The sequence below is a fragment of the Paenarthrobacter sp. TYUT067 genome (genome assembly GCF_023656375.1).
Taxonomy (GTDB): domain Bacteria; phylum Actinomycetota; class Actinomycetes; order Actinomycetales; family Micrococcaceae; genus Arthrobacter.
The window spans coordinates 1-57,093 of the sequence record NZ_JAMOIT010000010.1 but is presented as its reverse complement, the minus strand read 5'-3'; the positions used below and the strand labels follow the sequence as shown (position 1 = coordinate 57,093).

Genomic DNA, 57,093 nt, shown 5'->3' with positions numbered 1-57,093 from the left:
CCCGTCACCGGAGGAAGTAGCTTTCTACCCAGCACCCTCTGAGGAAGGTACGAGTACTGATACTCCTGAGGTAGACACCAAGCGAGCCTCTCTTGTTGGGCAACCATTGGAAGTCCACAAAAAGCCCCGGCAGCAACTAGTTGTATTGACCTGAGAGGTTGGTGACGCGGCTGGCTGGCGTCTGACCTTTGAGCGCAGTGGCGGCTCGATGGTGATTGTAGGCATGGAGCCAGTCGGGGAAAGCAGCAACCCGCTCGGCTTCTGAGCGGTAGGGGCGGATATAGGCCCATTCCTCGAGCATGGTGCGGTTCGGGTCCCTCCTCGAGGTAGCGCTTCGCCCAACGTTCAGCGGTCGGGACCGAGACCGGAAACCGCTCCGCGGCACGGCGCAGGCTCCAGCACTGATCAACAACGCACTGCGCGAGCTGCAACCGGCCACGAGGAGTGAGGAAAGCGTTAGGGTGGGACACGAAGACCTCCGTGTGTGGAAAAGGACTCTAGACAAGCCCCACTCCACCCGGAGGTCTTCTTCATGTCACCAAACCACGCCGAGCGTCACTAACGTCCGTGGTCAATACAACTCCAAAGATCACAGGCTGCCTCTTCATCAGGGCTAGGGTCCAAGTAGCTATCGACGATCCTTAACTACGGCGTCGTGCGTAAAGCAGGCCTTCAGTGGAGTTCACTCAGACAGTTACTCTCGGTAACAGCGAGGTGTCGGCCGGATGCACGAGGACAGAACCGGCTTATCCCCCAGCGAAGGGGGGCAGTACGTCAACCACGTCGTCCGGCCCCAGCACCGTCGCCTGGTTGCGGACGGCAACCTCATTGAGAAGGAAGCTGCACCGCGCCAGGATCCGGGGGAGCGGAGGAGTGCCAGCCGGAGGTTCCGGCCGCTGCACAGACTGGATGGCCTCCAAAAGCCCGGCCACGGTTGTTCCCTCCGGCAGGTCGAACTTCTCTTCCTCAAGTCCCGCAGCAGCGCGAGCGGCAGCGAAGTAACGTACGTTCATAACAGGTCAGCCTCCGATGGCGCTCATGCTGCGGTCCGGTTGGACGAAGTCCGGAGCGTCAAGTCCCACGTGGTCCATGCCGTGGGCCTTTGGCTTGAGCCACATCGCATCCTGCCACCGGCGAGCCAGATCATCATCGGAGGCGCCCGAACGCAGGAGCCCCAGCAGGTCGAACTCCTCCCGGGAGAACAGGCAGCTCATGATCTTGCCCTCGGCAGTAATCCTGGTACGGCGGCAATCGGAGCAGAACGGCTCCGTAACAGACGCGATGATGCCAACCGTCCCAAGCACGGGACCGAGCCCGGCACCGGACCCCGCCACCCGGCGTCGTACCTCAAACCGCTCGGCCGGGGCACCGTCCCGTGCCCGCGGGTCCGGGGTGAGGACAAAATCAGTGGACAACAGATCGCGGATCTCCGCCGCGGTAATCATGTTGCGCCGGGTCCAGCCATGGTCGGCGTCCAGCGGCATCTGCTCAATGAACCGCAACTCGTAGCCGCGCTCCACTGCCCACGTCAGCAGCGAAGGAGCTTCAGCGTCGTTGATCCCCCGCATCAGCACCGCATTCAGCTTGACCGGGCCCAGCCCGGCTGCCCACGCCGCATCCACCCCTGCCAGGACCTGGTCCAGGAACGGCCGACGGGTCAGCTTGGTGAAGGTCTCCTCATGAAGCGAATCCAGCGACACGTTGATTCGGGTCAGCCCGGCAGCCTTGAGCGGCGCAGCCTTCTTGGCGAGCCCCACGCCATTGGTGGTCATGGAAATCGGCAGCTCAGGATGGTTGCGGCGCAACTCCGCGATGATGTCCACCAGGTCGTGCCGCACCAGCGGCTCGCCGCCGGTAAGCCGCAATTCCCGGACCCCCAGGCGCCCCACGCCAATCCCGACAATCCGGACGATCTCCGAAGCCGACATCACCGCCTGCTTGGACAACCACTCAAGCCCCTCGGCCGGCATGCAGTACGTGCAGCGGAGGTTGCATTTATCCGTCAAGGACAGCCGCATGTCCGTGGCACGGCGGCCGTAACGGTCCACCAGCCCGACACCCGCGTCTGCAGACCGAGCGGCGGGCACGGACAAGCCTGCGCCCTCCCGGGGTTGCGGTATGCCTAGCTGGACAGTCATGAATTCAGGCTACGCGAAAGCAGGCCAGGTGCGTTTGTGCTGGAACTGACAATTGCGGCAGCCAGTTGTGGCAAGTAGCTATAGCCCGAAGCGCCGCTTTCCTGCTGGAATCATTTTGCACTCAGGAGAACACGTTTGCGCGGTGCGGCGGACGGAAGGCGCACACGAAAACAACAGAGTTTGCTTATCGTCAATAGCTTTGTCGGAAATAAATCAGGTTGGCATGGCCGAGCAGGACCGACAAAATCTCCCGAAGGCAGGACATGCAAAGGCAACCCGAAAGCAGGACATGCAAAGGCAAGAAGAGCAGCTGACCGGACTGGCTGGCAAGCGGCCCGGCGTGGGGACCATTGGAAAGTCACTGCCGGAACATGAACACCGAAGCGTTTCAGTACACAGGCAGGCAATCAGGGATGTTCTCTTTCCGCTGTTGACCCCACCGCGGGTGGAGCGAATACCTCTAATGCAAGCAATGGGACGCGGCCTGGCCGAAACCATACATGCACCGACAAACTTGCCACCCTTTACTAACTCCCAAATGGATGGCTATGCGGTTAGATCCCGCGACACAGGAGACGGCCAAGGAGGTTTGCGTGTGGCAGCGCCCATCCCGGCGGGCGCAGTACCGGCCCCATTGGCTGGAGGGACGGCTGCTCCAATCATGACGGGGGCTTTAATACCCGATGGAGCCGATGCTGTCGTCCCCGTTGAGCGCGCAGAGCCAAACCATTTCCCTCCTCCCGGTTTGGATGTGACAGTGCGGCTTCCTGAGATAGCCGCCGGAACGTACATCCGCAGCGCCGGCAGCGATATAGCTACAGGCGAATGCGCGCTGTCCGCTGGAACCGTTCTAGGCCCGCGTCAGCTTGGTCTGCTCGCCGCGTTGGGCATCACTGAAGTAGTTGTTAATCAGAAGTTGACGGTGCTGCTGGCTACCACTGGGGACGAGGTCCTTGAGCCCGGAGAGAAACTCGCCCTGGGCAAGATTTTCGATGCAAATAACACGCTCTTGCAGTCCTCTATGCTTCAGGCGGGGCTCAACGTCATCAGGGCCGGGATAGTCAAGGATGAACCGGGGGCTCTCTCGAAACTCTTGAGAAGCCATACCGCGCATGTCGACCTGATTGTGACCAGTGGCGGCGTGAGCGCTGGTGCCTACGAGCCCGTTAGACAGGCCATGATAGATCATGACGTTGAGTTTTCGCATGTAGCCATTCAACCTGGCGGTCCTCAAGGAGTCGGCACCTTCGAGGGGATTCCAGTCCTCGCATTCCCCGGGAACCCGGTGAGCTGCTTTGTCTCGTTTGAGATGTTCCTGCGTCCCCTCCTCAGCGAAATGTTTGCAGCGCCCACACCTCGACTCTCCTTCCGCGCCCCCCTTTCGCATCCCCTGACGTCACCCCCAAAAAAGCACCAGGTCAGAAGGGGCGTCCTCTCAGCGGACGGCACTATACGACTGGAGGGCGGCGAAGGTTCCCATTTGCTGGGAGCACTTGCACGCTCGAACGTTCTGGTGCACATCCCAGAGGGAATTTCGGAACTGGCCAAGGGATCGGAAGTGGAGGTATGGGCGGTATGAGGCTGGAAAGTTGGTCTCCAGGCCTCACCCACCTGCGAACGGACGGCACTGCCCACATGGTCGATGTATCAGAAAAAGTTGAGTCCACCCGGGAGGCGACAGCTACGGGAACAGTTCGTACAACTCGTGAAGTTCTGCTGCTGCTCACATCAGACGGATTGCCCAAGGGTGACGCCCTGGCCGTGGCCCGGATCTCGGGCATCCTGGCGACTAAGAAGACGTCCGAATTGATTCCGCTGTGCCACCCCCTGCCTGTTTCTCAGGCGACTGTCGACTTCGTGCTCGGGTCTGACAGGGTGCAGCTCTTTGCAACCGTGAAAACACGCGGTGTGACAGGTGTAGAGATGGAAGCACTGACTGCAGTGAGCGTCGCCGCTTTGAACCTTTACGACATGTTCAAGGCTATTGATAAGCACGCTGTTCTCACCGACATTCGAGTACTGGCTAAGAGTGGCGGCAAGAGTGGGGATTGGGACCTGGGAACCTCTGAGGAGAGAGCGTGACTGCAAACACCAGTGGACTTATCGGACGAGGGGACTGCCATCTATTGAGAGGACGGAAATGAGCGCTGTCCAGCCTAGGGGTACCGGGGAATCCGCCACCGGAGGGCAGTCAATGAGGCAAGCCTTTGACGTCGTCCATTCCGCGCTCAGCGATCAGCCAATTTCCGTCGACGTGGCCATTGCGGCTGTGGATTCACGTACGTCTGGAGCAGTGGTGAGTTTTTGTGGAGTGGTGCGCGATCACGACGGCGGCAAAGCAGTCGACCGACTTAGCTACACCGCTCACCCCACGGCACACCAGGCCCTAAGCGACGTCTTGGAAGCGGTTGCTGCCAAGTACTCGTTCAGTGACGAGGCGGAGGAAGGCGTTCCCGTGCGAATCTGGGCGGCGCATCGTGTGGGCGCACTCCAAATTGGGCAAGCGGCACTCGTTTGTGCTGTAGCCGCCGGACACCGGGGACAGGCATTCGCCGTGTGTTCGGAACTGGTTGACCGCATCAAGGAAGAGGTACCCATTTGGAAGGAACAGTTCTTTTCCGATGGAACCGTGGAATGGGTCGGTGCCGGTGTCGCAGGTTGATTTATTCCGCTTGTGCACCGGCGCGCTGCTGGCCGCAGGCGTCGTTGCAGCAGGACTGGCTGCTTGCGTTAACTCCACCCCGGACAAAGCCCCGAGCGCGAGCACGGACGGACGCAAAGCGGCCGCCAGCTCCGTGACGGTTTACGCTGCCGCGTCGTTGAAGTCGCCCTTCACCGAGATCGCTTCCAAGTTCGAGGCCGCCAACCCGGGCACGAAGGTTACGCTGAACTTCGCTGGGTCCTCAGCCCTGGTCTCGCAGATCACCCAAGGCGCTCCGGCCGACGTATTCGCCTCCGCCGACAGTAGGAACATGGACGAGCTTTCCGCCGCCGGCCTCATTGACGGAACGCCGACCAACTTCGCCACGAACGTCCTGACGATAGCAGTTTCGTCAGCGGACCCGGCATCGATTTCATCCTTCGCGGACCTGGCGAAGCCGGGCATCAAAGTTGTTGTCTGCGCACCGCAGGTCCCTTGCGGCGCCGCCACACGGAAGGTGGAAAAGGCTGCCGGAACGACATTGATGCCTGTCAGCGAGGAATCCTCCGTTGCCGATGTCCTAGGCAAGGTCACCTCCGGGGAAGCCGATGCCGGCTTGGTCTATGTCACCGATGTCAAGACCGCGGGCGATAGGGTCAAGGGCATCACGTTCCGCGAGTCGGACCAGGCCGTGAACACATATCCGATCGCCGCTATGGGCAGCAGCAAGAACAAGGAACTGGCCAATGCCTTCATCGCCATGGTCACCGGCAGCGAAGGCAAGAGGGTCCTCGGTGACGCCGGTTTCGGTGCCCTGTAGGAAACGCTGGACAGCCAGCAAGACAAACGGGCAGAACACCGGCTACACCGGTTTCCCGCCGTGGGTTTTCGCCCTCGCGGCAGCAGGAGGGCTGTTTGTCCTGCTGCCGCTGGCCGCGATGGTGGCCAGGATCAACTGGGGGCAGTTCATCCCGCTCATCACGTCGGAATCCTCGCTGACGGCGCTCGGCCTTAGCCTGCGGACGTCGGCTGCTGGCACGGTGCTGTGCATCGTCTTCGGGGTACCGCTGGCGTTCGTCCTGGCCCGTGCCAGCTTCCCCGGCCAGCGCCTGCTCCGGGCGTTCGTGTTGCTGCCCCTGGTCCTGCCCCCCGTCGTCGGCGGCATCGCGCTGCTTTATACTTTTGGCCGCCAGGGCCTGCTCGGGCGAACCCTGGAACTAGCGGGGATGCAGATCGCGTTCTCGACCACCGCCGTCGTCCTCGCGCAAACGTTCGTGGCGTTGCCGTTCCTGGTGGTCAGCCTCGAGGGTGCTCTGCGCACCGCCGGCATCAAGTACGAGGCGGTCGCGGCGACCCTCGGCGCCCATCCCACGACGGTGCTGCGTCGCGTCAGTATCCCGCTGGTCTTGCCCGGTATCGCCTCCGGATCCGTGCTGTCCTTCGCACGCTGTCTGGGCGAATTCGGCGCCACCCTCACCTTTGCCGGCAGCCTGCAGGGTGTCACCCGCACCCTGCCGTTAGAGATTTATCTTCAGCGCGAAACGGACGCCGATGCCGCTGTCGCGCTTTCCCTGCTGCTGGTGGCGGTGGCGGTAGCCGTCGTCGGGCTTTCCCGCCCCCGGCCCCGGCCGCTGGCGGAAGAGGCGGAATCAGAATGACCCTGGACTTCAACGCCTCGCTGCGCGCGCGCAACTTCAACGTTGCCTTCACAATGGAGGCCACGGAAACAGTCGCCGTGCTGGGTCCCAACGGGGCAGGCAAGTCGACGCTTCTCGGGATCCTCGCCGGGCTCATCCGCCCGGATAGCGGGAACGCCATGCTCGGCCGGAAACGGCTGTTCAAGCTCGACGGAGGCACTAACCACTTCCTGCCGCCTCATACCCGGGGAACGGCACTGCTCGCCCAGGAACCGCTGCTGTTTCCGCACATGAGCGTGCTGGAGAACGTAGCCTTCGGGCCGCGGGCGGCCGGCGCGAACCGGTCCAAAGCTCTGCAGACGGCACGGCACTGGCTTACAGAAGTGGAAGCCGCGGGGTTCGCCGATCGGCGGCCCGGCCAGCTCTCAGGGGGCCAGGCGCAGCGCGTCGCCATCGCGCGTGCCCTGGCTACGGACCCCGAGCTGCTGCTGCTCGATGAACCCATGGCGGCCCTCGATATTCACGCCGCTCCTATGCTGCGTCGCCTTCTGAAGCGTGTCCTAAGCAACCGCCGTGCCATCATCATCACGCACGATGTCCTGGACGCGCTCGTGCTCGCCGACCGGGCCATCGTCCTCGAAGGCGGGAGGATCACCGAGGAAGGCCCCACCCGCCGGGTTCTGGAAAAACCGCGCAGCAAGTTCGCTGCCGGACTCGCGGGCATGAACCTGCTCCCCGGAACCATCACCGGCTATGGGCTCACATCCGACGGCGGACTGGACATTACCGCGCATCCCGAGGACGGGGCCGTCCCCGGCCAGAACGGCGTCGCCGTCTTTTCGCCGACCGCAGTTTCGGTCTTCCCGAGCGCCAAGCACGGAAGCCCTCGGAACTCGTTCGCCGTGAACATCACAGAGCTGGAACCCCAAGGCGACCAGATCCGCGTCCACGCAGGCGGCCTGTCCGCAGACATCACCCCGGCGGCCTCGGCAGACCTAGGGCTCATGCCCGGGATGACCGTCTACTTCGTCATCAAGGCCACGGCCATAGCCGTCTATCCGGCGTAGCACACAAGACATGCAAAAGCCCCGTCTTCTCCCCGCCACAGTGCTGCTCCTATGCGATGGCGACACGCTCCCAGAGAGTACGCCTGCGGTGAGTAATGGCGCACAACACCGGCACTAAGCGCGGCAAGGTACGGCTATATCTTGGCTGCTGGTCCTTCCGTTTCAGACAACTGCCTTCAGAGAACGGAGTCGATCACTTCATGGTCTGCCTTCGCGGTCGCCGCAGGACCCGTTACTCCGCCGCATGAAAGCCCCACCTGCATGACCCTTAGCCTGTTAACGATCTCTCGGCTCCCTGACGGAGGCTTTGATGTCAGCTGACGGTGATAGTGCCCTTTTGCCGTAAAGAAATATTGATGGCCGCTATGAGAGGAAGGAGGCGCCGCGGACCTCTTCAAGTCGCACGGCTCGATTCCGACGTTCGGCGGAAAAACCTCAGGTGTCTCCGAATCCATCGAATTGAACGGCGCTCTCTCCGCTCCCCTTCAGCGGGGATGTAGAAGTCCGGATCTGTGCCCCCGGGAGGAAGATAGACCTCCTCACACGGCGCTGGAAACGACGTTGCTGGTTTCGTATCGTTAGAAGTCATCTAATCCTCCTTCGGCCCTCCCTGAAGAGCGTTCTTGATGAACCTGCGTTTCACAGGGAAATTCTGGTTGGCAATGCTCAACCTATGAACGCGCCCCCTCGACCAGTGATGGATTCACGATAGCCTCAGCGTGGCTGAGCGTCTTTAGACGCGTCCGTCATATTTGTCGTTCTGGCAGGGTCGAGGAACCCTTTACTTCCCGCCAGGTGCATGATATGCATCATTGCGGCAGGCGAAGAAAGCACCCTGTGCCGTGGCAAGAGCTCGTCACATCTGCCTTTTACGTGAGCTATTTATGGATTCTTGCGAGTCACCGGTTGGGTGAATAGGGGCTTCTCTCCCTGCCTTTGCCACTTGTTAACGCTTGGTTCCACTCCGGAGGCGAACTTCCCTGGACCCTTTTGGATACATCGGTGACCAGCTAGTTCGAACAGTGACTATCCAAGCGGACGACTTCCGCTACGAGAGAAGAATAATCATTGCAGGCACTCGACCGAACTCCTGGGTCTGACGACATTTCCAGCACCGTACCCGTGGAGTCAGCAGGCTGGAAAGATCACGCCCCACATCCCTGATGGCGCACGAGGTCAACGGGGACTGCTGGATGTGCCCTTACTACGTACTGACCCATTCCAAGATCAGTGACCAAGATCCCCATGTCGTTGCGTTGTGCGGCCTGAGCCACCAGATTGATGGCGGCATCAACTGCTCGCCCCTTTTCGGCACCCTCGGTTACCGTTACCTCAAGCATTCCTGGAGACCTTGAATCTTCGTTCCGGACAGTTGGGGCATCCTGCCTTCTCGGATCAGAAGCCCTGCTTTGAAGGTAAAGACCGTTGTTCGTGGCCCCCGGCATGGTAGATCCTTCTTGTCGTTGTGAGGTCGGCGGGTAATCAAACTTGCGTGATTCCTTTCGCGAGGGCCGTGCTGCCGTCAACGCCTAGCGGGCATTAGACGGGTTGGGAGAGGCTAACTGAGTGACGTGGGGGTTAGGCCCGCATTTAGCTTCAGTCCAAAGCCGGCGCGGAAGAGCGGAACCGCCATGTCGAACGGCACATCTTCCCGTGAGGCCTCGATATCGGCCATGGACGACGGAAGGTCAAAAGGAAGGCTTCCCCTGAACGCGGTACGTCCAGTAAGTGCATCCAGCAAAACCTCGTCGCTACAGCCAAACTCACCGATAATGGCTGACGCAACGCCGATAAATTGGGTGAGCACTGCCGGGCGTTCCAGGTATACCGCGAGGTAGACCGGGGCTTTTTTGGCATACGCGTCAATGCGCTCCACCGTCTCCTGGGAAAATTCGAGGGTCCCGCCATGGAAGAAGTCGCCGAGCGAGCCGCGACCGGGTTCGAAGGGCGCGTCAAGCCTCACCACAATGGCCTCAGCGTCCACGTCATTGTCAACGACAATTAGCTCGTTGCCTACATTTTGGGCTGACAACCCGTCAAGATACACACGGCTTCCGTGCCTAATGGGCAGTAAGGCCTCGTCTGCAGTGAGCAGCACCAGCGAATCTTTTTGAGCTACAACTCCTCTCTCGACGAAGACTGGCGAACCACACACTTCCAGGGTCCTTTCCAGATCCACACGCCGGTGTTCGAAGGCTCCCAGCCGAAATTTCTCACGCAGGAGCCGCAGCACTGATTGGTCGATGCGTTCTTCCGTTATGCGGCCGGAGTCGATGAGCTCCTCGATAAGGGCTGGGTTGCGGTCGCCACCAAACTGGTCCACGCCGACGTCTATTGCGATGGCAGCGCGTTCCTTCGGGTCGAGATGCTCAAGTCCCCAGCCATTTGGACCGAACGACAGCCCGCCGATCTGCTCTGCCTCAAGTAAATTCCAGTCTGTTAGAACGACGCCGTCGAAACCTAGTTCCTTTCGCAGGATGTTCTGTACAACAGGGGCATTGAATGCAAAGCCGACTTCTTCCCAGGATGTTCCCATCGGCTTCCCGTAGTACGTCATAACCTGCGATGCCCCTGCCGCAAATGCGCGCCGGAACGGGGCCAGATGCAGGTCCTGCATTCCCCCGGGGTACACCTGTTCCGGATATCGCGGATCGTGGGCGTCGTCCCCTTTGAGCTGAGGGCCTGCACCCGGGAAGTGTTTCACGACGGCAGCCACCGACTGCGGGCCCAGATGGGGCCCTCCCCGCAAGGCCTCAATGAACGCTGCGGTGAGCTCGGAGACGCGTTCGGGGTTCTCGCCAAAAGTCCCCGAACCGCGTGACCACCGTGGTTCACTGAAAATATCTGCCATAGGCCCGAGGAAGACGCGGATTCCCATGGCCAGCAATTCTTGGCGCATAGTGTCGGCGTAACTGCGGACGGTGGTAAGTTCTCCAGTCGCGGCGATTCCGGTGGTCTCCGGCCAGCGCGAAAGACTTCCTAGCGCCTGCCCGGTAAACGGATTACTACGGAAGCCATGCCGGGGGTCTGTCGAGAGGGTGACTGGGATAGCTAGCCGGGTTGCCCTCGGCAATCTCCTGTAGAGTATTGTGCCATTCCGCAACGGAGAGACTGTCTTCGCCGGCGAGCACATTGAAGTGGGTGATGCCGATGTTGCCAACGTAAAGTTCCGCAGCAGCGAGTAGGCCACCATCACCTGGCGTGGTTGATGGGTGAAACATCAAGGCCGCTTTTTCAGCGACTGTCATGCGGCTGAGCCGGTCGTTCGTGCTGCATTCAAAGCCGCCGCCGAAGTGGGCTACTACCTCATGGCCCATCCCGTCGCCGGCACTAAAGGTGGAGCCGCCGCGATTGTCGAGGCACTTGCCAACGTACCCACCGACGGCGTAATCGTAATCGGGGTGCCGGATCAAGATGGCGTGTGCGAAGCATGTGACCGCATCGCACTACCTGCTATCGCAATTGATGATACAAGTCGCACTGTCCGGTTTCCGACGATTTCTGCACAGAACCGGGAGGGTGCCCGACTTGCGGTCGAGCATCTGATTTCTCTTGGCAGACGGTCGATCGCGCTGCTGCGACCAAACATCGGAGTGGAGACGGACAACTGGGGTGACGGGCTGTTCATTGACCACCGCACCCTGGGTTACCGGGACGCCCTGGATTCGGCCGGAATTGCCTTCAACGAATCGCTGATTATCGACTGCACTGATCCCTTCAACGAAACACGAAAGCACTGGAGGGAACTGGAAGCCGAACTTTCGACAGGCGTCAGAATCGACGCCATGTTCTGCGCTGCAGACACTATGGCGGCTGCCGCCCTACGGACCCTTCGTGCCCACGGGTTGAAAGTGCCAGAAGACGTATCGATCGTAGGTTTTGACGATGAGCGCGCCGCCATCCTGGTCGATCCGCAATTAACCACAATCCGGCAGCCCTACGAAGAGATGGGTTGCTACGCGGTTGAGTTACTACTGCGTAAAATTCAAGGCGAACACGTCGATATCCGCCGCTACGAGTTCGTCACGGAACTCGTCCGACGATCATCAACTGACGAGCCCGAGAGATTAGCAAAACCTGACGGCACAACGTAATGACCCGAAACCCGTCGGGGTTCGGCAGGCACAGCCGGAGGGTATGACTGAGCGCCTCGCGGCGGTAGACGGCGGTCGTCGTGACACGTCGGACGAGTGCGCAGGGTGTTGCGGCAGGCTTTTAGCTTCTTTAGGACAAGCGCGAACTCAGATATATTGCAGTCTCGGTACGCGCAAAGTGGCCTATGGTTAGCCCCCTGTCGACTCTTAGAACCCAAACGATCACAGGCACGTCGAAATCCTGTTTCTGAACCGATTCCCGCCCGACAATGCTCGGCCCGATTTGAAGGGAAAAATACGGCTGGGGTCTTGGTTGGCCAAACTAGTTGCTGGCCTGGGCGCCCTCTATTACGTCGTACAGTGCGGTCTGATGGTCTATATGCTGTAGTTCGTCAAGCCTTCTCCGCGACGTGAGAAAGGCAGGATCCTCATGCCAAGCCTCCCAGTCCTGTCGGCTTTTCCAAGTCCCGATGATGACACGAGTGTTAGGTGCGTCAGAGGGGGCGAGCAACTGACCGGAGATCCACCCCACCCTATCCCGGGCTGATCTGAAGCGCTCTCGGATTAGTTGGTCCCACTCCTTCTCTGAGTTCGATTCAAGCTGCATAGTGCTAACGACGGTTATCATGCGACCTCCTCATAAGGATCCACCTCTACCACGAACGGTTAGTAGGTTCTTAAGGTTAGTTGCGGGCCTGTAAACGAAACAAGAGTGGCGCAGAAGGGAGTCGGTTTCGTAAGACCCGCTAAGGGATTCGGAATTTTCCCTTTTGCTGCGCCACAACCTTGGTCGTCCACCAGCCATAAAAATGCATCTACCGAGGGGACCCGCTCGACTTTGGAGCAGGTCCCCTCGATCATTGCCGAAAGAGCGGGTGCCTTACCGAAGTTTCTTACCGCTGTGCCAGCACTCGTTTCTTCTCTTTGGAACGGATAGATACTACTAAAGCGATGAGAAAGACCACGAACGTGCCGATCATGACGTACGGCAGTGCGTTCAGAGGTGCAGGACCGGGATTTATTATGCCGTTGAGGTATAGCCACAAAACAGTTGCTGAGGCTAATGCTGCTCCGACGTTGACGATGAAAGATCTACTGCCCTTGGTCCGGTTCAGTAGAATGGCGCCGCCAATACAAATGAGGAAGTAAGGGATCACCCAGAAATAGACCAGCAATGTCGCGATGTAGCCGTTGATTTCCAATGGGCTCGCTGGAGTAAGCCAAAGCAGCAAGGCTGGTCCGATCAATGAGGGAACCCCGATGAAAGCGATGGCAGCGCCGGGGCTTTTGTGTAGCTTGTTGACCTTGACTAGTGAAGATGGCAGGAGTCCATCGGATGCGGCGCTGACAACTACGCGGGATCCGTAGTTGAAGAATCCGATAAGGCTGGCGAAGATGGCTACTGCCAGAACGAGGTCGCTGACGTTGGACAGAAATCCAACGCCTGCCGCTTCTGCAAGTACTGCGTTGGGGGAGATGCCCAGGGCGAGTTTGTCGGCTGCACTAACAAGGGTCGGTACCTGAATCACCGTGCCGGCCAGATAGAAGAGACCTATGCCGACGGGAATGACTATGATCGCGCGGGGGATGTTGCGGTTGGGGTTTTTGGTTTCGGCGCCGAGCGCGGCGCTGCCCTCGAAGCCGATGAAGTATGCCGAACCGATCGCCAGGCCCTGGAGGAAACTGTTGAGCGTGAAGTCGTTGAGGCTGAACTGTCCCGCCAAGTCGACGTTTCCGCTGAACGCGGTGGCTATCGTGATGACCAGCATCACCGGCAAGGAGATGACAGTAAGAATAACGCTGGATCGGACTGAAAGGTCAATCCCCCGATATGCAATGGTCATAGCTACCAATGTTGCTACCACGTAGATCAACAGTTGAATTCCTGGTCCCGCCGCGTTTGCGACCCCTACCGACACTAGGAAACTTCCAAAAAAGACCCCCACTCCCACGATGAGCGACATGATCGCGACAATGTAGCCCGGGATCATCGCGGCGGCGATGACGAGGGTGCTCCATGAACCGAACGCGTGGCGAATGTAGGAGTAAAGCGACCCGGTTCCAATGAAGCGTCGGGCGAACACGGTAATGAACAGGCCAATGAGGGTGAATGCCACCACCGAGGCGGCCATCGCCAGCCACGAGGACCGCCCGGAGTAAGCGGCAAGGTATGCCGGCACTTGTGCCAGACCTACAGCTGGAACGAAAGAGGCTATAGAAAGGCCCATCACCTGACGTCCGGTTAAATGCCCTAACTGCAGGCCAGGGTTGGCAATATCACCCCCCGTCCTGCCTGTTTGGGGACCAACGGCCTCTCGCTGGCTCTCAGAAGAAGAAACTTGCAATGCAATACGCCTTTCAAATAGCTCGAGGAGCCGTTTGGCCACCATACTCGAGGTTTCGACAGCAGATGGTGATCGACTGCGAGATTTGGGAAAGTGCCTTTTCGTCCACCTTCAACACATCCTCCCGGGGAGTCCTCCATGACTCATTAGCACCCCGAAGGAAGACCGGCCTAGGCGCCGCGGCCTTGAATGCCCAGCGAGCAGATCGCCCGCCCTTTGCAGCCCTGCCTGCTTCTGTTCAACTGGATGCCTGCCCTCTATAACCGCAGCATTCGCTACACGGCGAAAAAGCGCTGACGTAAAGTTGTCGTGCTCCCCCACCAAAGACCAAGGGAAGCCGCTGACTCATGATCTTCTTTTTTTTGGGCAAGGAATCGCCATAGACGGCAGGATAAAATTTTTCCATCATTTTGACTGGACATGGCCTTGACAAGGACAAGTGTCCATGTCAGGGACAAAGTGCGATGTGTTCCGGCCCCCCTAGTCGCGCAAAAAATAAACCCCATTGACATGGACAGCTGTCCATGTATCAATAGGGTGATCACTCTCTCGAAGACGAGAATGCTGATTGTCAGCAGACAAAGGAGTTGGAATTGGTGTCATCAAAACTAGCCACCCCCCTTAGTATTCAAGGTGAAGTTATTTACCCTGATGACAGCGGATTTGATGCCATCGCGAATATTTGGGACGGCCGTCATTTGCAGCGGCCGTCGCTAATTGCCCGGTGTCTGAGTGCGGGCGACGTTGCAAAGTCCATCCGCTACGCATGTGACAACGGCCTGGAGATCTCGGTTCGATCCGGTGGCCACAATCCGAATGGCTATGCGACCAACGACGGTGGCATCGTCTTGGACCTCAGACTCATGAACAGCATCCACATCGACACCGCCGGGAGTCGCGCGCGGATCGGGGGTGGCGTAATCGCTGGCGATCTCGTGAAGGAGGCGGCCAAATTCGGTCTAGCGGCAGTCACCGGCATGCATCCCAAGGTCGGGTTCTGTGGACTAGCGCTCAATGGGGGCGTCGGCTTCCTCACCCCCAAATATGGTCTCGCCAGTGACAATATCTTGGGAGCGACTCTGGTGACCGCAACTGGTGACGTTATCTACTGCTCTGATGATGAACGCCCGGAATTGTTCTGGGCGGTCAGAGGTGCGGGCCCCAACTTCGGTGTCGTCACAGAGGTCGAGGTCCAGCTCTACGAGCTACCGAGGAAGATGCTCGCCGGATTCATTACCTGGGCCCCCTCGGTCAGCGAACTCGCAGGGCTCCTGACATCCCTCCTTGATGCGCTCAATGAAATGGCGGATCACATCTACCCCAGCGTTTTTGTCGGCGTGGACGAAAACAGGGCACCTTCCGTTACAGTATGCGTGGGGCACCTCGGAGGGCTCGATATCGCTGAACGGGACATAGCACGGCTTCGGAGTCTGGGTCGGACGGTGTCCGATTCGATCGCCGTCCGATCATATGACGAGGTAGTGGCTCTTAACGCTGAGGTGGGCAGTTTCGAGGACGGAATGTCCAATCTCTGGATCGACCGGGAGATCGCGATGCCGAACGCTCGTTTCGCCGAAGCGATTGCAGGCAATCTTGACAAGTTTGTTAGTGAACCCGCAAGCGGAGGCTCCGTCAAACTGGAGATCGAGGGAATGCCGTTCGGAAACCCCAAGGGGACGCCCGCTCGACATCGCGATGCGATGGGCGTGCTGGCCCTGGCGGAATGGAGCGGGGCGGCTCCTGGAAGTGAAAAGTACCCCGAGTTGGCACGTGAACTGGACGCCGCGCTCCTTCGCGCAGGCGTGACGACTTCTGGGTTTGGACTGCTAAACAACAACTCAGAGGTCACAGCAGAGATGGTCGCCGAAGTTTATAAGCCGGAAGTTTATTGTCGTCTTGCGGCAGTCAAAGGTGAATACGACCCTGAGAACCGTTTTCGTCACAACTACAATATAGATCCCGAGGGATCTTGAAACAGCCCCACCGCCACTGCACTGACTGCGGGTGCTTTGACGGATTAAGAAGAAGTGGGAGCTACGGGAAAACTATGCCGTCTCCTGCGATGCTGAACGCAGTTATACCGCTGGCCATGCACACCATTGAAACGCCCTAGCTAGTGTGATCATTTAAGCGCGAGGAGCGACCTTCACTGAAGGTAAGCCATAGTGCCGGCTAACTTTGCCGTTCAGGCTTCATTACCCCTGGCACAACCTGCACGGAACGGGCTACCAAAAGCTGTAGCGTTTTGGCATCTGAGCAGCGTCTGACCTTAGAAGCATGGAGAGCCCGGCCGCAGATGTCGCCGTTTCAGATCTGGTGGCTCGTCTTGTGAAAGGGACCGTGCATCAGATCCTGTCTTCTACGACTGACGGCAGGCCTCCATGCGGGTGAGCGGCGGGTAAGCCCTGCCGCCGAATGGCGCGTCGCACTTGAGCTGACTAAACAAAAGCTTTCCCCTCTACATACAGAAGGTGATACCTATGTCTGAGTCCTCGTTAACTCTTCCTGGGCGGAAGGGCCTGCGGGCCCGCGACACCGTTGCTATGTGTACACCCCTCTTGAACGTCGTTTTTGTCGTCGCTGGGTCAACGGCCGGGGCACTCGGCATTTGGGGCGCCGCAGTGGTGTGCATTGTGCTTGCCGTGGTATCACTGTTGCAGAACTATCTTTTTGCAGAAATGGCTGCAATGTTCCCCGGCAAACCAGGTGGGGTCGCTCTGTTCGCAGCGGAAGCCTGGAAACAATTCTCTCCATTGCTTGCATCGGTTGCCGCGTTTGGCTATTGGTGCGGCTGGGGGCTGTCTCTGTCTCTGGCTTCTTTGCAGATCGGTCAAATTGTCACAGCGCAATGGTTCCCCGCAGCCACGAACCTCGACGTTAATCTGGGTATTGCCTCCATAGGTCTACCCCAGATACTGGCGGCAGCAGTTATGATCACGGCCGTGGGTGCCAACCTCTTGGGACTGAACGCAACCGTAAACCTGAATAAGGTGGTCGCCGCGGCCATGGTCTTCGTCCTGGCGGGATTGCTCGTACTGCCGGTGTTCTTCACTGAATGGTCGACAGCGAGCTTCAGCTTTAATCTTCTCGGCGAAGGAAGCAGCGTAGTGTCCGTGCTGGTTTGGATGTACGTGGGTGCTTGGTCGATTTACGGCAGCGAGCTATGCGCCACTTTTGCCCCCGAGTACCGCCGGCCCGTGCGTGATGTCAAGCGTGCGCTCAAGACCATGGCGATGATTTATATTTTGGTCTACGCACTTGTACCGGTAATCACCGCCGGCGCGATTGGGGAGCAGGGAGTCGTCACCGATCCGGTGAACTTCGGTGTCAATTTCTACTCGCAGATGCTCGGTGAGCCCGCAGGCGGAGTAGTAGCGGTCATTCTGGTTGTTGCCACCTTTGCCGCACTCTTGTCTTCTTCGGCGGATGCCTCCCACGCTCTCAAGGGCCTTGCCCAGGAGAAGCTGACCATCAGTCAGCTCGCACACACGAACCGGCGGGGTGCTCCATCTGGCGCATTGGTCTTCACACTGGTCGTAAACCTCGTTGTGCTCTTCTTTGTGGGCAACATAGTGGCAATTATTATCGCCGCCAACCTTGGCTACATGATTTCCGTTACCCTTGCCACGGCCGGCTTCCTGATCATGCGCAAAACTCACGCTCACATTCCGCGCCCCATCAAACTGGGACGTTACTGGGTCCCTGTCGCAGTCGCGGTTACAGCTTTCAACGCAACCATCCTCATAGCCGGCGCATTCAATCCGGGTCTTGCCGCCGGTGGCCAGGGAATGGAAATCCTCATCGCCCTCCTCCTACTTCTTCTCGGCGGCCTGTTTTACTGGGTCCGGTGGCGCTTCCAGGCAACTAAAGTTGCTGATTACAAGAGGCACTCGGCCCAATAGCCTGAGCGGAAAAAGACGTCGGCAGAAAGGGGCGCATCCCCATAAGGAGCAAGGGTTATAGTCCTACCCGATCGAGGTATGCATCTACGAGGTTGTCGCAGAGGTCCTTGTGGCGAGGGTCGGATGGGTCGGCAAAGTACTGAAGACTGCATCCATCCATGATCACAATCAGCGCCCTAGCAACGTTTCGAGCAGCTATGGTCTGCTTCTGTCGCTTTGCGGCGGCGACCAGCAGTTTTGAGATTTCCTTTTCGTAGTCGCTGTAAACGGTGCGGGACAGATCACCGTGATGCGGGTTACGCTTCGCCCAGATCCCTATTTCAAATTGGGCCAGGATATTCAACTCGTCTGAAACCATCTGGGCCCAAAACAAGTCCATGACCCGATGCGCGATAGCTCGAACGTCCTCCGAGCCGTCGACCACGCGCGGAATGGACCGGACCAGTTGCTGAAGCAGCTCTGCGGCAGCTGCCTGCATGAGCTCATCTTTGTTCGTGAAGCAAACGTGCACGGCTGCTAGAGAAGCCTTCGCTTCGCTGGCTATCGTTCTTAGGCTGGCACTTTCGACTCCATCCCGCCTAATTACACGAATAGCTGCGTCGATGAGCTGTTGGCGACGATCCACCGTGGAAATACGCAACTTGTCTCCTTGCCCCTGGACTCAGGTCTACTCTAAATGCCGTAGCGGTCCCATGAGGGTAGTCGCCCGGTTGGACCGTTCTGGTTTGGCCTCACAGCAACGCGGATCAATTGAGGGAAGTAAGCGTTCGGCGTGTAGCGGAGACGGTGCGGCATCCCAGGTGGCAAGTCCACAAAGACCATTCGGGCTGAACTTCCGGGGTGACCTCACAAGTGAGTGCTAAAAGCCCTGGAAAGCCAGTATCGGGACTCCGCGATTCTGCCCCTGCCTATTGGTGCGCCTGCACCGAAGACGATGGTCAATCCGTATTTGCAAGATGAGGAGCTTTCCGGCCGAATCGTGCGCAGAAAACCGTACACCCCAATCTGACGTCAGACGGCTGGCTTATACTCGTCAGAATAGGCTACGGTTCCGCTTTTCTTGACACTCGGTGTGGAGGTTCTTAGATTCAAACCTGACACGGAGTAGGAGATGCCATGGCTGGACAGCGAATCGGGTATGTACGAGTCAGCACCTTGGACCAGAATGAACAACGCCAGCTCGATGGAGCGGTTCTCGACAGGATCTTCCTTGATAAGGCCTCGGGCAAGGACACCGCCCGCCCTGCGCTGACAGAAATGTTGCGCTTCGCCCGTGAGGGAGACACTGTTGTAGTGCACAGCATGGACCGGCTGGCACGGAATCTGGATGACCTGCGTTCCGTAGTCAAAGCGCTCACCGGAAAAGGCGTGCAGGTGGAGTTCGTCAGGGAGCACCTGCTCTTCAGTGGCGAGGACTCCCCTATGGCGAATCTCATGCTCTCGGTCATGGGGGCCTTCGCTGAATTTGAACGCTCCCTGATCAAGGAACGCCAGCGAGAAGGCATTGCCTTAGCCAAGCAGCGAGGTGCCTACCGCGGGCGCAAAAAGACGCTTACACCCGAGCGGGCCACCGAGCTGGTGCAGAGGGCAGCCGATGGAACACCTAAATCGGTCCTCGCGAAGGACTATGGAATCAGCCGGGAAACGGTGTATCAATACCTCCGCCAGGCCGACCGTTCCTGATCTGCCATCCGTTTCTGACTGCTGACGTACGCAGACTACTACCCAACATATGGGTGCTTATCGGCGTTGCGGGCGTTCGGAAAGCTCAGTCTTCTGGTTCTATGCCGGGTTCGGCCCATTCGAGTGCTGCCACGACGTGGCCTTCATTGGGCAGGACACGCTTCTCGTCTGCCGGGAGTTTGTCGTAGGTGTAGGCAGCGACCGCCATCGGTGAGGTTGAGCGGCCGAGGCTGTAGCGTACGCTGCGTTCGTTCTTGGCGCCACAGATGAGAATGCCGATTGTTTCGTTGTGGTGCTCGCGGCGGAGCATGTCATCGACGAGGGCGACGTAGAAGTTAAGTTTGCCGGCGAACTCTGGCTGAAACTTCCCTGTCTTGAGTTCGATGACCACGTATCTGTTCTGGTCCATGTGGAAGAACAGCATGTCGACGTAGTAGTCGTCGCCGTCGACGTCGAAGTGGACTTGCCGCCCAACGAAAGCGAATCCTGGTCCGAGTTCGCGCAGGGTTTCGGTGATTCGACTGGTCAGAGCCAGTTCCAGTTCGCGTTCAGCGACCTCCCCCGACAACCCCAAAAATTCGAAGTTGTAAGGGTCCTTCGCGATTTGTTGGGCAAGCTCGGTGTCTTGCGCAACAAGCTGTTGCGCGAAGTTGGACGGAGCTGCACCGGTCCTTTCAAGGGTTCGGTTCATGATCATGTTCAGCAGGACATTCCTGGACCACCCGTATTGGACGGCTGCTGCAGCGTACGAATTACGTTTTTCCTGTGTGTCCACCTTGTCCAGCAGGACAGTGACGTGGCCCCACGGCAATTGCGCAACAGCTTGTTGCGCAATTGGTCCGCCTTGCCAGGCTCCGGCGAACGTGGTCATGTACTGGATGTTGCGCGGCGAAAGGCCTTTCATCTCCGGGAACTCTCTGCGCAAGTCCTCGGACAGCTTCTTGATAACTCCGCTCCCCCAGCCCTGCTGTTCCTGCTGCCGCCGGACGCCCTGGCCGATCGTCCAATACAGCTCGATCAGCTGGGTGTTAATGGTTCGGAGCGCCGTCGTCCTGGCTGCCTTGACGGTCGCTTTTAGGTCCTCGAGCAGTTCCACGTAGCCAGCGGGCAGGTCCAGTTCGCGCGAGTCTGTCATCATTCCACCCTAATGCGAGCCACCGACAGGCACGGTGGACTCAATTGTCCAGACGCTGTCTGGACAATTGAGCCTACGGGTTTCTAGCAGGCGGTTGGGTCGCCGAAAGGCAGGGAGGTGCCGGCGATGAGCCAATGTGTTCCGTCCCAGTGCATTGAGTACCGGATCTTCCAGTTCGAACATGTTTGGCCGGTCCCGCGGTAGGCATCGGCCGCGTTCTGGATGGTCTGAAGATTCACATCGGCGTTCAGATCGTCGGCTGACGGCGTGCCGGTGACATCAATGACCTCAGCTTTCGTCCAGTAGGAGGAACCGAGGTCCTTGCTCCATGTCGAGGCGTCCCCGAAAGTGGCCTGCAGCTCGGGCGTGAGGAGTTTGAAGGCTGCTGTGTAGGCGGCTCGATTGATGCCTTGACCGTGAAGGAGCAGGCTTTGGCCTACGCTGCGGGCTTGGTCATGGTCTGCCGAGACGGTAAAGGGAAAGAATCCGGAACCTGGCGCCGGAGCGTTTCCGCAATCCTTGAACGCCACAGGGGTGGACCTGGATTTCCACTCGTTGACGGCCGCGGCAACACGGGGTGCGGTTACCGCGTAGGCGATGCCTTCGGCCCTGGTGTACTCATCAAATTCGATGGTTACAACAATGCCGGCTACCTGGCCGTCTTGGGTGATGAGTGGTCCTCCGCTGTTGCCATGGTTGATAGCAGTGTCTGTTTGGATCAGGTTTCGGAGAACCCGGTCCCCTATGTCCTGTTCGGTGTCGAGGGCGCTGACTGTTCCTTTGGTGAAGGTGAACGGGCGGCTCAACGGGAACCCCAGGGCTGCTACATCGGTCCCGACCGGGGGCTCGCTGCTTCTGAGCTGAAACTGATGGCCTTGGATCGGCCGGTCGGTTCTGACAAGAGCGATATCCACTACATCATTCGTGCCAACAACGGTGGCATTCACCGATGTTCTCCCGAAGGCTACGCTGATCGAGGTAGCATCCTGGACAACGTGCGCTGCAGTAACCACCAAGTCAGGTTCGATAAGAAAACCAGTTCCTGTACGCCAGGATTCACACGTCGTGACAGAGAGCTGGCCCACGCCGGGCTGGACATCAGCAACGACATCAGGCCATGCACTCGGTGACGGGGCGGCGCTTGTGCTTGTCGCTGCTGCGGTGGTCGGTGCGCTTTCGGTGGGCGGAGTGGGTTGAACGGTGCTTGTCGGCGGCGATGTCTGCGGGGACGTGCCGGATCCGTTGGTGCAGCCTGTAGCCCAAAGACACAGGCTCAAGGACGTGACAACCGTGCAACGGATGAAGGGGTTTGGTTTGTTGCTCATCAACTACCTCCCGAGGCTGAGAAGAACAGCTGCCCGACCGACCCTCTGTTGTGTCCGCTCCTGCAACTGCCCACAATAAATATGAGTCGGGTAAGCCGCCGTCAGATGCGCTTGATCATGGAGGGAAACGGGAGACCTTTCCCATGATTCAAACCAACGGCCGTTTACTCGACTCGTGTCCCAGCAAGCACATCGTAACCCCGAGGGATTCTGTCCATCTCGAAAAGCTCTTCTGGCGGGCGAGTCGACTGCAGCGCCCCAACAGGATCTTTCCCTGGTGGCCCGTGACCGGCAGCAGCGTCCCATGCCCCCCTGCGACTTCAATTTTTGCCCTGATAGTCCAAAGTTCCTTGGACGATTGCTTCGGCAAATGTGCCGCAGCTTGTGGCACTATGGGCTTCGCATCACTTCCTTGTTCTGACGGGATGCTCATCTTCCAGCGATGGAGCTTTGAGGGTTATGGCTGGATGGTTCTGACGTCGGGGAACCATCCGTGGGGTGCTTTGCGGGGTTCGAGGTGTTCGGGGTCTCGGTGTTCTTTCATGTCGCAGTTGTAGAAGGGACCTTGGGGGTCGAGGAGGACGCGCATGTGGTGGTCTGCGTGGTCCCGCCACCAGACGCTCATACCAGTCGCGGGATCCAGGCGCAGGTGCTCCCATGAACGCCACAGAGCCGCTACACGTGAGACGGCTTCCGGGTGGAAATACCAGTCGATGCACCACTTGGCTGACTTTCCCGTGACGTTGCGGACATAGGTGGGTAGCAGCTGCTCATGGAGGAACTCTTCGGCCGAGCCGTAGACGAGCTCCGGTTCTTTCTCCTCACCCTGCCCAACTGCAGTGGGGGCCGGTGTGTCCGTGTCGTAGAGGTCAAAATCAGTTGCCATGTGTGGCGCCCTTTCCTATTTGGTGACCCAGGGATTGGCTGCCGGTGCAGCTGGCATCGGTACGACTGGTTCTTCGGGCCGGGGGCTGTACTTCTTGATGGATGCCTCCACCGTTTCCTTGTGGGGTCCTGTGTACCAGGGCATGGTGCGGACGAGCGTGGCGGGTGCGCCGGAGGCGAGGACGACGGCGCGGCCACGGTCCAGTTCGGCGAGGTTGGAAACGTCGAAGATGCGTTCCTTGCTCTCCTGGCGGGAGCGGCTGGAACCGGACTTGCCTGAAGAGGTGGAGACGTTGATGTAGCTGTAGTCTCCGATCAGGTCCGAGAGCGCACGGAGGAAGCCTTCTTCTGCGACGCCGCCGCCGTAGACCTTCACGTTTGCCGCTGACCAGATTTTCCGCATGTTCGCCTCTCCCCATAGCTCGACCCCTTGGGACCAGGACTGCAGGATGCCCATGACGATCAGGCCTTTAGAGCCGTAGTGGCTGAACTGGTCCGGCAGTCCTGCCCAGCGGACGACGTTGGCCAGCTCATCGAGAGCGAACAGGGCGGGCTTGGGGAGTCGGCCGCCGCTGCGCTCGGCTCGCTCTTCCATGGCCTCTGCGATGGCCACCGTTAGGGCTGTGGTGAGAGGGGCAGCGGAGCCGGCACCTTCCTTGGAGAGGATGTAGATCGTTTCCTGAGACGCAGCGAAAGCATGCGGGTTGAACTGGCGGCGGGCATCCGTGGCCACCGTTGCACCACCCGTTGGAGCGACCCAGCGGAGCGTGTTCCGGCTCTTGAGGCATTGGATCATTTTCTCGGCCGTGCCGAAGATACCGTCTCGCTGCTTATCAGCCAGTTCGAGCGTGGATTCAAGTCCCTTGTACTGCAGCTCGTAATCGTGTGTTTTGAGGATGTTGATAGGTTCCCGGTTTACCTGTTCGGTGACCCAGATGTAGACCTGCGTGATGGGCAGGTCCCCGAGCGCGGCCGCAAGGAAGTACGAGGACAGAATGTCTTCTGCCTTGGGATCGAAGTAGGCGTCGGGCTTGGACCCGGGGACGCGGGAGCCAACGGAGAAGTGTTGGGTGAGTTTGTAAGCCTTCTCTTCGTCGGTGACGTAGGAGAGCGGGTTCCACCACCAGTCCGGTTCTTCCTGGGCGATCTTCTGCGGATCGAACACCGACACCGGAGCCGTACTCTCCCGGACCCCACGGGTGCCGTCCACGACGTCGCGCTTGTTGGACGTCGAGACCACAGCACCGGGTGCGTCCAAGATGGCGGGCATGACCCGTGAGGTCGACTTACCGGTTCGGGGACCCCAGATGTCGAGGCTGAGGTCTTCCCAGGACTGGATGAACTTCTGCCCGGTGGCGACGACTTTGCCGACCACGATGCCGGGAGTGTCCGTGACCCCCAGACGCTCGGCGGTCGCTTTCGCTCCCTTTTCTGAGAACGCGGCCAGCGACTTACCCCGTCCAAGGTACCGGGCGGCCTTATCGACCCGGGCACGCTTGGACGCACCCTTCCTCCAAGCCACGAGCACAACAATGGTCAGTGCCAGCACCACACCGGCCAGCACGCAGACCACAACCGTGGCCTCGGTGGGCCACGGCACACGGCCCTTGGCGAGGCCGGCGATCAGATCAATCGGGTGGGCTGGTGGTGCGGCGATGCCTGCCATCCAGGAGCCGAGGTGCAGGGCGGCGTAGGTTCCGCCGCCGAAAACGACGATGAAGCCGATGGCCAGCCAGACCAGCAGGGCATCACCAAGGCCCATTCCTTTGCGGTTTGGTGCGCTCACTGTGTGCCTCCTTCACTGGGCAGGACCGGGGCTGCGGATTCGAGCAGAGTCTCCGGAGCTGCATGCCATTTGCCGTCCGTGTCGTTGACGCCTTCGGGGCCCTTCTCCAAGGAGGTGAGTCCGACCTGGACGGGGATCCCGGGACGGCCGCCGACCTTGATGAGGAACTTTCCCCGGCCCGGGGGTTCGACGTCGACGCCGCGTGAGTCCCACGCGGGCGGGTCCTGCCAGCCAATGAGCTTTTGCTGCTCCTGGCGGGACAGCGGAATGGCCGAGGTGAGCAGCGGCATTTCAGAGGCCGGGAGGCCGCCGCAGATGACCATGCCGGAGCGTTCGACGAATCCGCGGGCTTTCATCCGGTCCTCTTCTGCCGGCAGGGCCAGCAAGTCGGACATGGTGTGGGAAATCATGATCTGCCCGACACCCACGGAGCGGTTCAGCCGGGTCAAAGCATCCACCCGGTCCACCATGCCCTTACCGGCACGCAGCGCCCGCCACAGCTCATCCAGAACCACAAAGTAGTTCCGTCGCGGTTCCAGACCGGCGTCCGCGAGGGCGTTGGCAACGTTGACCGTGCCGAAGCCGTAGGACCAGCAGGCAAGCAGGATGGCGGCCTGCAGGTCTGTTTCGGTCTCATCAATGCTGGAGACGTCGAAAACCACGGCGCGGTCGCGCTTCATAGGCTGGCTGGTCTGGCGGGAGAAGATTTCTCCCAGCTTCCCGCCACCGGTCAAACCGAGCAGGGTTGCCTCCAACGCCCGGGTTTCCTGCAGGTAGATGTTCATGTCGCCACGGTCCAGAGCGACCTGTCGCAGCTCGTCAGGTGCGGAGACGATGACATCCAGAAGGTCCTTCAACACCGGGACGCCGTCAAAGCGGTCATCGAGGACCCGCAGGGCGCGGTCCAGGATCGTTTGTTCCTGGTCGGTGGGTGGGTTGTTCCGGCTGATCGTGATCAGTGAGACGACCATGGTCAGGCGACGGCCATGCGCGTCAGCTCGGACGCGGGCTGCGTCCTCAGGGTGGCCGTTGTCTTCAAGGAGCTGGGCGGCTTCGACAGCCTGGCCAGGGTCCAGGATGTTCAGGTAACCGACGCCACGGCCGAGGCGGATGACTTGCCCGCCGAGCGCCCGGACTGCTTTGACGTGCTCGCCCTTGAGGTCACCGAGGATCAGTGGGTGAACACCTTGTGCCGAGAGTCCGATGAACATCCGCCGCACCACCGTGGACTTGCCCAAACCGGGCTTGCCCAGGATGAACGCGGAGGGGTTGGAGATCAGCCGGGCGCGCTGGAACCAGCTGATCGGGTCGCAGCAGACCGTGGCCTGTGTTTCCTCGTGGCGGCCCAGCGGGACACCGATCATGGGTGAGGACGCACCGGAAGAGAACGGCCACAGGCCGCAGACCTGAACCGTTGTACCCCGGTACTGCTTCACGGTAGGGACGAGCTGGGCCATGCCCCCGCCACGACCCGGCCAGCCACGGGCACCAGGACCGGCAGGGCGGGGCTGCTTCTCAGCCTTCTTCGGCGCAGCCTTGACCCGCGCAGTGCTGTGCTTCGAGGAACGGGCGAAGAGTTTCGGGAAGGCCATTACAGAGCATCCTTAATCTCGGACGGGACCAAGCTGTGCTCGGGCAGCACCAGACCCAAAGGCAGGGACGCGGCGAACACGGTGTCCTGTGACCCGTAAGCGGGACGCAGCAACAACCTGGCGCTACCGGAACTCTGTTCCACAGCAGCCACAGCGTCGGGAAGGCGTTCCCGATCGGTCACGGTGGCCGTGACGACCACACCGAAGTTCACCAACCCGGCACCTTGGGCTTCTTCCTGCGCGGTCTGTTGCGCTGACCGGGCATCCACCAAGGCACGGGCTGATGGCCGGTTTCCGGAAGTGATACGGACGTTGGCGTTGTTCTGATCCTGCTCAACCACGGCAGCCGCACGGGCCGAATCCATCGGACGGTACAGCAGGGACACGCGTTTGCGGTCAACGTCCCCGTGCGGGGCGAGCAACCGGGACAGGACCGAGGAATTCACCGATCCACGCGGGGCACCGGTCATGGTCCAAGAGACTGAGAAGGCGGAATCGTGACGGTAGTTCTCCCAGTTGGACTGGTGTGCTGTGGGTCCGACCTCGCCCCAGGTCAGGGACACCGGGGACCCTGCCGCGTGGGCTTCATCGATGATCAGTGCTGCGGGAGGATCGTAGGCGATGCGCACGACCTCGCAGAGTTCCTGCGCTGTGGTCGGGCGGGCGATCCCGGCACCTGTGGACTGCAGCCGTGCCGACAGGCCGGGGATCCGGGAGGCCAGGTCACGGGCGACTTCTTCAGGCGTCCGCTTCTTCGCACCTGTACGGATCGTGGCGTTGAAGGTCAACGACACCCAGGCGCGGACCGTGGCCGATCCTTCCGGGTAGGTGGCTACAACCTCGTTGAGCATTTCCCGGGCGAATGCGGGTGCTTCCGGGTCGATGTTCATCAGTACTTCGTTCCGCAGCCGGTACCCCGAGTCCGGGGCGGTCTCGACTGTGACTGCTGCGGCGTCCAGCCCTGCTTCGTCGGCCAGTCCGGCGAGCCAGCCGCCCCAGTTCGCGACCCACGCATCGACCTGCTCAGGGTCAACCAGTGATGCCCCGTCTGGTTCGGTGGAGAAGATCACGGTGAAGTGGTTTGTGGTGGGTACGTGCAGCAGGGCGAACGGGCGCTTGTAGGAATCAGTGAACTCGTACAGAGTCGACTTCGCAGCCAACCCGGGGAGCTGGTACATGCCCCACGGCGTTACGCCCAGCGGACCCGAACGGTAGAGATTCGTCCCGGAGGACCGGGAGACCTTGAAGGCCATCCGTGTGCCGAAACGGTCAACAATGGACTGGCCATGCTTGTCCTTGACTGTCAGCAGCAAGGCGCTGACACCGGCAAAGGCAAGGACGCCCAGGCCAACAAACAGGCCCCAAATAGCGAAGCTGATAATGCCCATCAGTAGGCCGGCAAAAACAATTGCAGTACCGATCGCGCCGAGGTTGGCCAGCCCTGCTGAGCGCGGTACGCGCCAGTTGCCGTAGGACGGTTCTTTGTATTCGGTGTTAATTGCTGCCACTGGGGCCCTCCCCGGTTGAATCCTGCGCGGTCTTTTCGATTGCCTGTGACGTCGCGGACGCCACCTTTGCTCCTGTAGCCACAGCCACACCAGCAGGGCCAGCTGCCGCTGCTCCCCCACTGGCTGCGGCCGTCCCCGCACTGGCCCCAGTTGCCGCTCCGGCGAATCCAGCGGTTCCTGCCGTGCCTGCCTTGGCTGCTGCAGCAGTTCCAGCAGCTCCGCCCGGTCCCGTAGCGCCCGGGGTCGGTTGCCCTCCCCCTCCTCGTGGGCCGGACGTTCCATCGCTGCCCTTTGGCGAACTGCCGGTGTGCGTGCTCTGGGTGTTCGATGTGCTTGTTGACGATGAAGGGGTTGGGGACGCGTTGCCCCTGCCACTGCCCCCGCGTCCAAGTGAGACGGCCCCTGTGGCAATGGCACCGACGGCTGCTCCGGCCCCGGCACCTCCGCCGGAAGCGACGGCCCCGACCATGGGAGTAACGAATCGCATCAGAGCAGGCAGCGCGAACAACGCCACGATCATCAACGTGAAACCAGTGATGGAGCCGATCAAGGCGTCCTGGCCCTTGCCGCCCATGAGCAGGAATGCGACGGAGTAGACGATGGCGGCGGCTGGTTTGTAGAGGATGAAAGCGATGGTCCAGCCCACTGCTTTCTGGAACCACTGCCTACCCATCTCCGTATTCGTGAACGCGGCTGTGGTCGGAAGAATGCCCGCCAGAATCACCAACATGCCACTGCGAACGACCATCAGCACGATCTGCACGAGAGACGCGAGCAGGCCGATGAGACCCAGAACGATCAGGATGAAAACGCCGACACCTGTCTGATTCGTCAAGATCAACAGCTGCATCGACTCGGCAAAACCCTTGCCGTCCGTGGAACGGTCGATGATCGCGGCAGAAAAGGCATCCGCCGCGATCACCAGGATCGAAATCACTCCTAGGCCCAGGCCGGATACCAAGGTGAGCGTGACCAAGGAACGGAGCAGGTCCTTTAGGGGTGCTCCGCGCTGCTCCCAAATCAGCCTGATACCGCCGAGGATGACGGCCAGGACTGCCAGAGCCAACGTCCATGGCATCAACTCGCTGTTGACCATTGAAACAACAGGACTGGCTGTAGAGCCATCTTGGCTGGTCAGGTTCACCGTTGGAGTTGAAACCCAGAAGGTGGACAGAGTTGTGACCATCTGGCTCATGCCCTCAAGGATGGCTTTGGCCATGTTGCCCATGGCGTCATCAGTGAGACCGGAGATCCAATCTCCAACCGGGTTCCATACCGGCCTCATGCGCCGCTCCAAGGGATGAATCCTGAAAGATCGCGGATCTGGCGCGGTTCTTCCAGGGGTGCACCGTTGTCAGCGACGACGCCCTTCCAGTCCCCGTCCTGCCAGAGAAGGGTTGTAGGGACGGATGCAAGAGCGCCGGTGTCAGCTTTGAATGCGAGCTCTACCACCGCTTGGTTCGCTGTGTATGAAACGTTGAACCCCGCAATCTGAACCTTTACGTTTGTCGGCGGCGCGGCCGTTGGCGAAGCCTTCATGCCTGCGTCTCGGCCAGGGCCTTTAGCTGCGAGCTGGTTAGCAATGGCACGTTCTTTTGAGGGATCGCTGCCAAGGGCCCAGAGGTTCACTGCGGCGTATAGCGCCCCTTGCGGAGAGTGGGCGAAGCAAGACCTTATGCCTTGGTCATCGGTCTTGCCCGGGCCGACTTTGGGATCTGTCGGGGCCGCCATAGTTCCAACGAGTTCCCACTTGCTCGCCGGAGCCTTCCCCAATGCCGTTTCGGCGGACGCTGGCAGTCCGCAGACACTCTTGCCGGACACGGCGGATGCGCTGGGTTCAGCTGTGGCGGCACTGCTGGATTCTGCCGGGGCTGGTTGGGCGTTTCCTTGTCCTTTGGGGAGCAGGAAGATAACGACGGCTGCTGCGATCAGCGCGACCACCAGCGCGGCAGCAATGATGAAACCGGGTTTGGTGAACGGATTGCTTTCGGTGGTGCTCTCTGTTGACTGGCTCAAGGTGAACCTCCCGTTGTTGGTGCTGGCTTAGACGAAGGCGCGGACGATGCCTGCGGCACCGGTGATGATGATGCAGCCGAGCAGAACCCAGCCGAGCTTGGCGAGGGACTGGCCGCCTTCGCCGCGCTGGAGCTGGATGACCATGGTGATGCCGACGATGATGACACCGAGAACACCCAGTACGAGGCCGATACCGGAGGCCCAGTTCAGGACAGTGAGCAGTCCGCCGGCTTCTGCGGGGACGACCGGCGTGGGGTTGGGGATGGTGCTGGTGGTGATTGCGGTGATCGAGTTCATGATGAGTGACCTTTCAGTGGTTGGTGCTTGGGTTGGTTTCGGTAACCAAGGCGGTTACGTCGGTGATGAAGCGTTGGTATTCGCGGGCCGTTGGTGTGCTGGTGGAGTCTCCGTGCCGCCATGCCTCGACCCAGGGAAGAGTCCAGAGACGGGGCGCTCCCCCGCCGACGATGGCCGTGAAGTCGCGGAGCGTTTTGGGTGTCTTTCCCGGCGCGTCCGCGAGGACGGCGAGGCCGAGCAGCTCCACAGCAGGTGCGGCTCCTGATGCCCACTGGGTCAGGGCGCTTTGAGCTGTGGTGAGGCCGCGCATGTCGGCCCGGCAGACCAGCAGCACGCGGGGCTTGCTGCCGTTCTGCAGGACAGGCCAGCAGTGCCCGGTCGGGCGTGCTCCGTTGAGCAGGTCCGCTGTGCGGCTTTCACCCGCTCCGCCGTGGCTGCCGACGACCCAAAGGGCGGCGGTGCCGGTGATGGTGCGGCTGGCCAGACGATCTGCGGTGTCGGGTTCGACCATGCCCTTGAGCGGTGTGCTGATCACGGCAGCCGGCGGGACGTGCACGTCAGGTGTTTCTTCTTCGATGCTCTCGGCCGGGCTGGTGACCCAGGGGTTCAGGGACAGTTGCATGGTTCCTCCTTCCTTCCGTTCGGTAGTGACTGTTTAGAAGCCTTTGGCGACGGCGGCAGCTGCGGCCAGCCATGCCCGTTGGGTTGCGGGCTGGAGGGCTTCGTAGCGGATGGGGCCGTTGACCAGGGCGGGGTCGTAGGGAATTCGGACGACTGTCCGGACGAACGGCTCAAATCCGTCAGCGATCCGTTGGGCTTCGGCCTTGGCCCGCTTGAGGGCGTCGCCGGTCATGCTGCGCTTGGCATCGGTCGATTCAGAGACGATGACGACGGCGTTCCGGGCCAGTTCAGCGTCGTGGCCGCCACGGGATTCCAGAGTCTGCAGTGTCAGTCTGGCGGCCTCTGCGCGGTCCTCGATAGCGGTGACCGGAACGACCAGCTGGTTGGTGTGATCGATCATCCGACGCCAGTTCGCAGCCCGGGCGGTGTTACCGGAGTCCATGACCACCAGCCGGTAGTAACGGGTCAGCACTTGGTGGGCGATGTCGACTTCCTCGGCGGTGACTTCGTGGTCGCCTTCTTCGTTCTCATCCGAGCGCAGCACGTCGAACTTGTCAGCCGTCTGGTGGTGCACGAACTTAGCGATTTCGGCTGCGTTCGTGGACGGGGAGAGCAGTTCCGTGGAGGAATCGATCAGGTCCAGGACGCTGCGGTTGTGCGCGCCCTTTTCCGTGCGCCAACCCAGGGTGCCTTGGGATTCGTTGTTGTCCCAGGCGACGGTGGCCGCGCCACTGTAGCGGGCAAGAATGGCAGAGAGCATCACGACAGTGGGTGTCTTGTTTGCCCCGCCCTTGCGGTTGACCACGGCGATGGTCCGGGGACCGGGCCAGTGCTGGCTCACGGTGCGGATATCTTCGCGTTCGGACAGCTCTTCAGGAGAGGGGTCCATGCGGAACCCGAGCCGGGTCAGTGTCCCCCGCCAGCCCTGTGTGGCTGGCTCCAGGACCGGAGCGCTGACCAGGAACGAGGTTTCCTTCAAGCTGCGCCGTGTTGCCGGTTCCTCAGGACCGGTCACAGCGGCCTGCGGTTCTTCTGCATCGATAATCCGCTGCGTGGTTGAGCTGCCACGCCCGGAGCTGACCGGGACATCCGTCGTTACAGCGGCTTCTACGGGCGTGGGCGGCCACGGCTGGCGGTCCACTGCCGCTGCCGTAGCTTCGACGGTGGCAGGCTGTGCGGGAGCAGGGATCGGTTCCGGGGCCGTTACGGGCACTGTTTCAATGACGGCCGGTGCTACGGTCTCGGGCGTGGTCGCGGGGGCCTGGGCCCGGCGGCGTGCCGGGCGCGGCTCGTAAGAGACGGATTCGATCCTGTTGTCCGGGTGCACGATCAGTTCGCCGTGTCCTTCGGGATCCTCGATCTGGACCCGTACCGGGCGCTGCAGCGTCTGTGCTTCGCCCACGACGAGGGCGAGGGCGTTGTTCCGGAGGTCTTGCAGGGTATCCCCGTCGGGGACGACGCGGGAGTTGCCGGCGACGACGACTTCGGCGGTTCCGTTGTCGCGGACGATGGCCTTGATGCGGGGAAAGGCCAGGACCTCAGTTGATGCAGTACTCATGAACTTTCTTCCTTTACGTGTGGAGGTGAAGAGGGGTTAGGCACTTTAGGACGCTGGTGGTGTCAGCCGATTGACCTTCCACGGGGCGTCCTTGCCCGTGCGGAGCAGCTGCAATGTGTAGGTCCCGGTGTTGGTCGGGACAGTGGCGATGACGCCATAGCCGTTGGATTCATCGACGGTCAGCTTGGCCGGGCCGGTGACACGGCTGGCTGGAATGTTCGCCGGGTTTACCGCTGAGTAGTCGGCGGTGGCCTGCGGGGTGAGCCAGCGGGCAAGATCATTTGCCCACTGTTGTTCCTCGGCCTTCGGGCGGGCGAAGTCGGCCATGGCCTTCTGCGCGACGTCCACGGCCTGATCCTTGCTGGCTTGATCCCAGGAGATGCCAATGGTGGGAGGGACGGTCCCGCCCGGTGCTTGTGGGCCGCTGTCGACGCTCAAAGAGACCGGAGCAGAAGGTGTGGCCGTTGTCTCCGTCGGTGCCGGTGTGGTGGTAGACGCTGGTGCGCATCCGGCGCACAGCAGAGCTACGGCTGCAATGAGGGCCAGGGGCTTTTTCACTTCTTCTCCTCTTTGTTGGGCAGGTACAGGAACGCGGAGGGAACACTGCTTTTGACGGTCCGGGTGTAGTAGTTGTGGTCATCCGGGGGCGGGTTGCCGTTGTAGCCTTCCTCAACGTAGGTCCCGTCGTCTTTGACTTCCTTGACCACGGCCACGTGGCCGAACGTCGGGTCCGATCCCCCGGTGCCCGGGGCGTACCAGACGACAGCGCCAACGCGGGGTGTCTTACCGGAGGGCCAGCCCTTGGCGTCCCAGCCGGCCTTCCACGTCAAAGCAGAGCCGAGACCCTGCCCGTCCGGGCGGAAGTTGCCGTTGAGGAACTTGAACGGTGCACTGGTTGAGCCCATCTGCTGGTTGACCCGCCACAAGGCGAAGTCCACGCATTCGCGGTAGAACATGCCCAAAGGCGAGGCAGCAGCTGAGCCTGCCCCGACCTGCAACCAGGTCGGAGAATCCTTCCAGGGGTAGTCATCTCCGGCTCCGGACTTCCCCGGGATCCCGCAGTCGCTTCCTTCAACGGAGAACTTCCCGTCCGAGAGGGCCTGGACGATTTTGACCGCTTCGGGCCAGTACTTCTGATAGTGGTACGGGTCGGCGTTGCGCTGGACCTTGTTACCGGCGATGGTCGGTTCCAACAGCTCCCAGCCCGGTACAGCCTGCAGCGCCTTGATGAAGTTCGTTGCACTGATGGTTGGGTCCATGCGGTCCTTGTAGGAACCCCACGCGCCGTTGTCGCGCTGCTGGAACAAGCCACGGGAGTCCGGGCCGGGACCGTCCCCGTAGTCCAGGACACGCAGCCCCGACTCCCCCAGGGCCACCATGATGCTGATGGTCTGGCCCTTCACTGAGAGATTCAGCGCTTTGCCGGCTCCCATGACAGCGGCGGCGTTCTTCAACTGTTCCGCGGAATACCCATCAACCTTCGTTTCGCCGTCAACAACAACGGACACCGGGCCGCAGTCAGCTGCAGCGGGTTTGGCCGGGGCCAGCAGCAGGACGAAGGAGAAGATCAGCCCGAAGAACAGGCCCGGGATGGCAACAAGTGCCACCAAGCGCAGTGACTTACGACCCATCACGAGCGTGCCCCGCAGGCTGCCGTTATGGGCTTCCGCGCTCGATCGAACAACGCACGTTCCAAGGCCGTAGACGTCCACGAACGCAAATACAGATCCTTTGGCACTCTGCCCTCCCCCTGGAACATCGCTTCAACACTTACCAGCCGCCACCGACTTAACTCCATCGATTGGTACAGCCCGCATTGTCCACAGTTTTCGACAAAAGCGCTTGTCAAGAGCCACGAACATGTGGACATCCAGTCGCATGCCGTCTCATGTGAGTCTCTTGCCTGTGTCACGGTTAAGACATTACAGTAAAACGACATTAAATGTTGTCTATCAAGAAACGGGGAGAAACGGTAGGAAGTGACAAAATGATGGGATGCCCCGTTACATTCGCCCGCCTAGCGCCCTCCCGAGGGACGTAGAGATGGCCATCGAATCCTTCGGGACGATGTTCTCGCGCGCGATCCTGCGCCACTTATCACTCCATGGCCCGACCGGAGCCGCGGACTTGGCCAGAGAACTCGGGACAGACTCCAACACTGCGCGGCGAGCCCTGCGGGCACTAGAGGAAGCTGGCTTGGTCACCGCGGATGCCCCGGCCGGACAACGACGTGGCCGTGTTGTCACATTCGCGACCCAGCCAGAGCGCTTAGAGAGCCTGTTGGCGGCCCTGAAGGACTACTTGCTAGGACATTAAGTGTTCTTACTGGCGACACGCCGTGAACGATACCGGTACCGGCCCGAAGATTAAGCAAGGATTTGGAGCATGAGCGCAAATCCTCAGTACACCACTCCAAAGCTGGACGGTCATCGTGTCGCCTTGCGTGGGCGGCTATACCCGGATCAGCACAAGCGCGCCCATGAGGCAGCCAACGCGCATGGACTGTCTTTGAGTGACTATGTCGGTGCGCTCATTGATCGTGACAACGGTCTCCCTAACAAGCTCGACGACCCAACCCAGGGGAGTTTGCCTATCGCTAGGGCAAGTTAAAAGCAGAAGGCCCGCACGTGGCGGGCCTTCGTCTAAGTATTCGTTCAGATCCAGTTCTTGGCGGGGCCAGATCTGAACTATTCATCACCCACAGGCTGTGGGTGCCCTTTGCTTTACCTAAAAGAAAAGGAACTGCTGCCCTTTATGGTACCGGATGCTCTTTCGGCGTCAACGCACCCGCTTGCGAGTGTCGCCCCTCAAACCACCCCTGAGCAGGCTTGGGCCCTCGCTCCTCTGATAGCCGGAGAACCCTCATTAAGATTCGGTAGATGGATCGGCTCCAGATTCCAGTATCCGCGCCCGACTCACCGTGCCAAGATCACCAGACGGTTGCCCGAGCGTGCGGCGGCGGTCATGATCCACGGGGCAGATGGCCGCGTCGCGACTTTGTGCTTGGACCTTGATACATCGAAAGCCCTCAAAGAGGTCGTTGACGCCGACGCCCTTCGACTGGGCAAACTGCTTCAGGAATGTGGCCTGGCATTCATAGAAGATTTCTCTCCGAGCGGCGGCCGGCACCTGTACGTCCCTCTCCGGGAACGCTTGGATGGGCCTGCCGCCCGCGAGCTTGTCGAGGCGCTGGCTCTGCGATCCACGAGCCTGGACCCAAGCCCTCACCAGAACTTGAGCGATGGCTGTATCCGCGTCCCAGGATCCCGTCACAAGTCGGGCGGCTATCAAACGCTTATTACCCCTTTATCTGTTGCTTACGACTACCTGCGCCGAAGGAATCCACCGTTGGCGGTGTTGGCCCTTAAAGCCGCTCTCGCGCCGGAATTGAAGCGCCTCCAGGCGCGCAAAGCACGGCAAGCCAAGACAGCCTCAGCTCAGCGCACATCAGCTGGTCTGTCGCTGCCGCCAAACGCCGGCGGCGACTCTCCTCTACGCAGGATCGCCCGTACAGGGCTCTACGACACCTCGCGGTACAAGAGCCCTTCTGAGGCGCGGATGGCCGTCCTAAACCACTTCGCGGCCTGCGGCTGGACCCGAGAACAGGTGGAGAACGAACTCAACGGGCAATTCCCCGGGCTCGCTGCTCTCTACAACAGTGCCAACAAGCAGAAGCGGCTACTGGCACTCGAATGGACCAAAGCGCAGACCTATGTCAGCGCAGCAAAGCCAAAAACTCCAGCTTCTAGATCAAGGGAACAGATTGCACTTATTAACAACACAAGCCCAACAAAACTCACAGGGGGGGCACACACCTCTAGCCGTCGCGCGATCCACCAGCTCGTCAACGACCTGGAGAACATCGTCTACGCTGTGCTAGACCATCGCCTTCAAGCTCGTGGCCGAGAAGGCTTGAGCTTGAGACTTCTGATGCGCGGATTGCTGGGTTACATGCGTGCAAAAGAAACTGATGTCCTGGACGTGGGCTGCCGTACGCTGGCTGCCGCCATGGGCAAACACCACGTGACGATCGCAAGGCTTCTGCCCGTATTGGCCAAAGAATCAGACGGGATTGTCACGAAGATTGCCGACGCAAGGCGTAAAGCCGCCGACATTTACCTGGTCCAACTGCCCGAGCACTTCAAGCAACTTGCCCGTGAATTGACTTGGAGAAAGGGAAGAGTGCACGCGATTCGCCCTGTCTTTCGGGCGCTAGGTGATTCAGCAGCACTCGTTTATGAGGCCATCGAACGAGGACGATACTCCCCCACTACTGCCGACCTTGTACGGCTGACTGGTATCAGCCGTAATGCTACGACGAAGGTGCTGGCAGAAATGGAAGCCATGGGCATGGTTCGCAGAACCGGACGCCAATGGAGAACGACCTCAATTAGTCTTAGCGGTCTTGCTGTCCGACTGGGGGTACTGGAGGAATATCAAGCCCAGGTAAGCCGTAACCGTCGGGACCGGGCCGCTTGGCACGCATATTTAGATCGCTTCGTGGACCGTACTTTGGAAGAGATCGACATGTTTGACCCGGATCGAGAAGATCACTGGATACCGCCAGATGACGAGAGTATCTGGTATGCAGCATAAGCGTGTGTGACGGTGCCTGGTAGCCGGACGTCGCTACAAAACAGCCATAGTGGATCGCGTGTTGTCCTTTAGATGAGTCGTTTGTTACGGACTCCACTTCTCATGCGCGGACTGGCGGCTTATCCCTAGGGCAGAACCGATAAGCGCCCAAGACACACCGGCTCTCCTTGCAGAGGCTACTCCCCTGTCCAAGCGGCTTGCGGCTTCTTCGGCTGCTTTGACGGCGGCATTAAGTTCAGAAATGGCTGCAGCCGGAAAGGCATGTTTCTCCCATTCAAGATGGAGAGCTTCCTCGACGCCCACTGAGGGCACGGCGAAGCCAAGTGAGGGCAGGTAAGCCAGACGCTTCGAAAGAGCCGCCTGTCGCGACGTATCAACTCTGGACCAGCGTGGGCCTCTCCAACCGCACGTGCAGGCGGCACACCATCCCACGATTTGATCGTCAGGCACCATTTCGTGTGTCTTAATGTTTGGGTGGCGCGGAAAGTTGCCGGATATACCCTCCACTGCGACAACACCCATACGAACATCCTCAGAGACGCGGCCGTCAGGAATGATGGCGCTGAGACTCCCCTCGTGAAGCCCGTCTCGCATGTCCCATCTCATTGGTGGCCAACTCTCTGTGCTTCTGTGCGCCTTCACTAGGATGGCAGACCCATGTTGATCGGTGTCAGGAAATCCTGACATTAAGCTACATGAGTTCTCCGCTCCCCTCGTGCTTGTCCACGCTGCACTCAATTTTCGGCTCTCGGAATGCTATCGAAACGATACTGAAACGCTTGCAAACGAATATCCAATCCGCAGCCTCCCTTGCACTCCCTGACTCAGGGATGTCGTAGGCGTGATGTGCTGGTGGCTCTGGAGCCGGTTTTCCTTGCGGTATCAGATCAGTATCAAATTGCTAGTGGTTTGATATCGATGTTGGCCAGCGTCTACTCAATGCCAGAGTAGCGTTCGTGGATATCAGCCCATTCGATATCCCTTCGACAGTGATATCAAAAAGATATCATTTCCCTGTTCGCTCAATGTTGTTTGATGCTGGGTTGAGCCACTCCCCCGGCGTGATTGCTTGACTGTTATGCAGAGGCGTCGGGGGCGCGATGCGCTGATGGCTCTGGAGCCGGTACGGCTTGTGGTATCAGATCAGTATCAAAGTGCTAGTAGTTTGATGAGGATGTTGGCCAGCATCCACTGAACGCCGCAGAGTAGCGATGCCTCGGTCGCCAGTCCGTTTAGTATCACTTTGATAGTGATACCTATTTGATATCACTATCAAAGTGATATCAGATAGCTAGCGTGTCGCTAGCTATCTGATACCTTGCTGACGCTAGTTTGGAAGCATGATCATTGTCGTTGGAAGTGAAAAGGGTGGCGTGGGGAAATCCACTGTCGTCACGAATCTTGCTGTCGAGCTCGCAAAACGGGGGAGGCGGGTGGCTGTCGTGGATGGTGATCGCCAGCGTTCCACGGCGCGGTGGGCGGTGGACCGGGAAGAGGCAGGCCATCAGCCCCGTATCTTCGTGGTCGAAAAGCTTGGTAGCTTGCATGAGACCCTGCGTGAACTTGATGAGGGTTACGACGTCGTCTTGGTTGACGTCGCGGGGAAGGACAGTAAAGAAATGCGCACGGCAATGACTGCAGCGCATCAGCTCTTGGTCCTCACTCAGTCGAGTCAATTCGATCTGGATACCCTCGTCACGGTAGACAAACTGATTGAAACGGCACGTGACTTTAATCCGGACTTGCGCGTTCGTGGTGCACTAACGCGCGTATCCACCAACGCTTTTGAGTCCGAGAGCGCTGATGCAAGGGAATACCTGTCTGACTACCCCAGTATCGAACCGCTTAGGACGGTCTTGTACGAGCGGAAGGCGTACAGGGATGTCGTGGGGGAGGGGCTTGGCGTTGTTGAGTGGAAGAACCCAAAGGCGGCGAGGGAGATTCGCGGGTTGGTAGAGGAGCTGATGGGTTAATGGCAATTAAGAAGCGTTCCGCGTCGGATAGGGCCAGGGACGAAGCGATCGAGGCTTTCGGCAATGGAGCGGAGCCGTTGCTTGCACAACCAATTGTGAGTATCGATCGCAATGCTCCAGTGAGGCCGAAGGTGACTCCCGAACTGAGCGATTCAAGGGATAAGGGAAATCCCAGGACAATGCTGCTTCGCTTCGACGAGGATCGCGAGTTGGTTGATCTGTTGGCTGTTGTAGCAAAGCTGGAGGGAAGGAAAAAGCATCCCATGGCATTGCGGGCTCTGAGGATTGGCTTGGAGCAGGTCCGCGACAGTTATGAGTGAGTCCATTCTTACTGGGATGCATTCAAGTTGATATCATTTTGATATTGATTTGATAGCTTTCCTGAAGTGAATATCCCAGCAGATCATGGTGGGAATCGGCCGTGACAAGCGAATGCCTTCGATCCCCGCTAGCGTGACCTTCGATGCAGAAGAAGGTCACCAGGGGGAGTAGTCCATGGCGGGACGTAAGAAACAAATCGATGGCCAGCTGAGCTTCGAGGCTCTGTGGGCGGCACCAGAGGAGGACCGCAATGAACAAGTACGGCACGCAGGCTCAGGAAGCCTGGAAGACAGCCAGCCCGACTCGGTACAGCCAGATTCAGAACCCGGACGAGTTTTTCGCGAACCTGGGGGAACAGGCTCAGGAGCAAGTGGACGAGCTACAGGTCAAGATCGCGGGACCGGACCCGAAAGGGGAGGGGTATCTGGAGAAGGTCGGCCGGTTGAACGCGGCGCGGAACCAGGCCGAGGAGATCGTTCGGTACGACCTGCTTTCGCCGCCGGAGACGGAGGGCGAGGACGAAGAGGACGAGTACGTGAATCCGAGTATTCAGGAGTACCTGGACTCGATGAGGGAAGTGGACAAACTCCGCGAACAGCTTTACTAGACGCCGAAGCTGGCAGGTTCCGCCCGACGTCTCAGGAGGACTTGGCGCCGTCCGGTGCGCGGAGTCGTATACGGGCGAACCTTGAAGCCCTCGAGGTACTTCAAACGCTGCAGGCCGAGAAGCGGCCAGCCACAGAGGCCGAAAAGACTTCGCTTGCTCGATGGGGGAGTTGGGGAGCGCAGGGCGTCTTCCAAATCTTCGATGAAAGCCGTGAGGAATACGCCGGGAACCGAGAACACCTGCGCAGCCTCCTGAGCGAGGCCCAGTACGACGCAGCCCGCAGAACCACCATCAATGCCCACTACACCGATGCCGCCTACGTGAAGGCCATGTGGGCCGCGGTGCAGGAACTCGGATTCAACGGGGGCACCGTCCTGGAACCGGGATCCGGCGTCGGAACCTTCATCGGGTTCGCACCGGAGAGCGCCGAGATGACCGGTGTCGAGCTGGACCCGACCACCGCAGCCATCTCCCAAGCCCTCTACCCAGAGGCCACTGTCCGGGCGGAATCTTTCGCGGACACCAAACTGCCCACAGGCCACTTTGACCTGGCCATCGGCAACGTGCCCTTCGCCAACGTCACGCTCCACGATCCCCGCCACAACGCCGGCGGCCACTCGATCCACAACCACTTCATCCTCAAGTCCCTGGAACTGACCCGCCCGGGTGGCATGGTGGCTGTGCTGACGTCCAGCTTCACCCTGGACGGCACCAACCCGGCAGCCCGCCGGGAAATGAACCAGCTGGCCGACCTCGTGGGAGCCGTCCGCCTGCCCACCGGCTCGCACCGCAAAGCAGCCGGCACCGACGCCATGACCGACTTGCTGATCTTCCGCCGCAGGGAACCCGGGCAGGAACCGGCCACCACACTCTGGGAGACCGTCAGCGCCCGCCGGATCGACGGGACCATCACCCGCCTGAACTCCTACTTCGATGAGCACCCCGAACGTTTGCTGGGGGAGCTGCACGTGGCCCACGGCATGTACGGGGCCGAAACCTTGCAACTGACCACTGATGACCTCTCCGCCGTCCCGGACCGCCTGGAAACGGCGCTGGCCGACGTCGTGGCCGAGGCCAGTTCCGCCGGACTCGTCATCACGGAGCGCACCGCAGAGCAGGATCGCCAGCGCGCCGCCTACGTCCCGGCAGCAGCCACGGAATGGGAAGGCCATATCAGCGCCACCGACAATGGCTTCACCGTCGTCGAAAACGGTGCCCACACCGAATTTGCCGTCCCCAAAACCCAAGCCGCCGAACTCCGCGCCCTGCTCGGTCTCAGGGACGCCGGCCGGAAGCTCCTTACCGCAGAGGCCGACAGCCGCGACGACACCGCCGACATCGACACGCTGCGTGACGACCTGAAATCCGCGTACAGCCAGTACGTGGACACCTACGGGCCGATCAACCGCTTCACGCTCCGGGACACCGGGCGAGTGGACGAAGAGACGCAGGAGCCCATCCAGGCCCGCACCACGCCCAGAGCAGTGTCGATCCTCAGCCGTGACCCGTTCGGACCCCTGGTCAAGGCACTGGAGAACTTTGACGAAGCCACGCAGACCGCCACCCCGGCTGCCCTGCTGTCCAGCCGCCAGGTCCAGCCCCGCCGACCCGTCCTGGGCGTCGACACCGCAGAAGAAGCCCTCACCGTCACCCTCGATACCGTGGGTGAAGTTGACCTGGACTACGCCGCGTCCCTGCTGGGAATAAGCCCGGAAGAAACCCGCGCGGCCATGGGGGAGAGCATCTATCAAGTCCCCGGCCCGGACGAGACCTTCCAGACCCGGGCGGAATACCTCTCCGGGAACGTCCGCGAAAAGCTTGAAATCGCCCAAGCCGCCGCGCTCACCGACGAACGGTTCAACGCCAACGTTCAAGCCCTTACCGAGGCCATACCAGTACCGCTGCGCATGGACGAAGTAGAAGCGCGCCTCGGTGCCGTCTGGATCGACGCCGAAACCCACCAGGAGTTCGTCCGCGAAATCCTCAACGACCCCTACGCCACCGTCTCCAACGCAGCCGGGTCCATGTGGGACGTCAAAGCCAACCGCCACACCCTCGCTGCCACAAGCAACTGGGGCACCCAGCGGATGCCCGCCTCCGACATCCTCAAACAGGTCCTCGAACAAAGGCCGGTGCGCGTCACCGACGAAAACGAAGACAAACGCCGGATCCTGAACCCCACCGAAACCGCAGCAGCGCAGGAAAAAGCGCAGCTGCTGCAGGAACGGTTCAGCGAATGGGTGTGGGAGGAACCCGAACGGGCCAACCGCCTCATCGACGAATACAACCGCCGCTTCAACTCCATCGTGCTCCGGGACTACAGCACCGAAGGGGAGCGGCTGACCTTGCCCGGCATGGCCAAGGACTTCTCCCCACGCCCACACCAGCGTGCGGCCGTCGCGCGGATGCTCTCCGAACCAGCCGTCGGTCTGTTCCACCAGGTCGGTGCCGGAAAGACCGCAGAAATGGTCATGGGCGTGATGGAACTGCGCCGCCTGGGCATGGTCAACAAGCCCGCCGTCATCGTCCCGAACCACATGCTCGAACAATTCGCCCGGGAATGGCTGCAGATCTACCCGCAGGCGCGCATCCTCGCCGCCTCATCGGCCGACCTCGCCGGCGACAAACGCCGACAGTTCGTTGCCCGTGCGGCAGCAAACCAGTGGGACGCCGTGATCATGACCCGCACCGCCTTCCAACGCGTCAGCCTCAGCCCGGAAGCCGAAGCCGCCTACATCAACGCTGAAGTCATTCAGATGCGGGCGGAGCTGGAAGCCGTCAAGAACAACGGCCGGGACAACGGTCGAGCCAACGCCAGCATCGTCAAACGGCTGGAAAAGGCAGTACTGGCCCAGGAAGAAACGCTCAAAGCCAAACTCGACACTCCCGCCGACCCCGGGATCAGCTTCGAGGAATCCGGCATCGACTACCTCGTCGTGGACGAGCTGCACGACTACAAAAACCTCCGGACACCGTCCAACATCCCCGGCGCCGCAATCCAAGGATCCAACAGGGCATCGGACCTGCACATGAAGACCGAGTTCCTGCGCGAACGCGAGGGACGGCGCGTGATCACCGGTGCCACGGCAACACCGATCGCGAACTCCGTCACGGAAATGTACGTCATGCAGCGCTATTTACGCCCGGACCTGCTCCAAGCTGCCGGAATCAAGGACTTCAACACCTGGGCCGCGACGTTCGGCCAGGTTGTCGAAGAAATGGAGCTTTCCGTCGCCGGAGGTGACCGGTTCAAACTCAAGAGCCGGTTCGCGAAGTTCCAAAACGTCCCCGAACTGCTGAAGATGTTCCACACCTTCGCCGACGTCAAAACCGCCGAGGACCTCAAACTACCCATCCCGGCTCTCGCCCCACGGGACGGAGACGGGCTGAGGCAGCCAAACATGCTCGCGGTCGAACCAAGCCCTGAACTGCGTGACTACATCCAGCACATCGGCGACCGCGTCGACGCCATCCAGGGCCGTCTCGTGCCCTCCGAGGAAGACAACATGCTCAAAGTCTCCTCAGACGGCCGCAAAGCCGCCTTGGACATGAGGCTCGTGGATCCCGCACTGTTCCAGCACGGACCCACCAAGATCAGCGCCACAGCCGACCTGCTGGCCAGCGTGTACGAAGAACACAAAGACCGCATCTACACCGACCCCTCCACCGGGGAACCGGACCCTGTACCCGGTGCCCTGCAGCTGGTCTTCTGTGATTTCGGCACACCCTCGGAGAAGTGGAACGTCTACGGCGAACTCAAAGACCAGCTCCGCCGTAGGGGCGTACCCGAACACATGGTCCGGTTCATCCACGAAGCCAAAAACGACAACGAAAAAGGCCGGCTGTTCGCAGCCGCCCGTTCCGGACAAATCGCAGTGCTCGTTGGATCAACATCGAAAATGGGTGTCGGCACGAACATTCAAAAACGTGCCGTGCACCTGGTGGACATGGACGCCCCGTGGCGGCCGGCCGACGTCGAGCAACGCCACGGCCGTATCCTGCGCCAAGGCAACCAGAACCCGGAAGTCCGCATCTCCCAGGTCGTCACCAAGGAATCCTTCGATTCGTTCATGTGGCAAGGACTGGAACGGAAATCCCGGTTCATCAACCAGATCATGCGCGGCCGTCTGGACGTCCGGGAAATCGAAGACATCGGGGACAACACCCTGAACTTCGCCCAAGCCAAAGCCATCACGAGCGGCAACCCGCTGGTACTGGAAAAGGCTGTCGCGGACCAGGAACTGGCCCGCCTCAGCCGCTTGGACCGGGCGTACAACCGCAACCTGGTCGCGGTGAACCACACCAAACGCGGCGAACAAGCAGCAGCTGACGCAGCAGCCCAAGACCTGCCACTGATCCACGCTGCAGTTGCCCGGACCGTGGACACCACCGCAGACGCCTTCAAAGCCACCATCGGCGGACAAACCCTCGACAACAGAACCGACGCCGCCGAAGCCCTACGGGCATGGGTGGGACGGCAAGGACACCGGCTCATGAACCTCTACGGATTTGACGAACTCGGCACCATCGCCGCCCTCGGCGGCCACGAACTCCGCGCCAAGCTCGTCCCCGGCCGAGAACTGAACAATGCCACCGTCGAGGTCCGTGTCGAGGGTGTGCCCAGGGCGACCACCCAAATATCCCGCAAGGGCTTGCTCTCAGCCGACCTTGGCACCATCAGGCAACTCGAAAACAGGGTGTCCTCCCTGCCAAAGCTCGCCGCCGACGTCGAAACACGACGCCAGGACGCCCTCACCCGCATCGACCAAGCAGACCAAGCAATGGCAGAACCCTTCAAACACGCCGAAGCACTCAAAACCGCCCAAGCCAACACGGCACGTATCGACCAGCTAATGGCCGACGCAGCAAAACCTGAAGAACCATCCCTGACCGAAGCGACGGCCCAACCTGACCCACGGTTGGAGAAGATGCAGCGCCTCATGAACGCATCATTCCCGACTCCGCCGGGAGCCGCGGCCACGGCAGCCACGACCACAGCGGCCACACCAAGAACGCCGGAACAACACCGCCGACAAGACTCCGACTACGGACGCTAGAACGCGACACGAAGAAGCCCTGCACAGCAACAAGCTGTGCAGGGCTTTCCAAGATGCTCCTAAATCCCTGTCGCTTCCCTTATCTGTTTTGCGGTGTACCCCGCCCGCAACGCTGTAGCAAGATCACGGGCCTCAGCGGAAGCCGCGGTTACCGCCGCGTCGAAGTTTTCCATCAAACCGTTGGCTCCGTCGTCCAAGATGTAGAAAAGTTCGAGGTCGAGCTCGCTAATCGGGAGGTACCACCAGCCACTTTCTGGGTGGTTGGTGTGAATGTTCGCTTGCAAGCTGGGGGCATAGAAACCCATAGCTTCGAGCTGGCGCAAATTAGCATCGAGAAGGAGGGGCGGATCATCGCACGTCAGAACAACGTGCCCGAGGCTCTCCCCGCCATCAAGCTGGTCCTTGTTAGCCCTTTCCTTGTCCTCCTCGCTCATTTTGGCCACCGCTGCGGGACCGATGAAGACTACATTCTTCGTCGGCGGGTGTGTTTGGGAAGGTTGTTCGGCTACGAGCGACACAGGCCTCGGTTCGAGAGAGTAGCCCAGATGCTTGCCGACGGTGATGAGTAATGCCGCGGCGTCAGCGCACCTGTTTTCAGTGCCAAATTTGTCTCCCACAGCTTCCACAGCCTGCTGGAGTATTTCGAGAGAGGCGCGGGAAGGCGACGACGTTGCAGCTGCTGCTCGTTCTGTCGTTCGTTCTTTTCTGAGCCTGGCATTCCTGCCCATATGAGTCCTTCGGGTATGCGGGCCCACAAATACTCGGCGACTGCGGGCTTAACGCTGGAGGACCCCCATTCCCATGAGGGTCCTCCAGATGCCACAAGCTGCGGTAGCGAGCCCCTTTCCGCTCCAGACGAGCGGCTGGTACTCCCGCGGACAAACTCAATTACCGGGGGGAGATTGAGCCCTCTTGGCACTACGAGCAAAACTTCGGCGCTGCTGGTTTAGCCGGCTGTCGAGGGTGGATAGCCCCCGATGTTCAACTAACCCAGGCCACCTGACATGCGAGGCGATACAAGGGCCCACGCACCCAGTCCCTGTTGCAAACTACCTCTGTGGAACTCGATGAAATGACTCTATCAGAGGACCCGCACGTGAACACCTGTGAATACTGGGAAGCGCAAATTGAAAAATCCCTAGTTGACTAGCAGCCTCTACACTTGAGGAAAGACTAGACAGTCTTAGTTGACTATCAGCCCAGTCCTAAACTGGAGAAGTATGGAGGACTCAATATGAGTACCGGGGAGGGCAACGAAGGAAACACGTCGTCAGCTAGTGCGCAAGAGGTGCCCGAGGAGCTTCTATCGGTCTCAAAAACGCTGGCAGAAGCTCTCGATCAAGACTCGGGACGACGCAAAGCCATCCCCATTCGCAAGAGCTTTGTTAGGGCAGAGAAGGGTACTGAGAACCCGCCTCCTCTGGCTGAGCTTGTAAAGCGGGGCGGGCGCGGCGGCGGCGTAATCGTAAAGATGTATCTCGCTCTCGTATGGCGTTGTTCTGGTGGGGACTTTGACACTGACATCTCCGCAAGGGTGTGGGCGCGTCTTCTGGCGCTTGAAGATCCCAACTTTAAAGGTGCGCGTCGAATCTCAAAGGCGATCAAAACATTGGAAGACTGCCGTCTGGTTTCGGTCTCGCCGCGTCGAGGCGAACCATCACTCATCACCCTTCTGGATGAATCTGGGGATGAAACCCCCTATGCGTTGCCCTCGACCGCGTACACATCGAAGAAGCTGCGGAGGGACATCTATTTCAAAGTTCCAACGACCTTATGGACCGAAGGCTTCATCCAGCGAATGTCAGCACCGGCGCTCACTATGTTGCTGATTCTCTTGGCAGAGCAGTCAGGGGAAGCCAGCCCTGGCGAAACGGATGGAAAGGAAGTTTGGTGGAGCACTGAGAGATTCCCCCAGCAGTATTCCGTGAGCCCTTCCATGAGATCAAGAGGGACAAAAGACCTTAGGGACATGGGCCTCCTCTACGTAGAACGGTCCAGCGTAGCCTCGCCAGGAAACAAACGAACCTTCGCGCGCGAGCGGGTCCGGAACGTGTACAGGCTCCAAAACCAGGCCCTGGTATTCGTAGATGAGAAGCCCTTGACGAATAAGGCAGCTCCCAAGAAGGTCGCTTCCAAGAAGAGGCCTCAGACTCTCCAGCAGAGACTAAGCACATGGATGAAAGCGCAAAAGGAAACCAAGCCCATGAGCTAATACGCCCGGGGCCAACTGGCCCCTAGGGTCAAAAACGACCGTATCTGATACAAATGAGCCAACTCATTGAAGAAGACTCAATGCCCCCTCGATTTTTGTAGCGAAACTCAGTGCCGGTTTCTATGTGCCGGTTCTTCTGCTAATCGACGGGTATTGGTACATTTGGGCGTATGGGACATCTGTTGGGCTATGCCCGGGTATCGACCGGCGACCAGGACGCCGCTCTGCAGCAGGATGCGTTGAAGGCGGCCGGCTGCTACCGCATCTTCACCGACACGGCTTCCGGGTCTCTGGAGTCCCGGCCGGAACTGACCAAGGTCCTGGATCAGCTCCGGCCCGGGGACACGCTGGTGGTGTGGCGACTGGACCGCCTCGGCCGGTCCATCCGGCATCTGATCGACCAGCTCGCCGATCTCCAGGAGCGTGGCATCGGGTTTCGGTCTCTGCAGGAGGCGATCGATACAACATCCTCAGGTGGACGTCTCGTCTTTCACGTGTTCGCGGCGCTGGCGGAGTTCGAACGCGATCTGATCCGTGAGCGGACCAACGCAGGGCTTCGGGCGGCGCGGGCGCGCGGGCGCGTTGGTGGCCGGCCGCCGTTGCTGACGAAGGACAAGCTCCGGACCGCACGCCGGATGTATGAGCAGAAGGATATGACCGTGGAGAAGATCGGTGAGGTTCTGGGCGTCAGCCGGACCACCGTCTACCGGGCACTCCGGCGCGAACCGGCCCCTGCTCCGGCACGGCGTCGTTCAACAGCAACACAGAAAACAGTCCGGTGACGGCCGGAGGCAGCGGTGCCCTCACCGGTAACACTGCCTCCATGCCTGACCAGACAGCGTTGGTGCGCTGGCAGATCCTGCGCCGGCATATCGAAGACGGCGTGCCCCTTACTGCCCTTGCTGAGCACGAAGGCATCGGGCTTCGGACACTGCAGCGCTGGCACGCGGCCCACAAACGCAACGGCATCGCCGGACTGGCTACTGCAAACCGAGGGACCACCCGACGCAGGAGTACCTCCGAGCTGGTCGCACTCGTCGAAGGCCTGGCCCTGGTGAAACCGCCCCTGTCTACGGCTGCCGTCGCCCGCAAAGCCAACCGCGTAGCCGACGACCACGGCTGGCCACCCCTCTCCTACAGCACCGTCCGCTCCATCATTGCGGGCGTTGACCCCGGCATGAAGACACTCGCCCAGCAGGGAACGGCCGCTTACCGGGACACCTATGAACTGGCATGGCGGCACCGCGCCGAGCGGCCGAACGCGATCTGGCAGGCAGACCACACCGAACTGGACATCCTCGTGCTGAACGCGAACATGAAACCGGCGCGCCCATGGCTCACCACCATCGTGGACGATTATTCCCGCGCGATCTGCGGCTACACCATCTTCCTCGGGGCACCGTCAGCGATGAACACCGCTCTGGCATTGCGTCAGGCTATCTGGCCCAAGCCCGGACCAGGGTGGCCGATGTGCGGGATCCCCGATGTCCTCTACGTTGACCACGGATCTGACTTCACCAGCAACCACCTGACCCAGACTGCGAAGGACCTCCACTTCGAAATCACCTACTCAACAGTCGCCAGACCCCAGGGCCGCGGAAAAATTGAACGCTTCTTCGGCACCGTTAATACGGAACTGCTGACCGAACTGCCCGGACACCTCACCCGCGGCCACACGCCGCCCGCGCCGGTGCTGACCCTCAAGGAGTTGGACACTGCCATCGGCCGCTTCATCATCGAGAGCTATCACCAGCGGAAGCATCCAGAGATCAAGGCGACCCCGCACCAAGCCTGGGTAGGAGACGGCTGGCTGCCCCGGCTCCCGGCAACCATGGACGAACTGAACCTGCTCCTGTTGACCGTTGCCAAACCCCGCATCGTCCACCGCGACGGCGTGCACTTCCAAGGACTCAGATACGTCTCCCCACTGCTGGCCGCCTACGTCCGCGAAGCCGTCATTGTCCGCTACGACCCCCGGGACATCACAGAGATCCGCATCTTCCACAAGAACCAGTTCATCTGCAAAGCCGTGGACCCCGACCACGAAACATCCACGCTGACCCTCAAGGACATCCAGACCGCACGATCGGCCCGTCGCCGCGAACTGCGCGGACAAATCAACCAGCGCATCGCCGTCGTGGCCCGGCACCTGCCGGATCTGGCGTCACCGAAGCCAGCTTCAGCCACGGCCCCTGTCGAGCAAGCCAAGAAGCGCCCAAAGCTACGCACCTACCTGGAGGATGACCGGTGACCACGCAAAGCTTCATCGCCACCAAAGAGCACCGCCGGTTTGTGGAGTTCGCGGACGCAGTGCGCCGCCAGCACACGATCGGTATCTGCTACGGGCAGGCCGGAATCGGAAAGACCCTCTCCGCCAGACGCTATGCCAACTGGCACAAAGCACAGAAGCTACTGGAGGAGTGGGGGCCCCGGGAAGAATCCGATCACCAGGTCTACGCCGCACTCTCCCGCTCCCGCACCGTCTTCTACACCCCAGCCGTGCTCACCACCCCCAAACAGATCCACGCGGACATCGAGCACACCAGCACACGCGTGTCGATCTGCGTGGACCAACACCTGTCAGACATCGGCAAGGGGACAGGGCCCCACACCCGCGTCAACAAATATGTCGAGCTGCTCATCATTGACGAATCCGAGCGTCTCAACGCCACGGCCCTTGAACTGTTGCGCGACCGCTACGACCGCGACAACGTAGCCCTGATCCTCATCGGCATGCCCGGGATCGAAAAATGGTTCAGCCGCTACCCCCAGCTCTACAGCCGGGTCGGATTCGCCCACGAATACCGGCCCCTCGAACAAGAAGAACTGCATTTCGTCCTGCAGCGCCGCTGGCACAAATTAGGACAAGCCCTGGACCCCGGAGACTTCACTGACGCTCAGGCCATTGCCGCCGTCGCTCGCATAACCAGGGGAAACTTCCGCCTCATCGACCGGCTCTTCATCCAGGTTGAACGCGTCATGAAAATCAACGAACTCAACACCATCACCGACGACGTCATCGAAGCCGCACGCTCAACGCTCGTCATCGGAATCACCTAAACCGCCAAACCGACCTGCAGAAAAGCCGCCATTCCGAGCTAACAATCACACTGGCGGAGTGTGCTCGATCCGTCTCATATACGGCCGTTTGTAATGCCCAATTACTAAGCCCGGAAATCTGCCATGGATCCCGCCTGAGTACTCCGGAGAGTACTCCGATGAGGCATGCGGGCGGATCCTCTGACTACGGCTGCGGTCATACCTGGCAGGTCGGGGTTCAGCCAGTCATTGAACATGTCTTTGGGGATGACGACCGGGGACCGGTCATGGACGTGACCCAGCGCGTCTTGTGTGGTGGTGGTCAGGACCATGCAGGTAGCAGCCACCGGGTCGGGCCAGAACGCATATGGTCCGGCGAAACCCAGCAAAGACTCCTCTCGGAGAAGTGGAATTCGGGATCTTCTTCCCGCCCTCAGTTTTCTGCCACTCGTAATATCCTTCGGCGGGTTATCCGGTAGTCAGGAGAGACCGGGTTGAGTTCCCGCAGGTCGAACGTCTGCATGAAGGCCTCGTGGTTTGCGTCAGGAAGATCTAGGTGGCTGGCCCAGGGGCAGTCAATGGTTCCCGCTGCCCCACGAACGTACTTTCTTCGCAAACGGTCATGGTTTTCGTCCTGGCCGGGGGGGAGGGTGCGGAGGCAGCGGCTATTCAGGTGTTGTTTGCCTCTCGTTATTGGGAGTCGAGGTGGGTTGGCGGGGCACAGCAGAGCGGGGATACGGCCTGACTTTCAGGAACAAGATCAGGCCGATAAGGAACATGAGTCCGCTGGCCCAGGTATTCACGCGCAACCCGAGGATGGTGTTGGCGTAGTCGGAGCGCATGAGTTCGAACACGAACCGTCCGGCGGTGTAAAGGGAGATGTAGAGGGCGAAGACGGCTCCGGCGCCGAGTTTGTAGCGGCGGTCAAGGAAGATCAGCAGTCCTGCCGCGGCAAGGCACCATAACGATTCGTAGAGGAATGTTGGGTGGAAGTAGCCAAGTACTACCGGTGTGCCGTCTGCGTTGAGCTGCGCCTGCCCGGTGGCGGGGTCCATGGCGTGGATCTGGAGCTTCCATGGCAGGTCCGTGGGTTCGCCGTAGAGTTCGTTGTTAAACCAGTTTCCCCAGCGTCCCAGCGCCTGGGCCAGAAGTAGCCCCGGGGCAGCTGCATCAATGAATGCCGCGAAAGGAACCCCGGCCCGCCGTGCTCCAACCCCTGCTCCGACCAGGCCCAAAGCAACGGCTCCCCAGATACCGAGGCCGCCTTCCCAGATGCGCAGCGCGCCCCAGGGGTCTTTGCCGGGGCCGAAGTACAGCTGGTTGTCCGTGATGACGTGGTAGAGCCGACCACCAACGATGCCGAACGGCACCGCCCACATGATGATGTCCAGGGTCTGGCCTTCAGCGCCGCCGCGGGCGCGTAGCCTGCATGCGGTCAGCCATGTCCCGAGAATGATGCCGGCCAGGATCGCGAGAGCGTAGAAGTGGATCGTCAGAGGACCAAGTTCAAAGGCGTTGCCCGTCGGTGACGGCAGGAAGAAATCGGTGGTAGTCATAAGCAACACACTGTAGCGCCAGTACCTGCAAAAGAGTCGGTTTATGCCACGAAGCTGGATGGAGACATCCAATGCGTCGGTAATGGACACGGGTGGCAGCCACAGGATGCCGGGCACGGCTCTAGAGTGTGCCCCGATCAGGGCGCTCTGTCGGTGCCAGCTTCGATGTTGGCGTGCTGAGCCGGGTGATCTCCGGGTCTGGGCAGATATTCTGCACGATGGCTCTTAGCTGGACCGGGTGGAAAGGTTTGATCAAGTAGGCGCTGGCCCCGGATGCGATGCCGTTCAGTTCATCCTCAGCTTGGGCGTAGGCGGTGATCATCAGTATAGGAACGGCCGTAATGTGCCGTAGTCGGCGCGCGACGTCCCGGCCGTCCATGTCCGGCAAACCAAGATCGAGAGTGATCAATGACAGGGCCGACCCGGAAGCAATCAAGAGCGCCTCGGCCCCTGTTTCTGCGAAGTGAACGTCGAAGCCCTGGCCTGTCAGGATCACTCCGATGAGGCCGCTGGTATCCTCATCGTCTTCAATTACTAGGCACTTGCCGCGTGACGCCATAGCCTGCCTCTCTTTCCCGACATTCTACGACTGTCACTCTACGACTGTTTGCGGGGAGTCGGGGGCATCGCATCAGGCCGATCAGGCAAGCGAAAGGAAGAGCTTTTCCAGCTCTTTCTTGTCCATCGTTGCGTCTTTCTGGACGATGCACTGCTCAAGGCCCGTGGCGATGATGGCGAATCCGGCGCGGTCCAGCGCCTTCGATACGGCTGCGAGCTGGGTGACGACGTCCTTGCAGTCCCGGCCTTCTTCAAGCATGCGGGTGACAGCGGACAGCTGGCCCTGGGCGCGCTTGAGGCGGTTGATGACAGGGGTCAGTTCTGAGGGATTGAGTTCCAAGGGTTTCTCCAAAGATCGATGGCCTCTCTCCATCTTATACCCCCTAGGGTGTTTTGACTACCCCCGGGGGTATCTGGAATACTCGGTGGGGTATCCACCCGCCCCCTTCCGAGAGGCCACTCATGACTTCCACTTCCACGGCGCCGGCCGTTACCGCACTCGTCCCTGAAACCCTTCAGGCCTGGTTCACCGAGCACCGGGATCTTGTGGTGATCGATGTGCGTTCCGCCGCGGAGTTCGAGTCCATGCATATCCGCGGTTCTTACAACGTGCCGCTGCCGCTTTTGTCCGAGCACACTGACGAGCTCGCCTCCCGGCTGGGTTCCCGCGTGGTCTTGGTATGCCAGTCCGGTGTGCGCGCCGAGCAGGCCCGTCAGCGCCTTGCCAAGGCCGGGATCGACACCGCCTACGTCCTGACGGGCGGGGTGCCTGGTTTCGCCGCTGCCGGCGGGGGCGTCGTTAAGGGTAAGGACCGCTGGGACCTTGAGCGGCAGGTCCGCCTTGTGGCCGGCTCCCTCGTGGTCCTGGGCCTGGCTGGGGGCAGGTTCGTCTCTCCGAAGATCCGGACCCTTGCCGGGGTCATCGGCACCGGCTTGACGTTCTCGGCCGCGACCAACACTTGCGCCATGGGCAAGGCCATCTCGGCCATGCCGTGGAACAAGGCCGCCAAGGAGCCCACCCGTGAGAGCGCCATCCTGCAGCTTCCCCTGCAGTCGGTTGAGGGCGCAGCGGCATGATCCCAGCCCTGGCTTTGGGGCTCGTCGTCGGTATTGTCTTGGGGGTGGTGGGCGGCGGCGGGTCCATTATCGCCGTTCCGGCCCTGGTGTACGGGGTGGGTATGAGCCCTGCGCAGGCGATCCCCACCTCGCTGCTGGTAGTGGGCGTATCCTCGCTTGCCGCGCTGCTGCCCAGGGTCCGGGAGGGCCTGAACTGGCCCGTCATCGCCCTGGCCGGGGCTGCCGGCATCCCGGCAGCCTGGGCAGGCGCGGCCGTGGGCAAACTGCTGGACCCGAACATCCTGATGCTCGCCTTCGCCGTCATCATGGTGGCAGCCGGCATAAGGATGCTCATGAAGCCCCGCGAAACTGAGGGCTCCTGCAGTGCTGGGCCGAACAGGGCCTTCAGGACCTGCGCCCCCAAGGCTGTCGGCGTGGGCCTGCTCGTCGGGTTCCTCACAGGACTGCTCGGCGTCGGCGGCGGCTTCCTCATCACCCCCGCGCTGACCATCTTCTTGGGCCTGCGCATGAAACAGGCTGTAGGAACCTCGCTGGCCATTATCGTCATCAACTCAGCCGCAGGCTTCAGCGCCCACGCTGCCGGCTACACCATCAACTGGGCCACCACCCTGGCCTTTGCCATCCCGGCCGTCTTGGGATCACTGGTTGCCGCACGGCTTGCCCGCCACCTGCAAGATACGCACATCCGCATCTCGTTCGCGGTACTCATCTTTGCCGTCGCGGCGTGGGTCACCACCGGCACGGTCACCGCCTGACCCATCCATAGAGGAGAGCACCATGGGACTTTTCGATTCCCTCAAGAAGGCCTTCAGCAAGCCTTACAAGACAATCTCCGTAGCCCAGGCCAAGGACCTCCTGGGCTCCGGGGCCACGCTCATCGACGTCAGGTCAGCCCAGGAGTGGCGGACCGGCCGGGCTCCCCAGGCCAAGCATGTCCCCCTGGACAGGCTGCAGGCCAGCACCACCGGCATCCAAAAAACCCGTCCCGTAATCGCCGTCTGCGCCTCCGGCGTCCGCTCGGCCTCAGCAGCCCGACTCCTCGCCGCCAAGGGATACGACGCCTACTCAGTGCGGGGCGGCATGGCCGCCTGGCGCCAGGCCGGCGAACCCGTCCGTTAGGCAAGCAAGCAACAACTTCCACACACCCAGCCGAACCACTTCGAAGGAGAACCCCATGGCTGAAATCACCATCACCGACACCGACCAGCGCCGCTCCACCGCCCGCATCCTCGATGTCCGCGAGGACTTCGAGGTCGCCGAAGGCATGATCCCCGGCGCCCTGCACATCCCCATGGGCCAGCTGCAGGCACGCCTGGCCGAACTCGACCCCGCCGTCCCCGTGATCGCGGTCTGCCGCAGCGGCAACCGCAGCGCCGCCGTGGCCGATGCCCTGAACGGGGCCGGCTACACCGCGGACACCATGGCCGGCGGCATGACCGCCTGGACCCGCGCCGACCTCCCCACCACCTGACCCGGCAGCTTCGCCACTCTTCGCCCCACACCACACCCCGAAAGGACACGAAAGACGATGGCAACCATCGACATCACCGAACAGAGTTTCGCGCAGACCCTGGAGAACAGCGAGATCGTCTTCGTTGACTTCTGGGCAGCCTGGTGCGGCCCCTGCCGCCAGTTTGCACCCACCTACGGCGCCGCAGCAGAACGGCACCCGGACATCACCTTCGCCAAGGTCGACACCGAAGCCGAACAGGCCCTCGCCGCAGCAGCGAACATCACCTCCATCCCGACCCTGATGGCCTTCAAGAACAAAACCCTGGTCTTCTCCCAGCCCGGAGCCCTCAACGCCACCGGTTTCGAAGAAGTCATCCAGGCCGTCAAGAACCTGGACATGAATGACCTCCGCTCCCAGGCCGGACACCAGCACGCCTGATGCCATGCCAGGCGACCTCGCGTACCGCACTGTCACGGCAGACGAACTTGCTACGGTCTGGCCCTGCGCCACACTGGTGGGCGTGCGGAGCAGGGAAGAGCATGCGACCGCGCACGTCCCCGGGAGCCTGAACATCCCCCTGGACGAATTGTTCTCCCGGCTTTCCGACCTGCCCGGCGGAACGCTCCACCTCATGTGCGGGTCAGGGAAACGCAGCAGCCAGGCCGCGCGGATCCTCACCGACCGCGGATACCACACCGTCAACGTGGCCGGAGGAATTACCGAGTGGTACCGGGCAGGTCACCCCGTCACCTATCACCACACCCCGGAAAGCCATTCACGGGAACGACCCGGACCTGCCCGTGCAGGCCCGCACAGACTGTTCCACAGCTAAAACGGCGAGGCCGCGACCGGCTTGCAAGATACCCCCGGGGGTATCTACACTTGATTCAGAACAAATCTCCAAACCCCTTTCAACTGAAGGAGAGCACCTGATGCTTATCGAGCGCATTTACGACGAAGACCTCGCCCAGGCCAGCTACCTGATCGGCTGCCAGGCCAACAGCACCGCCGTTGTGGTGGACGGCCGCCGGGACATCGCGGTCTACCAGGAACTGGCTGAGAAGAACGGCATGAAGATCATCGCCGTCACCGAAACCCACATCCACGCCGACTACCTCTCCGGCACCCGTGAACTGGCCGCTGCCACCGGCGCGAAGATCTACGTCTCCGGCGAAGGCGGCCCGGACTGGCAGTACGAATTCGACGGCGAACGCCTCTACGATGGCGACAAAATCACCATCGGCAACATCAGCATCCAGGCCCTTCACACCCCGGGCCACACCCCGGAACACCTGTCTTTCCTGGTGACCGACGGCGCGTTCAGCGACCAGCCCGGCTACCTGCTTTCTGGTGACTTTGTGTTCTCCGGCGACCTGGGCCGCCCGGACCTGCTGGACGAGGCAGCCGGCGGCATCGACACCCGCTTCGAGGGCGCAAAGCAACTCTTCGCCAGCCTCCGAGACAAGTTCCTGACCCTGCCGGACTACGTCCAGGTCCACCCCGCCCACGGCGCCGGCAGCGCCTGTGGCAAGGCCCTCGGCGCGATCCCGTCCTCCACTGTGGGCTACGAACGCCTCTACGCCTGGTGGGGCCCATACCTCGCTGCGAACGACGAGCAGGGCTTCATCGACGAACTCCTCGACGGCCAGCCCGACGCCCACGCCTACTTCGGCCGCATGAAGCGCGAAAACCGTGAAGGGCCCGCCGTGATGGGCGAACGCACGCCGTTGCCCGAAATCGCTACCGCCACCGTGGCTGCGGGCCTGGAAGCGGACACCCTGACCTTCATCGACACCCGCCCCAACGCCCAGGTCCACGAAGGCACGGTAGCCCGGTCCCTCAACGTTCCGGCCGGGAAGTCCGTGGCCAGCTACGGCGCCTGGGTCGTGAACCCGGAAACGGACAAGAACCCCCTGGTGCTCCTGGCCGACGGTCAGGAACAGGCCCAGGACATGTGGGACCACCTGGTCCGCGTAGGCATCGACAACGTTGCCGGCTACGTCACCAGCCTCGACGGGCTGCCCACGTTCACGCCGAAGCTGATCCAGCCCGAGGAACTCGAGGGCTTTGACGCCGCCATGGTCCTCGATGTCCGCAACAAGACCGAGCACCAGGCCGGGCACGTCCCGGGCTCGCACCAGCTCTCCGGCGGCCGCGCCATGTGGCACCTCGATGAACTGCCCACTGAGGGGACCATCGTCTCCTACTGCCAGTCCGGCGTCCGGAACTCCGTAGCCGCCAGCGCCCTGCGCCGTGCCGGATACGACGTCGTCGAACTCGACGGCAGCTACGCAGCCTGGGACGCTTTCCAGCAGACACGACAGAACGCCGTCTCAGCAAAGTAACCCCACAGACCGCCCGGGCAGGACCCCCTCCTGCCCGGGCCCGCCAGGACGCGTTCCCCCACGCGTCCT

At 60.8% G+C, this 57,093-nt stretch carries 53 protein-coding genes and 2 pseudogenes; 28 read left to right on the top strand and 27 right to left on the bottom strand.

Annotated features, from left to right (window positions below; translation table 11 throughout):
• Nucleotides 1-136 precede the first annotated feature (136 nt).
• The 4 genes and pseudogenes from MOD31_RS10720 to moaA form a co-directional block, all read right to left on the bottom strand.
• A pseudogene (locus MOD31_RS10720) lies at nucleotides 137-310 on the bottom strand (IS481 family transposase); the annotation flags it as partial.
• Nucleotides 297-470, bottom strand: a pseudogene (locus tag MOD31_RS10715) (helix-turn-helix domain-containing protein); the annotation flags it as partial. The pseudogenes MOD31_RS10720 and MOD31_RS10715, both read right to left, overlap by 14 nt.
• A 276-nt stretch (nucleotides 471-746) precedes the next feature.
• Nucleotides 747-1,013, bottom strand: coding sequence for a MoaD/ThiS family protein (locus MOD31_RS10710; protein WP_017200510.1), 267 nt, complete (start codon nucleotides 1,011-1,013; stop codon nucleotides 747-749).
• Between the two features lie 6 nt (nucleotides 1,014-1,019).
• On the bottom strand, nucleotides 1,020-2,138 hold the full coding sequence (gene moaA / locus MOD31_RS10705) for a GTP 3',8-cyclase MoaA (RefSeq protein ID WP_031217253.1): 1,119 nt from the start codon (nucleotides 2,136-2,138) through the stop codon (nucleotides 1,020-1,022).
• Between the two features lie 223 nt (nucleotides 2,139-2,361).
• Between moaA and glp the strand changes: the two genes are divergently transcribed.
• The 6 genes from glp to MOD31_RS10675 all read left to right on the top strand — a co-directional run bounded on the left by glp (nucleotide 2,362) and on the right by MOD31_RS10675 (nucleotide 7,483).
• Complete coding sequence (glp, locus tag MOD31_RS10700) at nucleotides 2,362-3,717, top strand: gephyrin-like molybdotransferase Glp (RefSeq protein ID WP_082038922.1); 1,356 nt, start codon at nucleotides 2,362-2,364, stop codon at nucleotides 3,715-3,717.
• Complete coding sequence (moaC, locus tag MOD31_RS10695) at nucleotides 3,714-4,220, top strand: cyclic pyranopterin monophosphate synthase MoaC (protein WP_031217257.1); 507 nt, start codon at nucleotides 3,714-3,716, stop codon at nucleotides 4,218-4,220. Before glp ends, moaC begins: the two co-directional genes overlap by 4 nt.
• 112 nt (nucleotides 4,221-4,332) lie before the next feature.
• The gene (locus tag MOD31_RS10690; protein ID WP_021474519.1) at nucleotides 4,333-4,800 is read left to right on the top strand and encodes a molybdenum cofactor biosynthesis protein MoaE; all 468 of its coding nucleotides are present in this window, start codon (nucleotides 4,333-4,335) and stop codon (nucleotides 4,798-4,800) included.
• Nucleotides 4,760-5,599, top strand: a complete 840-nt coding sequence (gene modA / locus MOD31_RS10685) for a molybdate ABC transporter substrate-binding protein (RefSeq protein ID WP_082038923.1) — start codon at nucleotides 4,760-4,762, stop codon at nucleotides 5,597-5,599. Before MOD31_RS10690 ends, modA begins: the two co-directional genes overlap by 41 nt.
• Nucleotides 5,574-6,437, top strand: coding sequence for an ABC transporter permease (locus MOD31_RS10680; RefSeq protein ID WP_017200504.1), 864 nt, complete (start codon nucleotides 5,574-5,576; stop codon nucleotides 6,435-6,437). Before modA ends, MOD31_RS10680 begins: the two co-directional genes overlap by 26 nt.
• Complete coding sequence (locus MOD31_RS10675; protein WP_017200503.1) at nucleotides 6,434-7,483, top strand: sulfate/molybdate ABC transporter ATP-binding protein; 1,050 nt, start codon at nucleotides 6,434-6,436, stop codon at nucleotides 7,481-7,483. Before MOD31_RS10680 ends, MOD31_RS10675 begins: the two co-directional genes overlap by 4 nt.
• Nucleotides 7,484-9,041: 1,558 nt before the next feature.
• Here the strand turns inward: MOD31_RS10675 and MOD31_RS10670 are convergent.
• Complete coding sequence (locus MOD31_RS10670; protein ID WP_225740146.1) at nucleotides 9,042-10,616, bottom strand: glycoside hydrolase family 3 protein; 1,575 nt, start codon at nucleotides 10,614-10,616, stop codon at nucleotides 9,042-9,044.
• A 79-nt stretch (nucleotides 10,617-10,695) separates the two neighbouring features.
• Between MOD31_RS10670 and MOD31_RS10665 the strand changes: the two genes are divergently transcribed.
• Nucleotides 10,696-11,577, top strand: coding sequence for a LacI family DNA-binding transcriptional regulator (locus MOD31_RS10665; RefSeq protein ID WP_021474521.1), 882 nt, complete (start codon nucleotides 10,696-10,698; stop codon nucleotides 11,575-11,577).
• Between the two features lie 322 nt (nucleotides 11,578-11,899).
• Here MOD31_RS10665 and MOD31_RS10660 read toward each other — a convergent pair whose 3' ends face one another.
• Nucleotides 11,900-12,205 carry an antibiotic biosynthesis monooxygenase gene (locus tag MOD31_RS10660; RefSeq protein WP_021474522.1) on the bottom strand — a complete coding sequence of 102 codons (306 nt, stop codon included), beginning with the start codon at nucleotides 12,203-12,205 and terminating at the stop codon, nucleotides 11,900-11,902.
• Nucleotides 12,206-12,470: 265 nt separating this feature from the next.
• The gene (locus MOD31_RS10655) at nucleotides 12,471-13,967 is read right to left on the bottom strand and encodes an APC family permease (RefSeq protein ID WP_225740123.1); all 1,497 of its coding nucleotides are present in this window, start codon (nucleotides 13,965-13,967) and stop codon (nucleotides 12,471-12,473) included.
• Nucleotides 13,968-14,518: 551 nt separating this feature from the next.
• On the opposite strand from MOD31_RS10655, the gene MOD31_RS10650 reads away from it, so the two are divergent.
• Both MOD31_RS10650 and MOD31_RS10645 read left to right on the top strand, forming a co-directional pair.
• The gene (locus tag MOD31_RS10650; RefSeq protein WP_031217263.1) at nucleotides 14,519-15,895 is read left to right on the top strand and encodes an FAD-binding oxidoreductase; all 1,377 of its coding nucleotides are present in this window, start codon (nucleotides 14,519-14,521) and stop codon (nucleotides 15,893-15,895) included.
• Between the two features lie 507 nt (nucleotides 15,896-16,402).
• Nucleotides 16,403-17,824, top strand: coding sequence for an APC family permease (locus MOD31_RS10645; protein WP_082038892.1), 1,422 nt, complete (start codon nucleotides 16,403-16,405; stop codon nucleotides 17,822-17,824).
• Nucleotides 17,825-17,879: 55 nt separating this feature from the next.
• Here MOD31_RS10645 and MOD31_RS10640 read toward each other — a convergent pair whose 3' ends face one another.
• Nucleotides 17,880-18,464 carry a TetR/AcrR family transcriptional regulator gene (locus MOD31_RS10640; RefSeq protein ID WP_016359483.1) on the bottom strand — a complete coding sequence of 195 codons (585 nt, stop codon included), beginning with the start codon at nucleotides 18,462-18,464 and terminating at the stop codon, nucleotides 17,880-17,882.
• 476 nt (nucleotides 18,465-18,940) lie between these two features.
• On the opposite strand from MOD31_RS10640, the gene MOD31_RS10635 reads away from it, so the two are divergent.
• On the top strand, nucleotides 18,941-19,507 hold the full coding sequence (locus MOD31_RS10635; protein ID WP_250820562.1) for a recombinase family protein: 567 nt from the start codon (nucleotides 18,941-18,943) through the stop codon (nucleotides 19,505-19,507).
• Between the two features lie 85 nt (nucleotides 19,508-19,592).
• Here the strand turns inward: MOD31_RS10635 and MOD31_RS10630 are convergent, their stop codons facing one another.
• The 14 genes from MOD31_RS10630 to MOD31_RS10565 all read right to left on the bottom strand — a co-directional run bounded on the left by MOD31_RS10630 (nucleotide 19,593) and on the right by MOD31_RS10565 (nucleotide 33,861).
• The gene (locus tag MOD31_RS10630; RefSeq protein WP_142940239.1) at nucleotides 19,593-20,642 is read right to left on the bottom strand and encodes a YhcG family protein; all 1,050 of its coding nucleotides are present in this window, start codon (nucleotides 20,640-20,642) and stop codon (nucleotides 19,593-19,595) included.
• 83 nt (nucleotides 20,643-20,725) lie between these two features.
• On the bottom strand, nucleotides 20,726-21,727 hold the full coding sequence (locus MOD31_RS10625) for a serine protease (protein WP_308196366.1): 1,002 nt from the start codon (nucleotides 21,725-21,727) through the stop codon (nucleotides 20,726-20,728).
• 25 nt (nucleotides 21,728-21,752) lie between these two features.
• Nucleotides 21,753-21,905 carry a hypothetical protein gene (locus tag MOD31_RS10620; RefSeq protein WP_250820560.1) on the bottom strand — a complete coding sequence of 51 codons (153 nt, stop codon included), beginning with the start codon at nucleotides 21,903-21,905 and terminating at the stop codon, nucleotides 21,753-21,755.
• Between the two features lie 519 nt (nucleotides 21,906-22,424).
• Entirely contained in the window at nucleotides 22,425-22,853 is a 429-nt protein-coding gene (locus MOD31_RS10615; protein ID WP_250820559.1) for a DUF4913 domain-containing protein, read from the bottom strand.
• A 15-nt stretch (nucleotides 22,854-22,868) separates the two neighbouring features.
• Entirely contained in the window at nucleotides 22,869-24,638 is a 1,770-nt protein-coding gene (locus MOD31_RS10610) for a type IV secretory system conjugative DNA transfer family protein (RefSeq protein WP_250820558.1), read from the bottom strand.
• The gene (locus MOD31_RS10605; RefSeq protein WP_250820557.1) at nucleotides 24,635-26,230 is read right to left on the bottom strand and encodes a helicase HerA domain-containing protein; all 1,596 of its coding nucleotides are present in this window, start codon (nucleotides 26,228-26,230) and stop codon (nucleotides 24,635-24,637) included. Before MOD31_RS10605 ends, MOD31_RS10610 begins: the two co-directional genes overlap by 4 nt.
• Nucleotides 26,230-27,738, bottom strand: coding sequence for an SCO6880 family protein (locus MOD31_RS10600; protein WP_250820556.1), 1,509 nt, complete (start codon nucleotides 27,736-27,738; stop codon nucleotides 26,230-26,232). Before MOD31_RS10600 ends, MOD31_RS10605 begins: the two co-directional genes overlap by 1 nt.
• Entirely contained in the window at nucleotides 27,725-29,023 is a 1,299-nt protein-coding gene (locus MOD31_RS10595) for a hypothetical protein (protein ID WP_250820555.1), read from the bottom strand. Before MOD31_RS10595 ends, MOD31_RS10600 begins: the two co-directional genes overlap by 14 nt.
• On the bottom strand, nucleotides 29,020-29,754 hold the full coding sequence (locus MOD31_RS10590) for a hypothetical protein (RefSeq protein WP_250820554.1): 735 nt from the start codon (nucleotides 29,752-29,754) through the stop codon (nucleotides 29,020-29,022). The genes MOD31_RS10595 and MOD31_RS10590 overlap by 4 nt, the downstream gene beginning before the upstream one ends.
• 27 nt (nucleotides 29,755-29,781) lie before the next feature.
• Nucleotides 29,782-30,051, bottom strand: coding sequence for a hypothetical protein (locus MOD31_RS10585; RefSeq protein ID WP_011777317.1), 270 nt, complete (start codon nucleotides 30,049-30,051; stop codon nucleotides 29,782-29,784).
• Nucleotides 30,052-30,064: 13 nt separating this feature from the next.
• Complete coding sequence (locus MOD31_RS10580; RefSeq protein WP_250820553.1) at nucleotides 30,065-30,673, bottom strand: DUF6668 family protein; 609 nt, start codon at nucleotides 30,671-30,673, stop codon at nucleotides 30,065-30,067.
• Nucleotides 30,674-30,706: 33 nt separating this feature from the next.
• Nucleotides 30,707-32,230: a chromosome partitioning protein ParA gene (locus tag MOD31_RS10575; protein WP_250820552.1), complete on the bottom strand. Its 1,524-nt coding sequence runs from the start codon at nucleotides 32,228-32,230 to the stop codon at nucleotides 30,707-30,709.
• Between the two features lie 45 nt (nucleotides 32,231-32,275).
• The gene (locus tag MOD31_RS10570; RefSeq protein WP_250820551.1) at nucleotides 32,276-32,788 is read right to left on the bottom strand and encodes a hypothetical protein; all 513 of its coding nucleotides are present in this window, start codon (nucleotides 32,786-32,788) and stop codon (nucleotides 32,276-32,278) included.
• Complete coding sequence (locus MOD31_RS10565) at nucleotides 32,785-33,861, bottom strand: CHAP domain-containing protein (protein ID WP_250820637.1); 1,077 nt, start codon at nucleotides 33,859-33,861, stop codon at nucleotides 32,785-32,787. The genes MOD31_RS10570 and MOD31_RS10565 overlap by 4 nt, the downstream gene beginning before the upstream one ends.
• 364 nt (nucleotides 33,862-34,225) lie before the next feature.
• On the opposite strand from MOD31_RS10565, the gene MOD31_RS22160 reads away from it, so the two are divergent.
• The 7 genes from MOD31_RS22160 (at nucleotide 34,226) to MOD31_RS10535 (ending at nucleotide 44,784) form a co-directional block, all read left to right on the top strand.
• The gene (locus MOD31_RS22160) at nucleotides 34,226-34,546 is read left to right on the top strand and encodes a helix-turn-helix transcriptional regulator (RefSeq protein ID WP_011777322.1); all 321 of its coding nucleotides are present in this window, start codon (nucleotides 34,226-34,228) and stop codon (nucleotides 34,544-34,546) included.
• A 69-nt stretch (nucleotides 34,547-34,615) separates the two neighbouring features.
• A complete protein-coding gene (locus tag MOD31_RS10560) occupies nucleotides 34,616-34,840 on the top strand; it encodes a hypothetical protein (protein ID WP_043807304.1) in 225 nt (74 codons plus the stop codon).
• A 393-nt stretch (nucleotides 34,841-35,233) separates the two neighbouring features.
• The gene (locus MOD31_RS10555; protein ID WP_238324768.1) at nucleotides 35,234-36,826 is read left to right on the top strand and encodes a hypothetical protein; all 1,593 of its coding nucleotides are present in this window, start codon (nucleotides 35,234-35,236) and stop codon (nucleotides 36,824-36,826) included.
• Between the two features lie 1,340 nt (nucleotides 36,827-38,166).
• A complete protein-coding gene (locus tag MOD31_RS10550; RefSeq protein ID WP_011777075.1) occupies nucleotides 38,167-38,799 on the top strand; it encodes an AAA family ATPase in 633 nt (210 codons plus the stop codon).
• Nucleotides 38,799-39,119 (top strand): hypothetical protein, encoded by a 321-nt coding sequence (locus MOD31_RS10545; protein WP_043807144.1) that lies wholly within the window; start codon nucleotides 38,799-38,801, stop codon nucleotides 39,117-39,119. Before MOD31_RS10550 ends, MOD31_RS10545 begins: the two co-directional genes overlap by 1 nt.
• A gap of 251 nt (nucleotides 39,120-39,370) precedes the next feature.
• Nucleotides 39,371-39,727: a TnpV protein gene (locus MOD31_RS10540; protein ID WP_250820550.1), complete on the top strand. Its 357-nt coding sequence runs from the start codon at nucleotides 39,371-39,373 to the stop codon at nucleotides 39,725-39,727.
• 41 nt (nucleotides 39,728-39,768) lie between these two features.
• Nucleotides 39,769-44,784, top strand: coding sequence for a helicase-related protein (locus MOD31_RS10535; RefSeq protein WP_250820549.1), 5,016 nt, complete (start codon nucleotides 39,769-39,771; stop codon nucleotides 44,782-44,784).
• Between the two features lie 59 nt (nucleotides 44,785-44,843).
• Here the strand turns inward: MOD31_RS10535 and MOD31_RS10530 are convergent, their stop codons facing one another.
• The gene (locus tag MOD31_RS10530; protein WP_250820548.1) at nucleotides 44,844-45,512 is read right to left on the bottom strand and encodes a hypothetical protein; all 669 of its coding nucleotides are present in this window, start codon (nucleotides 45,510-45,512) and stop codon (nucleotides 44,844-44,846) included.
• 506 nt (nucleotides 45,513-46,018) lie between these two features.
• Between MOD31_RS10530 and MOD31_RS10525 the strand changes: the two genes are divergently transcribed.
• From MOD31_RS10525 to MOD31_RS10510, 4 genes are all read left to right on the top strand, one after another.
• Nucleotides 46,019-46,996, top strand: a complete 978-nt coding sequence (locus MOD31_RS10525) for a hypothetical protein (RefSeq protein WP_250820547.1) — start codon at nucleotides 46,019-46,021, stop codon at nucleotides 46,994-46,996.
• A 170-nt stretch (nucleotides 46,997-47,166) separates the two neighbouring features.
• Nucleotides 47,167-47,778: a recombinase family protein gene (locus MOD31_RS10520; protein WP_250820546.1), complete on the top strand. Its 612-nt coding sequence runs from the start codon at nucleotides 47,167-47,169 to the stop codon at nucleotides 47,776-47,778.
• A gap of 41 nt (nucleotides 47,779-47,819) precedes the next feature.
• A complete protein-coding gene (locus tag MOD31_RS10515) occupies nucleotides 47,820-49,247 on the top strand; it encodes a Mu transposase C-terminal domain-containing protein (protein ID WP_250820545.1) in 1,428 nt (475 codons plus the stop codon).
• Nucleotides 49,244-50,056: an AAA family ATPase gene (locus MOD31_RS10510; protein WP_250820544.1), complete on the top strand. Its 813-nt coding sequence runs from the start codon at nucleotides 49,244-49,246 to the stop codon at nucleotides 50,054-50,056. Before MOD31_RS10515 ends, MOD31_RS10510 begins: the two co-directional genes overlap by 4 nt.
• Nucleotides 50,057-50,160: 104 nt before the next feature.
• On the opposite strand, the gene MOD31_RS10505 is transcribed toward MOD31_RS10510, so the two are convergent.
• The 4 genes from MOD31_RS10505 to MOD31_RS10490 form a co-directional block, all read right to left on the bottom strand.
• Nucleotides 50,161-50,382: an SOS response-associated peptidase family protein gene (locus tag MOD31_RS10505; RefSeq protein ID WP_250820636.1), complete on the bottom strand. Its 222-nt coding sequence runs from the start codon at nucleotides 50,380-50,382 to the stop codon at nucleotides 50,161-50,163.
• 318 nt (nucleotides 50,383-50,700) lie between these two features.
• Nucleotides 50,701-51,591, bottom strand: a complete 891-nt coding sequence (gene lgt, locus MOD31_RS10500) for a prolipoprotein diacylglyceryl transferase (RefSeq protein WP_250820543.1) — start codon at nucleotides 51,589-51,591, stop codon at nucleotides 50,701-50,703.
• Between the two features lie 121 nt (nucleotides 51,592-51,712).
• Nucleotides 51,713-52,150: a response regulator transcription factor gene (locus MOD31_RS10495; RefSeq protein WP_250820542.1), complete on the bottom strand. Its 438-nt coding sequence runs from the start codon at nucleotides 52,148-52,150 to the stop codon at nucleotides 51,713-51,715.
• Nucleotides 52,151-52,231: 81 nt separating this feature from the next.
• Nucleotides 52,232-52,489 (bottom strand): metal-sensitive transcriptional regulator, encoded by a 258-nt coding sequence (locus tag MOD31_RS10490; RefSeq protein WP_050686490.1) that lies wholly within the window; start codon nucleotides 52,487-52,489, stop codon nucleotides 52,232-52,234.
• Nucleotides 52,490-52,611: 122 nt separating this feature from the next.
• Between MOD31_RS10490 and MOD31_RS10485 the strand changes: the two genes are divergently transcribed.
• The 7 genes from MOD31_RS10485 (at nucleotide 52,612) to MOD31_RS10455 (ending at nucleotide 57,024) form a co-directional block, all read left to right on the top strand.
• Entirely contained in the window at nucleotides 52,612-53,226 is a 615-nt protein-coding gene (locus MOD31_RS10485) for a rhodanese-like domain-containing protein (protein WP_250820541.1), read from the top strand.
• Complete coding sequence (locus tag MOD31_RS10480; protein WP_250820540.1) at nucleotides 53,223-53,981, top strand: sulfite exporter TauE/SafE family protein; 759 nt, start codon at nucleotides 53,223-53,225, stop codon at nucleotides 53,979-53,981. Before MOD31_RS10485 ends, MOD31_RS10480 begins: the two co-directional genes overlap by 4 nt.
• A 22-nt stretch (nucleotides 53,982-54,003) precedes the next feature.
• The gene (locus tag MOD31_RS10475) at nucleotides 54,004-54,345 is read left to right on the top strand and encodes a rhodanese-like domain-containing protein (protein WP_250820539.1); all 342 of its coding nucleotides are present in this window, start codon (nucleotides 54,004-54,006) and stop codon (nucleotides 54,343-54,345) included.
• 55 nt (nucleotides 54,346-54,400) lie between these two features.
• A complete protein-coding gene (locus MOD31_RS10470; RefSeq protein WP_069696352.1) occupies nucleotides 54,401-54,697 on the top strand; it encodes a rhodanese-like domain-containing protein in 297 nt (98 codons plus the stop codon).
• Nucleotides 54,698-54,754: 57 nt separating this feature from the next.
• Nucleotides 54,755-55,117, top strand: coding sequence for a co-chaperone YbbN (locus MOD31_RS10465; protein ID WP_069696351.1), 363 nt, complete (start codon nucleotides 54,755-54,757; stop codon nucleotides 55,115-55,117).
• Entirely contained in the window at nucleotides 55,080-55,511 is a 432-nt protein-coding gene (locus MOD31_RS10460; RefSeq protein ID WP_250820538.1) for a rhodanese-like domain-containing protein, read from the top strand. The genes MOD31_RS10465 and MOD31_RS10460 overlap by 38 nt, the downstream gene beginning before the upstream one ends.
• A 100-nt stretch (nucleotides 55,512-55,611) precedes the next feature.
• Nucleotides 55,612-57,024 carry a rhodanese-like domain-containing protein gene (locus MOD31_RS10455; protein WP_069696349.1) on the top strand — a complete coding sequence of 471 codons (1,413 nt, stop codon included), beginning with the start codon at nucleotides 55,612-55,614 and terminating at the stop codon, nucleotides 57,022-57,024.
• The last annotated feature ends 69 nt before the right edge of the window (nucleotides 57,025-57,093 follow it).

Excerpts from the sequence above, each read along its gene's own strand:
- MOD31_RS10470 (WP_069696352.1), top strand. The coding sequence starts at position 54,401 with ATGGCTGAAATCACCATCACCGACACCGACCAGCGCCGCTCCACCGCC.
- MOD31_RS10495 (WP_250820542.1), bottom strand. The coding sequence starts at position 52,150 with ATGGCGTCACGCGGCAAGTGCCTAGTAATTGAAGACGATGAGGATACC.
- MOD31_RS10595 (WP_250820555.1), bottom strand. The coding sequence starts at position 29,023 with ATGAGGCCGGTATGGAACCCGGTTGGAGATTGGATCTCCGGTCTCACT.
- MOD31_RS10525 (WP_250820547.1), top strand. The coding sequence starts at position 46,019 with ATGAGTACCGGGGAGGGCAACGAAGGAAACACGTCGTCAGCTAGTGCG.
- MOD31_RS10575 (WP_250820552.1), bottom strand. The coding sequence starts at position 32,230 with ATGAGTACTGCATCAACTGAGGTCCTGGCCTTTCCCCGCATCAAGGCC.
- MOD31_RS10690 (WP_021474519.1), top strand. The coding sequence starts at position 4,333 with ATGAGGCAAGCCTTTGACGTCGTCCATTCCGCGCTCAGCGATCAGCCA.
- MOD31_RS10645 (WP_082038892.1), top strand. The coding sequence starts at position 16,403 with ATGTCTGAGTCCTCGTTAACTCTTCCTGGGCGGAAGGGCCTGCGGGCC.
- MOD31_RS10480 (WP_250820540.1), top strand. The coding sequence starts at position 53,223 with ATGATCCCAGCCCTGGCTTTGGGGCTCGTCGTCGGTATTGTCTTGGGG.
- MOD31_RS10550 (WP_011777075.1), top strand. The coding sequence starts at position 38,167 with ATGATCATTGTCGTTGGAAGTGAAAAGGGTGGCGTGGGGAAATCCACT.
- MOD31_RS10660 (WP_021474522.1), bottom strand. The coding sequence starts at position 12,205 with ATGATAACCGTCGTTAGCACTATGCAGCTTGAATCGAACTCAGAGAAG.
- MOD31_RS10710 (WP_017200510.1), bottom strand. The coding sequence starts at position 1,013 with ATGAACGTACGTTACTTCGCTGCCGCTCGCGCTGCTGCGGGACTTGAG.
- MOD31_RS22160 (WP_011777322.1), top strand. The coding sequence starts at position 34,226 with ATGCCCCGTTACATTCGCCCGCCTAGCGCCCTCCCGAGGGACGTAGAG.
- MOD31_RS10560 (WP_043807304.1), top strand. The coding sequence starts at position 34,616 with ATGAGCGCAAATCCTCAGTACACCACTCCAAAGCTGGACGGTCATCGT.
- MOD31_RS10655 (WP_225740123.1), bottom strand. The coding sequence starts at position 13,967 with ATGGTGGCCAAACGGCTCCTCGAGCTATTTGAAAGGCGTATTGCATTG.
- glp (WP_082038922.1), top strand. The coding sequence starts at position 2,362 with ATGGCCGAGCAGGACCGACAAAATCTCCCGAAGGCAGGACATGCAAAG.
- MOD31_RS10670 (WP_225740146.1), bottom strand. The coding sequence starts at position 10,616 with ATGTGCTCGCCGGCGAAGACAGTCTCTCCGTTGCGGAATGGCACAATA.
- MOD31_RS10475 (WP_250820539.1), top strand. The coding sequence starts at position 54,004 with ATGGGACTTTTCGATTCCCTCAAGAAGGCCTTCAGCAAGCCTTACAAG.
- moaC (WP_031217257.1), top strand. The coding sequence starts at position 3,714 with ATGAGGCTGGAAAGTTGGTCTCCAGGCCTCACCCACCTGCGAACGGAC.
- MOD31_RS10675 (WP_017200503.1), top strand. The coding sequence starts at position 6,434 with ATGACCCTGGACTTCAACGCCTCGCTGCGCGCGCGCAACTTCAACGTT.
- moaA (WP_031217253.1), bottom strand. The coding sequence starts at position 2,138 with ATGACTGTCCAGCTAGGCATACCGCAACCCCGGGAGGGCGCAGGCTTG.
- MOD31_RS10545 (WP_043807144.1), top strand. The coding sequence starts at position 38,799 with ATGGCAATTAAGAAGCGTTCCGCGTCGGATAGGGCCAGGGACGAAGCG.
- MOD31_RS10455 (WP_069696349.1), top strand. The coding sequence starts at position 55,612 with ATGCTTATCGAGCGCATTTACGACGAAGACCTCGCCCAGGCCAGCTAC.
- lgt (WP_250820543.1), bottom strand. The coding sequence starts at position 51,591 with ATGACTACCACCGATTTCTTCCTGCCGTCACCGACGGGCAACGCCTTT.
- MOD31_RS10565 (WP_250820637.1), bottom strand. The coding sequence starts at position 33,861 with ATGGGTCGTAAGTCACTGCGCTTGGTGGCACTTGTTGCCATCCCGGGC.
- MOD31_RS10530 (WP_250820548.1), bottom strand. The coding sequence starts at position 45,512 with ATGGGCAGGAATGCCAGGCTCAGAAAAGAACGAACGACAGAACGAGCA.
- MOD31_RS10465 (WP_069696351.1), top strand. The coding sequence starts at position 54,755 with ATGGCAACCATCGACATCACCGAACAGAGTTTCGCGCAGACCCTGGAG.
- MOD31_RS10540 (WP_250820550.1), top strand. The coding sequence starts at position 39,371 with ATGAACAAGTACGGCACGCAGGCTCAGGAAGCCTGGAAGACAGCCAGC.
- MOD31_RS10605 (WP_250820557.1), bottom strand. The coding sequence starts at position 26,230 with ATGGCCTTCCCGAAACTCTTCGCCCGTTCCTCGAAGCACAGCACTGCG.
- MOD31_RS10515 (WP_250820545.1), top strand. The coding sequence starts at position 47,820 with ATGCCTGACCAGACAGCGTTGGTGCGCTGGCAGATCCTGCGCCGGCAT.
- MOD31_RS10485 (WP_250820541.1), top strand. The coding sequence starts at position 52,612 with ATGACTTCCACTTCCACGGCGCCGGCCGTTACCGCACTCGTCCCTGAA.
- MOD31_RS10635 (WP_250820562.1), top strand. The coding sequence starts at position 18,941 with ATGGCTGGACAGCGAATCGGGTATGTACGAGTCAGCACCTTGGACCAG.
- MOD31_RS10585 (WP_011777317.1), bottom strand. The coding sequence starts at position 30,051 with ATGAACTCGATCACCGCAATCACCACCAGCACCATCCCCAACCCCACG.
- modA (WP_082038923.1), top strand. The coding sequence starts at position 4,760 with ATGGAACCGTGGAATGGGTCGGTGCCGGTGTCGCAGGTTGATTTATTC.
- MOD31_RS10630 (WP_142940239.1), bottom strand. The coding sequence starts at position 20,642 with ATGACAGACTCGCGCGAACTGGACCTGCCCGCTGGCTACGTGGAACTG.
- MOD31_RS10615 (WP_250820559.1), bottom strand. The coding sequence starts at position 22,853 with ATGGCAACTGATTTTGACCTCTACGACACGGACACACCGGCCCCCACT.
- MOD31_RS10460 (WP_250820538.1), top strand. The coding sequence starts at position 55,080 with ATGACCTCCGCTCCCAGGCCGGACACCAGCACGCCTGATGCCATGCCA.
- MOD31_RS10520 (WP_250820546.1), top strand. The coding sequence starts at position 47,167 with ATGGGACATCTGTTGGGCTATGCCCGGGTATCGACCGGCGACCAGGAC.
- MOD31_RS10580 (WP_250820553.1), bottom strand. The coding sequence starts at position 30,673 with ATGCAACTGTCCCTGAACCCCTGGGTCACCAGCCCGGCCGAGAGCATC.